Source organism: Anaerobacillus alkaliphilus (assembly GCF_004116265.1).
GTDB classification, from domain to species: domain Bacteria; phylum Bacillota; class Bacilli; order Bacillales; family Anaerobacillaceae; genus Anaerobacillus; species Anaerobacillus alkaliphilus.
Genome location: NZ_QOUX01000023.1, coordinates 1 through 57671, shown reverse-complemented (window position 1 = coordinate 57671; position 57671 = coordinate 1). Strand labels below are relative to the sequence as shown.

Genomic DNA, 57671 nt, shown 5'->3' with positions numbered 1-57671 from the left:
TGATCTAGGAAAAGACATTGAGCATCTTCCAGGCGCCGGTGCTGCAGGAGGATTAGGAGCTGGACTACTCGCTTTTCTGTCTGCTGAACTAAAGCGTGGTGGAGATCTAGTGATTGAAGCAACGAATTTGGAAGATGCAGTTCGGGACGCTGACCTAGTCATCACCGGCGAAGGTGGAATTAATCATCAAACAATACATGGGAAAACACCTACTTGCGTAGCCTTAACTGCCAAAAAACATGGTGTACCAGTTATTGCAATAGCCGGAAGTTTAACAAACGACTATAGAAATGTTCATGAGCATGGCATTGATGCGGTATTTAGTATCGTACCAGGTGTTGTATCGCTAGAAGAAGCACTCGAAAACGGATACGAAAATGTAAAAAACACTGCGCGAAATCTTGGAGCAGTCATAAAGTTGTTATCAATAAGAAAAGCATCTAGTCAGTGTAAAACTGACTAAATTCTTCCTCATTCGACTCTAGTAAAAAATAAATGATTGCAATTTATTCTTTCCTAGGATAAAATTACAACTACAATATATAGTGCGTGGCAATTGAGTTATGACTGTATATGGATAAAAGTGAATATGATTTGGAAATACAGGTGTCTAGTTTTATAGACTTAATAGGGAATTCGGTGAAAGTCCGAAACTGTCCCCGCAACTGTAAATGTGGACGAAATGAGAAAACCACTGTATAAGAACGTCACGTTTTGTGGTACTTATATGGGAAGGCTCAGAGTAGGAAGAAGCATAAGTCAGGAGACCTGCCTGTTTTCCAAGTTTCTTCGTCTTCGGGGATTGGGACTAGGAACGGTACGGGGATCTATGTATCTTTCTAGTCGCAGACCCCTTTGTTAAGCATTGTACCGTTTTTAACCTCTTCTCTGATGAAGGGGTTTTTATTTTGGTATAACTGAAAGGTGGTTACAACTATGAAGGTAGGAATTAGTTGGGAAGAGGAATTACAAGGAATTTTGAGGCAGTATCCTGATCTGGATACGATTTCGTTCCAAGGAAAGATAAATACATTATTAGATAACGTCGAAAAAGAAAAAGTCTTGCACTTATTAATTTTAGAGTCACTTGATAGAGTGACGAGTGAGGAACCAAATTGGACGTATGTTGCTGCAAGAATATATCTATTAGACTTGTATGAAGAAATTGAAAAAAATCGAGGTGGACAAGCCTATCAATCATTACATGATTTAATAGTAGCTCTTACTAATAAGGGCATTTACCGTAGTGATTTACTACAAGATTATTCTTCAACAGAAATTCACGAGTTAGAGAAAATTATTCTTCCTGAAAATGATCATTTATTTACATACATTGGATTAAAAACCTTGGCAGACCGCTATTTGGCGAGAACGCATGAAGGACTCTTATATGAATTACCACAAGAACGATTTTTAATCATTGCCATGACACTACTGAGTAAGGAACCAAAATCATTTAGATTACAATATGTCAAAGAGGCCTACTGGGCATTATCCAATCTTTACATGACGGTAGCAACGCCTACGCTAGCCAACGCTGGGAAAAGCTATGGACAGCTATCTAGCTGCTTTATAGATACAGTGGATGATAGTTTGCGAGGCATATTTGATAGTAATACAGATGCCGCAACGGTAAGTAAAAATGGTGGTGGACTTGGTTTATATTTAGGGAAAATACGGGCAAAGGGCTCTTCAATTAAAGGCTTTAAAGGCAATTCTTCAGGTGTATTACCTTGGATGAAACAGCTTAATAACACGGCCGTAAGCGTCGATCAATTGGGACAGCGTCAAGGAGCGATTGCAGTTTATCTAGACATTTGGCATAAAGATATATTGGCATTTTTAGATGCCAAACTAAACAACGGTGATGAGCGCTTCCGAACACATGACTTATTCACTGGCGTGTGTATTCCAGACATTTTTATGGAGAAAGTCGAAAACCGAGAGAATTGGTATCTATTTGATCCACATGAAGTTCGCCAAGTTATGGGTTTTTCATTAGAGGATTATTTTGATGAGCAAAAAGGTGAAGGAACATTTCGGACTAAGTATGAGGAATGTATCGCAACTGATGCTCTCTCTAGAGAAGCTATTCCTGCGATTGAAATCATGAAAAGACTGATGGTTTCACAATTAGAAACAGGGACACCGTATATGTTCTATCGAGATACGGTCAACCGTCTTAACCCCAATAAACATGCCGGGATGATTTATGGTTCGAATCTTTGTACTGAAATTATGCAAAACATGAGTCCAACTTTGGTGAAGGAAGAAGTGACTCAAGATGGAAATATCGTAATAACGAAACAGCCAGGTGATTATGTAGTTTGTAACTTAAGTTCCATTTCACTTGCAAAAGCAGTTACTGACGATGTCCTAAAACGGCTAATTCCTATCCAGGTACGAATGCTTGATAATGTGATCGACCTTAATAAAATTGATGTCCCACAAGCGCAGTTAACAAATCAAAAATATCGTGCCATTGGTTTGGGTACATTTGGTTGGCATCATCTTTTGGCTATTAAACAAGTGAAGTGGGAGTCCGAGGAAGCAGTTCGGTTTGCAGATGCTTTATATGAAGAAATTAATTATCTTTCTATTAAAGCAAGTCTAGAATTGGCCAAAGAAAAGGGTGTCTATCCGGTATTTAAAGGATCTGACTGGGAAAATGGCCAATACTTTGAAGCTAGGAACTACCAAACGGATAGGTGGCAGGAACTCAAAGAGGAAGTGAAGCAATACGGCCTTCGCAATGGTTATTTGCTAGCGGTGGCGCCAAATTCAACAACCTCGATTATCGCTGGCTCTACTGCTTCTATCGATCCAATCTTTAAAAAAGAGTACTCTGAGGAAAAGAAAAACTATAAAATTACAGTGACAGCACCTGATTTGAATGCAACGACTACCTGGTACTATAAATCTGCTCATAACATTGACCAACACTGGAGCATTAAACAGAATGCAGCAAGACAAAAACATATTGATCAGGCCATTTCATTTAATTTATATGTAAAAAATACGGTTCGAGCGAAGGACTTATTAGACCTACACATAGAAGCTTGGAAACAAGGTCTAAAAACAACCTATTATGTTCGATCAACAGCTACAGAGTTAGACGATTGTGAAAGTTGTTCTAGTTAGGAGGGATGAGTCAATGACCACATTACACCCGAGGAAATTATATGATGTAACCGCACCAAATGCATCTACAGGCATAATTAATGGCCAAAGCTCAAATGTTTTAAACTGGGATGATGTTCGCTTCCCTTGGGCTTATCCACTCTACAAAAATATGTTAGCAAACTTCTGGACACCGTTTGAAATCAACATGTCCACAGATATCAAACAGTATGAAAAATTAAGTTTAGTAGAGAAAGAAGCATTCAATAAGATTATTGGTTTATTAGCTTTTTTAGACAGTATTCAAACAGACTATTCCATGCATGTAGCGAGATATCTAACAGACTCTAGTTTATCAGCATTAATGACGGTACTAGCTTTTCAAGAGGTAGTCCACAATCAAAGCTATTCTTATGTCTTATCTAGCGTTGTTCATAAACAAAAACAAGATGAGATTTTTGAGTATTGGAAGCATGATCCAATCCTTCGAGAAAGAAATGATTTTATCGCTGAAGGTTATAATCGTTTTATCAATGATCCAACTCCTCAAACATTGCTTGAGTCGATTGTCTATGATGTGATTTTAGAAGGTCTAAATTTTTATTCTGGTTTTAGCTTCTTCTATAACCTAGCAAGAAATCAGAAAATGGTTTCAACTTCGACAATGATCAATTACATTAATCGTGATGAACAGTTGCATGTTTATTTATTTTCAAATATTTTTAAAGAACTACGAAAAGAGTATCCTGAATTAAATAGTGAAGCTAACGACCAGTTTGTACAAGCTACATTCAGGCGAGCTGCTGAGCTGGAAATCCAATGGGGTCGTCATATTATTGGAGAAAAAATTTCTGGTATTCAAATGGAGGATTTAGAATCCTATATCAAATTTATCGCGAATAAACGAGTCAATGAATTGGGAATTGAGAGGCCGTTTGAGGGGTACCGTACAAATCCAATGAAATGGATTAAAGCCTATGAAGATGTAAACAGCAGTAAAAGTGACTTTTTCGAACAGAAGTCACGTCAATACACAAAGGTATCTGTTGATAACGGGTTTGATGACCTGTAAAAATAATAGAAAAGCACCTCCATTTTTAGAAGTTGGAGGTGCTATTTTACTCAGCATGCTTTGATAGGTTTGGTAAAGTGTTCAGTCTTGCCTTGAGAAGATATCGAGTAAAAATAGAATACGTTTTTATATTTAAGTTGTTCAGTTAATTCACTTGTTTTTTTTTACTAGACTCTTCATCTGCAACATCTTCTGTTATCTCTTGGGTATCTTCCTCGCTATTATTTTTGACTTCATGACTTTCATTACTAGTTTCGCTACTTAGACTTAATAGGTTTTCATCACGAATGCTATCCCTGTCGTCCGCAATTACTAGTTCACTATTAATAGTGCTTTCCTCCTTTAAAATACTTACACCGGCAAAGCTAACATTCCTGATCTGATTGATTGGAATTCTAATGACCATTTGTTTTTGAATTAATGTTAGATAATCTTCATAGATCTCAACAAGTAAACCGTCAATCCGATCTAGTCTATTTCTGTTAATATTAATCCAACTAAATTTTAAATTGGTTAATAATTGATTGAAGTTCTTTCCAATAATTTGACTATTCATTGGTTGGAATGTTTGAAATTCTACTTCCTGATAAGTAATATCGGATGCGCTTCTATTTGGTTCACTTATACTATGAATATAGCTGCTAGTATAGAAGGTAACTCCATCTTCTTCTGTGAAAATACCAATGTAATCCTCTTTTACTTCAACTAACATACCAGTTCTTACGTCTTGGCCACTACTGATACGTACACTTCGATATTTGAGCTTATCGAGGAGTTCATGTAGGTTTTTGGCCAGTACATACTCTGGTTCATTGTTTTCAAAGCAATTTAGTGAAACGAAACGCAAAGTAGAATCTTCACAAATCGTTTTCACATGTGCAATATTATAGTAAATAATTTCATCGGATTCTGTATGCATGACCATAAAATCTTCAGTTGTATCGACGATTTTTCCGAAACTAGTTTCATTTCCTCCTTGATAAACCCAACAAGTGCTACCCTTCAATGATTGTATATACTCCATGGTTTAACAACCGCCTCCGTCATTTAAGTTTACGTAAAATGACTATTTAGCCTACGTTTAATTTATAAGCATACTATGACCTTCTGGTTTAGTTGTGTTGGGTATCCGTTTATTTTTTGTAGAATGCGTTCAAAAGTCCCAGTAGGAAACTAAGGAATGCCATAATATTAGTAAATTTTAGTAGAAAAATAGTGTAATTTTATTTTAAAAAATATATAATTAACTTAAAATAAAATATCATTTAAAGGAATTTAAAGAAATATAAATGATAAAAAGGAGAGGTTCGTTATGAAAGAAAAAACGGTCACTCAGTTAGAATATCGTCAATATCAGGCTGGAGATGAGCAGAGTATTGTCACGTTGTGGAATTTTTGTTTACCAAAGGACCCGATCAATCAAAAACGTTTCAGAAATCTTGTTCTTCTTGACGCTAATTTTGATCCTGAAGGTTTGCGTTTAGCGTTTTCCAATGATCGACTAGTTGGGGTTGTCTATGCAGTACGGAGATTATTGCCTATGTATGGTACTGACTTAGAGTTGGATAATGGCTGGATTCCTTTTTTCTTTGTGGATCGAAACTATCAAAAGTTGAAGGTAGGATCAAGATTACTAGAGGATGCTTGTAATTTTCTGCGTAATGCCGGTCGAACGAGTGTTTTTTTTGCTTCATATGCGCCGAATTATTTACTGCCTGGGATTGATGAAAAGACATATCCTGCAGGTTTTGCATTTCTAAAGAGCATGGGTTTTTCACGATTATATTCACCAATTGCGATGGATTATTCACTCTTGAGTTGCGAGATACCAGAAGATGTAATTGAACTAAAAGAAAAGCGTGTTTCTGAGGGATTTACATTTGGCCCAGTTGAAGACGGTGACTTATATGAACTTATTAGATTTGCTAACGACAAATTTAATCCTGATTGGGGTAGAGCGATAAGAGAAGGGATTTTACAAGGCTTACCAATGTCTCGAGTCTTTGTCGCTCGCAATCCTAAACAACAATTAATCGGTTTTTGTTTATATGGAGGGTATGAAGGTATTCCAGAACGGTTTGGTCCATTTGGTGTTGATGAGGAAACACGTGGAACAGGTATTGGCAAAATTCTGCTCTATGATTGCCTAGCAGCAATGAGGGCAGAAGGTCTCCACGGGGCTTGGTTTCTATGGACAGGTGAAAAGACACCAGCTGGCCACTTGTACAAAAAAGTCGGCTTCTCAATCTCAAGAGAGTTTCACGTGATGAAGAAGTCATTAGAATAAATGGTCGTTCTTGAAGGAGGGATGAATATGGTCTCGGTAATAACAGGACTTGAGCAATTACTCTATCAATCTACTTACAAATCATTAAAAGATTTACGCATTGGGCTGGTAACCAATCATACTTCAGTGACAAAGGAACTAAAGTTTGGAATTGATGAGCTGCTCAAAGAGAATTTTAAAATAAAAAAAATCTTCTCTCCTGAACATGGGTTCCGCGGAAATAATCGTGCAGGTGATAAACTAGCGGATGAAATTGATGAACGAACTGGATTGCCAGTTTATAGCCTTTATGGTGACACTAAAAGACCAACAGCTGATATGGTAAAAGGTCTAGATGCCTTGATCTTTGACATTCAAGACATTGGTGTCAGGTTTTATACTTATATCTATACAATGGCTTACTGTATGGAGGCAGCGAAAGAACATAATCTACAATTTATCGTTTTAGATAGAGCTAATCCAATAACAGGAGTCAAAGTCGAGGGGAATATATTAGATGAAAACTTTCAATCTTTTGTAGGCTTGTACCCAATTCCGTTACGGCATGGAATGACGGTTGGAGAATTAGCGCAAATGTTTAATGAACATTTTCAAATTGGTTGTTCACTTAAGGTAATTTCTCTCAAAAATTGGGAGCGCAGTTATTGGTTTGATGAGACGAAGCTGCCTTGGGTTATGCCTTCACCAAATTCTACCTCCTTAGAGATGGCGACGCTATATCCGGGTACTTGTCTATTTGAAGGAACAAATCTCTCTGAAGGGCGTGGGACAACGAAACCATTTGAAATCGTGGGTGCATCGTGGATCAATGGTTATGAATGGGCAAAAAGATTAAACCAGCTTTCGTTACCAGGAGTAATTTTCCGTGAAACATTTTTTACACCTTATACTTCTAAATATCAAGGTGAGCTTTGTCAAGGAGTACAGGTCCATGTTACAGATCGTGAAGTAGTAAAACCGGTTGAGGTTGGTATCGCCATGATTGCTGAAGCAAAGCAACTGTACCCTAATGAATTTCAATGGTTCGAAGCGGTGCCAGGGAGATTTTTCATTGACTTATTAATGGGAACAAATGAATTTAGAAAGATAATTGATGAACAAAAATCAATCGAGCAGTGGTTAGCGAAAGAAAACAGTAAGCTAGAATCCTTTAAAGCTATTAGAGAAAAATATCTCCTCTATTAATTTCCTTTCGAAAGGGCGGATAGTATGTCAGAAAAAATACATGTGATTGTAGTTGGAGCTCATTGTGGGGATGCAGAAATACAAGTCGGTGCAGTTGCCCATAAATATGCTAAAGCCGGTCATCAAGTCACATTTTTACATTTAACAGCAGGCGAAAAAGGGACACCACCAAACATGTCAGTGGAAGATTATCGTCTTCAAAAGATTAAAGAGTCTGAAGAAGCTGCCAAGGTATTGGGAGTCAATACAATAACATTAGATTATAAAGATGCGGAATTAAAACTTGAGGATGAGATTGTTGATGAAGTTGCGACAGTATTTCGTAAATTAAAGCCTACACTCGCGATTACTCATTGGACCCATAGCATTCACCCTGACCATACGTTGTGTCCACAAATTGTTGAAGCGGCATGGCTTAAAGCTGCTCTTCCCGGATTTGAACTAGGGGGATATCCGCCACATAGTTTGAGAGCGATGCTTCATAGTGAAAATTGGGAGGATATGCAAAATTATGAGCCGGATATTTTTATTGATGTAACAGAGGAGTTTGAGACATACCTTCACGCCCTCTCAAAATATTGGTTTATTATGAACTCAAGTTCGTTTAGGTACTACGATTACTACAAAGCTCTAGGAACATTGCGAGGCTGTTTAAATCGTACGAAGTATGCACAAACTCTGAAATATCCAATTGGCCGAAATGTTCGTAAGGGTACTGAAATTCCCGGCTTTCAGTTATAGGAGGCAGTGATGAAAGAGCAACTAGCATTAACAAACATTCAAGTTTATACGGAAAATGAAGTTATTGAAAACGGATTTATCAAAATTAAATCTGGAGAAATTGCTGAGATAGGTTGTATGGATATATTTGGAAACGATCCTCGCTATGAAAAAATAGAGTTTCCACCAGGTAATTCAGCACTTCCGGGTATGATAGATTTGCATATCCATGGAGTAAATGGTACCGATATGATGGATGCAACAGAAGAAGCGTTAAGAAATATGGCTATTTCTTTGCCAAGAGAAGGAACAACAAGTTTTTTAGTAACGACTATTACACAAGAAGTAAAAGCCATAGAGAAAGCTCTTCGAAATACTGCCATTTATATGAATTCTCAAGAAGAAGGGGCAGAAATTCTAGGTGTACATCTAGAAGGACCGTTTATTTCTAAAAAGCGTGCAGGAGCTCAACCTCATCAATATATTAGAAAGCCAGACCTAACTTTATTTCAAACCTGGCAGAAGATTGCCACTGGAGCAATAAAGGTCGTAACATTAGCACCTGAAGAAGAAAATGGCCTTGAGCTAATCCGGTATTTAAAGGAAAACGATGTGGTCGCTTCCATTGGTCACTCCGATGCCTATCATTCGGATATGGAGGAAGCAATCAAAGCTGGTGCATCTCATATCACTCATTTATACAATGGAATGCGTGGCTTACACCATCGAGAACCAGGTGTTGCAGGAACAGCATTAGCAAACGAAGATCTTTATGTGGAGATGATTGTTGATGGTATTCATATCCACCCGGCTATTGTAAAGAGTACCTATAATGCCAAAAAAGCAGAAAAAATAATCTTAATTACTGACTCTATTAGAGCAAAAGGATTAGCAGATGGCTCTTATGATCTTGGTGGTCAAGAAGTAACAGTTCAGAATGGGAAAGCAGTTCTAGAAGATGGGACACTTGCAGGTAGTATCCTAAAGATGGATGCCGGAGTTAGAAATATGCTAGAGTTTACGGGTTGTACGATAGAAGAAATGATTCAAATGACAGCCGGAAATCCCGCTAAAAGGCTAAATGTCTATCATCGAAAGGGAAGTTTAAAAGTAGGGAAGGACGCGGATTTAATCATCCTTGATCAAAATAACGAACTCCTAATGACGTTTTGTCGAGGAAAACTTGTTTATAGAAAGGGGGACTTAGAATGAAAATTATCCAAGTGAATAGCTATCAAGATATGAGTCAACGAGCATCTCAATTCATTATAAATAAGATTAGCAATAACAATGCGTTAAAACTTGGCTTTGCAACAGGTGGAACCCCTAAGGGAACATACGAATTACTCATTGAAGATTACAAGCAAAATCAAACGTCTTATCAAAACATTACATCCTTTAATTTAGACGAATATATTGGCTTATCAAAAGATCATCCAAATAGTTATCATCAATACATGGAACAGATATTGTTTCAACATATTGATATTCCAAAAGCGAATATTCATCTTCCGGATGGTTTAGCAACAGATATAGCATTAGAATGTAAAAACTATGAAGAACTGATCGAAGTAAACGGTGGCATTGATTTGCAGATCCTTGGTATTGGGGAAAATGGTCATATCGGCTTTAATGAACCGGGGACATCGTTTGACACTCTTACTCATGTAGTGAAGCTTGCCAAGTCTACGAGAGAAGCAAATGCACGTTACTTTTCTAATATAAATGAAGTTCCAACACATGCGATTACCATGGGAATTCAGTCTATTCTAAAGAGTAAAGAAATCTTATTATTAGTGTCAGGGGAAAACAAAGCAGAGGCTGTAAAGCGACTACTTACGGACGATGTTGATAGTAATTTTCCAGCATCAGCGTTAAAAAAACATCCTCGAGTCACCATCATTGCTGATAAGCTTGCACTGTCAAATGCTATGGTTCCCTGTTGAAAAAATATTGAAGGTGGTTGTTAGAGAATGTACGTATTAGGGATAGATGGTGGTGGGACGAAAACAACCGCTGCAATTTGTGATATCGAAGGCAATATTCAAGCTTTAACGACTGTAGGACCGACAAATCCTAATAATCCTGATGCTAAGGTTCAAGATGAGTTTGATCAGTTAGTAAGTAATTTACGGGACATAAATGATTGTGCTCTAACAAATGTATCTGTTATTTTTGCGGGAATGTCTGGGGTGAATAGGTCTGAAGACAAGTTAAGGGTAAAACAGGCAATTTTTAAAGCTCTGAACCGAGAAGTGACTTTCTTTTCTGATAACGATGCAGTGAATGCATTGTACTCAGGCACGTTAGGTGAACCCGGGATTGTTCACATTGCTGGTACTGGCTCGATCACATTTGGTATAAATCATGAAAATCAAAGAAGTAGAGTCGGTGGCTGGGGGTATCTCATCGGGGACGAGGGAAGTGGCTATGACATAGGTAAGAAAGCCATACAGGCAGTATTTGCAGCATATGATCAAACTGGACCACAAACAAGTTTAACAGACCTCATATTAGAGCATGCAATGGTGTTGGAACCACCTGATCTTATTAGTGAAATCTATGAACCGGGTAAAGCGAAATCTTTAATTGCACCAATAAGTAAACTAGTTTTTAAAGCTGCTGACGTTGGTGACGAAGTTGCACAAAAGATTATCTTAGATGCAGCACGAAGCACAGCTGAATCGACTTATTATCTATACATGAAACTGTTTCAACGACAACAAGGTTTAATACCACTCATTTTAGCAGGGGGAGTGTATAAGAGAGCAGATTGGTTTTTACCTACATTAGAACAAGTCATGAACGAAAAGAAACTACCCATTTCAATTGTAGTTCCCAAGGTAGTACCTGCTGCAGGTGCACTAGTTGCTGGTTTTAAGCTAAGTGGTAAAACAGTGCCAACTGTATTTTTAGAAAAATGCATGAATAATGGTCTAAAACAGAAGTAGTAAAATATTATTTTATTAATGAAATAATATTTTAAGATGTACTCAATTATAACTGTTCATGAAGTATGTAAAAGAGTGCAAATGACCGAACTAATACTCTATACCATTTTAATGTTTTAACAATATATTAAAAAAATGGTAAATTTTTTTATGTTTTTGTTGAAATTTAATTTTATGAGTGTATAATTAAGTTAAAATAAAATTTTATAAATTGAATGGTTGTGATGTTATGGAGACTGAAAAAAGTTTATCAGCGTTGACAACAGAGCAAAGAAACCTTCGTTCTAAACATATCGACCAATTGTCAACAATTGAGATATTAGAAATCATCAATGAGGAAGATCGTACCGTTGCTGAAGCAGTACAAAAGGTATTGCCTCAGATTGAGAAGACTGTAAATCTTGCATATAAATCTATAAAAAGTGGTGGGAGAATTTTCTATGTTGGGGCTGGAACTAGTGGGCGATTGGGAATTTTAGATGCAGTAGAATGTCCACCGACTTTCAGTGTAAGTTCTGAGCTTGTGCAAGGGGTTATTGCAGGTGGAGAAACGGCTATTCAAGGTGCAGTGGAAGGTGCTGAGGACGATTTTGAGCAAGGTTCTATTGACCTAGCTCAGAGGGAACTCACTGATAAAGATATCGTGATAGGAATAGCTGCTAGTGGAAGAACTCCATATGTTATGGGGGCTCTAGAATATGCAAATCAGTTAGGTGCAGAAACTGCAGCAATTTCATGTAATGAGCAGTCGCAATTAAGTCATTATGCCAACACGAGTATAGAGGCTGTTGTAGGACCTGAAGTGTTGACCGGATCCACAAGAATGAAGGCGGCAACTGCACAAAAGATGATCCTTAATATGATCTCAACTTGCACAATGATTAAACTAGGCAAAGTTTATGAAAATTTAATGGTTGATGTTAATGCGAGCAACCACAAACTAGTGGAACGGGCAAGAAATATTGTCATCGCAGTGACTGGAGTGCCATATGAGCAGGCAACTTTTGTTTTAGATGAAACAGAGCAAAATGTAAAACTAGCAATTGTCATGATTGAAACCGGTGCTTCAAAAGAAAAGGCAGGAAGAGCAATTGTCGAGGCTGATGGTTTTGTTCGAAAAGCAATTGAACTATTGAAATGAAATGAGAGTTTAGTAGAAAAATACTGAGTTGTGGGTGGTGAAACAGATGAAGGCTATTGATCTATTAATTTCAACTGCAATTGAGGAAGGTGAATTTCCGGGTGCTGTCGGTTACGTGGAGCATAAGGGAAAAATTATATATCATGAGGCATTTGGGTACGCCAGTGCTTATCCACAGAAACGTTCGATGCAAAAGGACATGATTTTTGACGTAGCATCAATTACAAAAATATTCACATCTACGATTATCCTAAGATTAATAGCTGAAAAGAAGCTCTCATTAGAGACGAAGGTGAGTACTTTTTTCCCTAGTCTAGAGTCAGTTTCAACTAATTGTATCACTGTTTATCATTTACTAACTCACACCTCTGGTTTTCCGGCATGGTACCCATTTTATACCGTCCCTGAAGCTGAAGACTTTTTAGCTCCTATTCTAAAGGTGAAAAGCTTCCCTGATCCAGGTGAAAAAATAGAGTACAGTGATTTAAATTTCATTTTACTTGGAAAGATCATCGAGTTTATTGAGGAAGCACAGTTAAATGAGGTAGTAAAAGAAAAACTAGTTGTTCCATTACAGCTGAACACGACCTGCTATCTCCCAGATGCTAGTCTTAAAGATAGAATTGTACCGACAGAGGTCGGAAACCAATTTGAGAAAGAATTAGTGAAAGTAAGAAATCTACACTACCATGGTTGGCGAGAAGAGCTCATCTGGGGAGAGGTTCATGACGGAAACTCACATTATGCGTTTCGTGGAGTTTCTGGTCATGCGGGGATTTTTTCAACAGTGATCGATGTTGCCAAATTGGCTAAAAGTTACTTAATCTCTCTTAAACATGAAGATACCTTTCTATCATATGAATTGGCTAAGAACTCTATCCAGAGGCACGTCATGGGAGAGAATGAAGGCCGAGGATTAGGGTGGGTCGTTGATTTCAACGGCATTAATGGATTTGGTCATACAGGATTTACAGGAACATCTTTATGGGTTGTACCAGAAAAAGAACTGATTATGGTATTATTTACAAATAGAGTCCATCAGCCAAATCCTGTAAATATTAATCTTACTCGTCGACGGTTTTATGAAAGCGTTTTAAAAGTAATATCTTAAGCTGTTATTTTATAGTTTCATACAGAGATTTGGCTAGACTTCTATGAAACTATTTAATAAATATAACGTTTATATAAAAAAAGGGAGGAATAATTATGATAAGCAAAAAGTTTTTATTTTTATCACTCATCTTAGTTTTTACTGTTCTAATTTCTGTGGCATGTAGTAGTGGGAATTCTAGCACTGAGCCAAAAGAACCAACAGATCCACCAACTGAAACCGGTGAAGCTTGGAAGGAATGGAAAGGTGAGATCACGATTTGGGATGGTCCACGTTGGAGAGATGCGGCAGAAAACCAATATCATTGGTTAGAAGCAAAAGCGGCAGAATTTGAAGATTTATATCCAGGTGTAAAAGTTAAAATAGTTCAAACTCCTTGGGCTGAAATGGGAGATAGTTTAAGTGTTGCGATTGCCGGTCGAGCTTGGCCAGATATTGCACCGGTTGACATTAGTGGTAGTGCTGTAAGTATTAACCATATTGAAAGTGGTGTCATTGAAGCAATTGATCCATTTTTTACAGCAGAAGAATTAGCAGATTTTTATCCAAATGCTTTAGCAGAGTATGAATATAATGGCAAGCATTATGGTGTTCCGAATTCAATGAGTGTGCATGTTATGTTACTTAACTTAGATATTTTTGAAGAAAAGGGAGTAGAACCTCCTGCAAATGGTAAATGGACGTATGATGAGTTCGTTAAAAAAATGGAAGCGCTCACAGGTGACGGAGTATATGGTTTCTCTACATATATTCTAGATGGTTACTATGAAGCTTGGCCATTCCTTCTAATGGACGGTGGTTATCCTCTAAATGAAGATTTAACTGAGTATGCATTTGACTCACCTGAAGCAATCAGTGGTCTTCAAAAATTAGTTGATTTAAAAACAAAATATAATGTTGCTCCTTTTGAAATGGGTGGTCCTGATGTAGGTCAAACGTGGCAAGAGTGGGGAAATGCAGAAAGACGTAGTCTTGCTGTCACACCATGGGCAACTTGGGCGATTGCAGCTGCACAGGGAGACAACTTCAAGACAAACTTCATGGTTGCTGAGTACCCAAGCGGTAAGTTAGGTGAAAGTGTAAGTATCGGTGGTGTTGGTGGTTGGGTAATGTTCGCTCAACAGGACGATAACAAGAAACGTATGACAGCAGAATTTGTTAAGCACATTTCAAGTACTGATGAGCAATTTGTAATGTCACAAAATTATGGAACGTTCCCTGCAAGAATTTCTACTGCTGATTTAGATCCTTTTGCAGATAATCCTGAAATGGCACGTGCTCAAGAAATTACAGAGCAGGCGGTCATGCTACCACGTCACCCAGAATGGGCTCGTATTGATGAAGCAATTCAAAGAGAATTGCAACTTGCTCTTAACGGTGAGAAAACAGCTGAACAAGCGTTATCAGATGCAAGACGTGTCGTGGAGTCAATTTTAAAATAATAGAAAAAAATGAATGGATGACTAGTAGAGTAGGGATATAAACAGGACAGTGGATATAAAAATCCTGATTGTTATAGGTATATCCCATCTAATAGTCATCCTTTTCTATTTAACTTTTAAATGTTACTAGGAAACAGATAAAAGTTTGTTGAATTATACAAAAATAAGTAAACACCAATCGGTTTTTGAAAGGAGTTAGAAAGATGGAAGTAGGGACAAGTCATAACGTTGTGACGAAAAAGAAACCATCTTCAAAGTTAAAAAATACGTGGAAAGAGATGAAGAAACATAAAGTAGCTTATCTGTTTCTACTCCCTAAACTATTGTTCTTCGCCATATTTATGCTTGTTCCGATAGTTTGGGCTTTCGTATTATCATTCCTTGATTATGGAATTTTCGAGATTAAGTGGGTGGGCTTAGCTCATTACTTTACAGCCTTTCAAAGTGAAATTTTTAAAGCGTCACTCTGGAATACCTTTTTATATACGATCGTAACCGTACCAGCTTTTATTATTACAGCTTTAGTCATTGCAACGTTAATTTCACCGTTAGGTAAGGTTTCACAAACGTTTTTTAGGTCAGCTTTTTATCTTCCAACAGTTACATCAATGGTTATTATCGCCATGGTTTGGCGCTGGATGTACAACTATCGTTATGGATTATTTAATTACATTATTGGTTGGTTTGGCTTTGAACCAGTGAACTGGCTAGGGGCGTCAGATACGGCACTACCTTCATTAATGATTATGTCAATTCTTATTCCGCCGGGGTCGGGTATTATCATATATTTAGCTGCAATGAATAACATCAGTCCAACACTTTATGAAGCTGCCAAGATTGATGGCGCAAATGCATTTCAACGTTGGTATAAGATTACAATTCCTTTGCTTACACAGACGACTTTATACTTAGTTATTTTAAGTACGATCGGATCGTTTCAGGTCTTTACCCAAATCATTATGATGACTGGTGGTGGACCCGGGTACTCGACTGAAACCATCGTACATGTAATTTATAAAACAGCATTCCGAGATTTTAATTTTGGTCTAGCATCAGCTCAATCTGTCATCTTATTCTTTATTATCATGGTCTTTGCCATTTTTCAATTTAAGATTTTCCGAGACAAAAACTAATAGGTGGTTTTTAATATGAATACGAAAAACATATATAAAAAGACTGGACGTCTAGTCATCTATTTACTCTTACTTTTTATGGCTCTTGCTTCTCTATTACCTTTATACTGGGTATTCTCAACGGCCTTACAGTTACCTGGTTATCAAAACGAAGAAATGGATCGACCGATATCTTATGTGGAATCTGCTCCACCAAAGCTCTATCCAGTAGGGATTACAGAGTACTATTCTCAATGGCAAAAAAAGCGTACAGCTGAGCGGGAAGGTAATGTTGAACAAGCACAATATCACCAAGAAAAAATGGCCGAAGTGAAAGAAAAATCATTCTCAAGTTTTGTGTTTTTATTTGAGCGAACCCAGATCATGCGCTGGCTTTGGAATAGTCTTTATATAGCCGTTGTCACAACATTGCTCATTGTCTTGTTTGATACGATGGCTGGTTATGTATTAGCGAAGAAGAAATTTCCGGGGCGTAACCTTATTTTTTGGATTATTATTTCAACAATGATGATACCAGAGCAAGTAACCCTTGTACCTACATTTATCATTGTTCAAAAACTTCAAATCTTTGACTCGCACTGGGCATTAATTTTACCGAACTTAGCTCTAGCCTTTGGTGTGTTCTTGATGAGGCAGTTTTTAATGTCAATTCCAGATGAACTAATTGAGGCAGCTAAAATTGACGGTGCCTCTGAATGGAAAGTCTTCTGGTCAATTATTGTACCGTTAGCGAAGCCGGCTATGGCAGTACTAGGCATCTTTACATTTGTCTTAATGTGGAATTCGTTTTTATGGCCAATTATCGTTTTACGTGATGCCTCACTTTATACACTTCCAGCGGGCTTAAAGACATTGCAAGATGCTAACCTAGCAAACTTTAAACTACTAATGGCAGGGGCAACAGTAGCAGCGGTTCCGATGATCATCTTCTTCTTAATGTTCCAACGTTACTTTATTAAAGGTTTAACGCTAGGAGGAGTAAAAGAATAATGGATGAAAAACTAATACGTAAAAAAATTGGTCAATTAATGGTGTTCGGCTTTAAAGGGATCACAGCTTCCGAAGAGATGAAAACACTAATTCGAGAGCACCATGTTGGCAACATTATCCTATTTGGGCGTAACATTGGTACACCTGAAGAAATAAAAAAGTTAACAACTGAGTTACAGCTTGAAGCTAAGGCTTCAGGACACGAACGACCATTACTAATCTGTATTGATCAAGAAAATGGTGTTGTGAGACGGTTAGGTGAAGGTACAACGGTATTTCCTGGTGCGATGCTTTTAGGTGCCACACAAAATCCGGAAAATGCTTACAATATTGGTTTGGCTACTGGAAAAGAGCTAAAAGAATTAGGGATAAACTGGAATTTGGCACCAACGGTCGATGTGAATAATAACCCTCGCAATCCGGTGATTGGCGTCCGTTCGTATGGTGAAGATCCAACGGTTGTTAGTGAATTTTCGATGCAAGCAATGAAAGGCATGCAAGCAGCAGGTGTAGTGACAACATTAAAGCATTTTCCAGGGCATGGAGATACAGCTTTAGACTCCCACTTAGAACTGCCTGTCATTTCACATGATATGGAACGGTTGATGAACGTTGAAATTAAACCTTTTCAACGATGTATTGAGGAAGGTGCGGATACTGTTATGTCTGCACATGTTTATTTTCCAGCTATTGAAAAAGATCCCGGAGTTCCAGGGACACTTTCTAAGGCTGTTATCACAGGTTTATTACGTGAACAACTTGGCTTTGATGGTGTTGTAACAACGGATTGCATGGAGATGAATGCAATTGCTAATACGATTGGAACAGCTACGGGGGCAGTTCAAGCTATTAAAGCTGGGGTTGATCTAGTTATGATTTCTCATTTGCATCATTTACAACGAGAAGCGATTGAAGAATTAGTTAAAGAAGTACAGAATGGTGGCATTAGTCTTGAAACACTAGAAGCAGCCGTAACTAGAGTTAGTAAGTTGAAAGATAAGTATTTGTCTTGGGATGATATCGACTCTAGCATAGATTCAATTCACGTGTCACCAATCGTTGGTTGTGAGGAACATCAACTTCAGGCAGAAGAAGTATTCCGCCAAGGTGTAACGATTGTAAAAAATGAAGGTGTTCTCCCTTTGGACAAATCCGAGCAAAGTGTATTTGTTGTTTATCCAGAAAATGCTTATATAATGCAGGTCGAGGACCGACGTTATTCTACCAATGCATTAGGCAGTGTTATACAAGAAATTGACCCAAAAGCAGTGACTGAAATGTTAACAATCCCAGCTTCAGTAGATCAGATTGATCAACTCGTTGAAAAGGCAAAGGGTTTCGAGACTATCATTGTAGGCACATTAACTGCCACTAACAGCCCTGACCAAATACAGCTTATCGAAAAATTGTCTCACTTGCGGAAAAAAATCGTTGTCGTCGCTATGCGAAGTCCCTATGATTTAGTATCGCTACCTGATGTTTCAGCTTATATTGCAACGTATGAGTTTACAACAGCTTCTTTACGAATGGCTGCCAAAGCAATCTATGGTCTTGAACAAGTAACAGGGACGTTACCTGTCACAATCCCTAATGACTCAAAACGTTAACCCAGAAAAGTATGGTGGAGGAGAATGAAAAATAACCCGAAAACAATAGGATCATTAACTGGCGGACTAGTCATGTTAAGGGAAATGCGAACAAATTTGCCAACATCAGAAAAGAAAATTGCCGACTTCATGATCGAGCATCCCGAAATAGCCATATCTTGTACGACACAACAGTTAGCAGAAAAAAGTCAAACAAGCGGGGCTGCAGTCATTCGGTTATGTAAATCGTTAGGCCTAAAAGGGTTTCAGGAATTAAAACTTAGAGTAGCTGGCGATTTGCAAAAACATGAAGATACTGGGTATCGGGATATTTCTCCTAATGAGTCGCTAGAAACGATTTTGAAAAAGATGACTTCTAACAGCATTCAAGCACTCAGGGAAACAGCAGACATTCTCAATTTACAGGAAGTTCATAGAGCTACGAAAGCTTTGTACGAGGCACGTACAATTCACTTTTTTGGCGTTGGTTCATCAGCAATTATTGCACAAGATGCTCAACAAAAATTTATGAGATTAAACAAAAATGTCACGACGTTTTCTGACGTTCATATGGCAGCGATGGTTGCGGCTAATGTTACTGAGGATGATGTGGTTTTTGGGATCTCTTTTTCGGGGCAAACGAAAGAGGTTGTCAATGTATTAGAATTGGCTAACCGAAACAGAGCGAAAACGATAAGTTTAACTAGGTACGGTCAGTCACCTGTTTCTTCGCAGGCTGGTATAAATTTATGCTCTTCAGCATCAAAAGAGTCAATTTTTCGAAGCGGTGCAACATCATCAAGGTTAGCGCAGCTACATATCATAGATATCTTATTGATGTGTGTAGCGACATTTCAATACGACGAAAGTATTAAACGCCTTGATCAAACAAGGGAAGCAATTAAGTTTATCCAAGGTAATGAGTATAAACAGCAACGGGCAGGGAGGTATTGAGTTCATGATACAACAGTTACAGCAAATTGTTCAAAAGGAAAAGAAGTATGCTGTAGGTCTAATGTCTGGAACATCACTTGATGGTATTGATGCTGCACTAGTTGAGATCTCTTATTCTGGTGAAAATACAGAAGTTCAACTCCTGGAATTTGAAACATTGCCCTATAGTGATCTTGAACGAGCTCGGTTTTTATCGTTATGCAGTCCAGAGACATCTAGTGTTGAAACCATTTGTTTGGCAAATGTTGAGCTAGGAAAAAAGTTTGCTCAAGCTGCTTTAACTGTCATTCATAAGGCTGGTCTAGTAACTTCAGATATTGATTTTATTAGCTCTCATGGTCAGACAATTTTTCATATGCCAGAACAGTACGCAACTCTACAAATTGGTGAACTAGCAGTGATTGCAGAAGAATCCGGCATCTTAACGGTTGGGGATTTTCGCCCTAGTGATATGGCTGCTGGGGGGCAAGGTGCTCCGTTGGTTCCTTTTGTTGATTACTTGCTATTTAAGCACAAGCACAAAGGACGTATTCTTCTAAACATCGGTGGGATTAGTAATATTTCAGTCTTAAAAGCTGACGGCAAGTCAAATGAGGTGATTGCTTTTGACACCGGCCCTGGGAACGTTCTAATCGACTCAATTGTTATCATCGGTTCAAAAGGTGAACTCTCCTTTGATCCTAATGGGGAAATTGCTAGGAGCGGTACGGTTTGTAATTCTTGGCTCGAAGAAATCATCAACCATGATCCGTTTGTCTATCAACAACCACCAAAGAGTACTGGAAGAGAACTTTACAGCCAAGAATTTGCTCGACATCTTTGGGAACAAGGGCAAGCTCGAAATATGGAGTTTAAGGATATTGTCGCAACAGTTACAGCCTTTACGGCTCATTCGATCGCGATAAATATCAAACGCTTTGTAGACGGAAGATATGAAACGGAAGAAATTCTCGTTGGTGGTGGTGGTACCTATAACGATACACTACTAGCATACCTACAAGCGTTAACTGATAAAAAAGTAGGGAAGATGGAAGATTGGAATTTTTCCAGTGATGCAAAAGAGGCAATTGCTTTTGCTATTTTAGGAAATGAGTTTTTACATGGCAATGCCAATAATCTTCCCTCAGCAACTGGGGCAAAAAAACAAGCTATTATGGGGAAGCTCGTTTTCCCTTCAAAAGAGAAGTAGCAATTTAGCTGCTTCTTTATTTCTATAGTAAGGAGGTTTAAATGGAATATAGACTAATGGAGAAAGACGATCTAGAACACATCGTGCGGCTATGGAATCGGGAAATGGGGGAACTCTTCCCTCTAACGAAAAAGTTGTTTGAACAAAATAGCATTCAAGATAAAAATGTCCTAAGAGATGGTTCCTTGGTTGCTTGTGATGTTGATAATCAAATTGTCGGATTTATCGTAGCAAAGCTTTGGCAAGAAGATATTCCTTCAGTAAGACTAGGTGTGGATAGTGGATGGATACAAGCAATAGTAGTAGATAGTAAATATAGAAAAATCGGTATCGGGAAATCTCTAGTAGATCTGGTTGAAAGGAATTTTACCAACAGTGGCATTAGGAAGTTGTTTCTAGGTCGCGACCCATGGCATTATTTTGCAGGAATTCCTAAAGAAGCTATCGAAACGCAGCGTTGGTTTGAAAAAAGAGGCTATAAAGCTGGGAATACTGTATATGATCTTTATTGTGATTTGAGAGAATATGAGATAAAGGCCCCTAACATGAAAGATGCGACTTTTCGCCTTCTTGAGTATAGTGATCAAACAAGGTTTCTTGAGTTCCTGCATCAAAACTTCCCAGGAAGATGGGAGTATGAAGCGATTAGGTATTTTCAACTTGGGGGTACAGGAAGAGAGTTTCTTGTAATCGAAAGAGATGAAGAAATGGTCGGCTTTTGCAGGTTGAACGACTTGAGTTCACCAATCATTGCCCAAAACGTTTATTGGTCTACGTTATTTTTAGATGCAGTAGGAGGAATAGGACCACTTGGTATTAGTAAAATATATCGTAAATATGGCTATGGCTTAGCAATTGTTCAAGCGGCAATGTCTGTATTACATCAACGAGGAATACGAGATCTAGTAATTGATTGGACAGAAATTGTCGATTTCTATGCGAAGCTTGGGTTTACCACTTGGAAGGCTTATGTTTATTATGAAAAGCAGCTAGATTAATAGCCGAAAAGACAAGAGCCACATGAGCTCTTGTCTTTACCTTTAATAGTATAGTTCTAAATCAATTCCTTGATAGTAGTGCTTTAAAATCTCCTCGTAGGTTGCTCCTTTAACAGCCATACCAACGGCACCCGTTTGCGACATGCCGATGCCGTGCCCCCAACCACCACCGTAAACTTTAAATCCAGTTACTTCCTTACTTTTACGTTCAATAACTGGCTCAATGAAGAATAAGGTACTCCAAAGCGGACTTTGGTTTCCACTTGCATTAATGTATTGTAATGCCCAACGAATACGGTCTTTTTTCTCAGAGAAAGTTCCATTTTCAGTCACAAATTCAATTTCAAAAACCCGACCTGAATCTGAACGTTCCAAAACGTTAATTTCTAGTACCTTACCAACATCTGTGTTAAATCTAGTACTAATTACTTCACTAATCTCTTCAGCACTCCATTCATACGTCCAACGATGATAACGAGACCAATCTGCTTCAAAGTCTCCTTCTTTAGCTGCTCTTAGCGAAGTAGGATTACTATGGTTTTTAAAAACGGTTAAGCTTGGAACGTTAGCGGCAGCCTTTCCTCTCTCGGCATCAGGAACTCCTCGTAAGTAAGGTACTGCTGGAGAATTCCAAATATCTTCATTGTTTGCTGTATAACCACCGCTCGTCGAATGGTAGACAGTTGTAATTAATTTTCCTTCGTAAGTGGCAACGATACCAGCAGTTTCACGCACCGCTTGAGTGGAGATAGGATGTTCTGCATCATATCCACCATAAACCTGATCAGCCGTTGTTGGTAGTAAATCATACCCGTTTGTATTATGCTTACCTAAGTTGTTTAATGCATAAGTACGTGCTGCAACTGCCTGTGCTTTTTGTGCTTCAACTGCCGCAATACCGCCAAACGGCACTGGTGGTAGTTCGTGCGGTACAACACCTTGAACGTAGTCATCTAAAGCTACAATATTAATCCCTGCTAATGTTCCTCCGCTATTGAAACCAACTTCACCTGATCCACGATATTGTTTTCCTCCCATTTTTACAAGACCATTAGGGGAAACGATAGTAACAGGATTTGATGTGTAAACTTCAGTGGTATTGTTACTTATTTTAAGAATGGTTTCACCTTCAGTTGTTGTGATTAGTCTCCAAAACGAATCACTATTAGCTAACCCTTTAGAAATTACATCTTGCCTAAAGTTATTTTTTTCTTCTGTTGTCGCATCACTAGGTAAACCGCCGATAAGTAAACGGTATCCATTTAATGTTGGGTGTGGTTCTAAATAAGTAGTGAAGCCGTGAAGGTCGGCCAGGGCTAACCAGTTGTCAATATAAACTTGACTACCTGAGTAAGCTGTTTGTAACCAGTTATTTGTTTTTATATCCGCAGTACTTATCAATGTAACATCTACTTCACTTTTTAATCCTGTAAACAGTTCTTCCCCTGTTGCCTTATCTGAGATCGTAAACGCTGAATTACTACCAATTTTGATAGATTTTGCATCAGGCACAACCCCTATCCGAACATTTGGCTCTGTAGAAGTTAACTCTGCACCACTAACTTGTGGTAGGATGAAACTAAAGCATAGGACAAAAACTAGCATGACCCTCAATGATTTTTGAAACTTCATCTTTACTCCTCCTCTAATAGACCAATTATGGTCAATATAAAATCATATTTCATAATATTCAACCTGTTTATGAAATATCCTTTTAATATTTTGTATATTTATTAAAATGATATTTTAGTAATAGGTCTTTGGTATCCCTGTGTATTTATTTAAACAAAAAAAGAATTTTGTACTTCAAAAATCTAGAAAATAAACAACTAATTTGTGTTGAGTAAGAATATATTCGTGTATACTAGATGTAAAATATGATTTTAAAGAAATGGTTAATCTTTTAAAATACTAATAGTTGATTATTTAGTGAGGTGCCAATATTGAAGGAACAAAACAAAACACTTTCGTCCTTAACGGGTGGATTAGTGATGTTAAGGGAAATGGTGAACAAACTACCAGCTTCAGAAAAGAAAATTGCCGAGTTTATTATTGAAAGTCCTCAAGAAGCTATTTCATATACAGCGCAGGAATTGGGAGAAAGAAGTCAAACGAGTGGAGCAGCTGTGATTCGTTTATGTAAGTCCTTAGGGTTAAATGGATTACAGGAGTTAAAACTTCGGGTTGCAGGAGACTTACAGAAGACCTATGAAGTAGGATATCGCGATATCTCCCCGAATGAACCATTAGAGTCAATCTTAAAGAAAATGACTACAAATAGTATCCAAGCTCTAAGTGAAACTGCGGATATTATTAATTTTGAGGAACTTCAAAAAGCGGCTGATGCCCTTTTTCATGCTCGGTCAATTCATTTTTTTGGCGTAGGTTCGTCAGCGATTATTGCTCAAGATGCTCAACAAAAATTCTTAAGAATTAATAAGCATGTAACGACATTTTCCGATGTTCATATGGCAGCGATGCTAGCAGCTAACGCAACGGAGGAAGATGTAGTATTTGGTATATCCTTCTCAGGAAAAACAACAGAAGTTACGAAGGTACTTGAACTAGCTAATCAAACAGGGGCGAAAACGATCAGTTTAACAAGTTATGGACAATCACCTGTTTCAAATCGCGCAAGTATCAATTTGTTTTCATCAGCTTCTCGGGAGTCAGTATTCAGGAGTGGAGCTACATCGTCAAGATTGGCCCAGTTACACGTCATTGACATTCTTTTCATGTCTGTAGCAACAATGCAATATGAAGAAAGTATTGAACGACTTGACCAGACAAGGGCAGCCATCGATTTTATCCAAGGAAATGAAGAAAAAAATAAGGGAAGTAAAAAATAAGTACAAAGAATTGTACATAAGAGTGAAGTTTAGAAAGCAACAACCTTAGAAATCAAACTTGATCAAAGAGGTGAGCGAATTAATGATGAGGAAACGAAGTTGGTTATTCTTAATAGCACTAGCGTTTTACATGGTATCAGCCTGTGAAAAGATTGCCGTAGTAGAGGAAACGGTAGAAATAGAGGAATTAACTGTAGAAGACGATATAGCCCAAAAGGTTGAAGATATGTTATCTAACATGACACTTGAAGAAAAAGTGGGTCAGCTCTTAATGCCAGATTTTCGCAAGTGGAATGGGGAAAATGTGACAAAGCTGAACGAGGAGATCGCTACAATTATTCGTGATTACCACATTGGGGGAATCATCCTTTTTCGTGAAAACTTTGAAAGTAGACAACAAACGAAACAACTAATCTCGGGATTTCAAAAAGAGGCAGAAATCCCATTGTTACTAGCTGTAGATCAGGAAGGGGGATTAGTAACTAGATTACCCTTTTTTCCTAGAATGCCAGGGAATATGGCGATTGCCGCTACTGGAGAATATGAATTAGCAAAACAAGTAGGGTTTGCGATAGGTTCTGAACTTAATCGACTTGGTATTCATATTAATTTCGGCCCAGTACTCGATATTAATAACAATCCTGATAACCCAGTTATTGGTGTAAGATCTTTTGGTGATGACGTGAATACGGTATCAAAGATGGGTACTGCTTATATGGAGGGCTTAAACTTAGCTGGTGTGGCAGCGGTTGGAAAGCATTTCCCTGGTCACGGGGATGTCGATTTAGATTCACACTTTGTTCTTCCGAGTAGTAACAAAACAATAGAGCAGCTTAATGATTTAGAATTAAAACCATTTCAATCTTTAATAAACAAGGATATACAAGGGATCATGACGGCACATATTACTTTTGATCAAATTGACCAAACAACCTTTAGTTCTACTAAAGATGGGCTGCCAATAGGAGTTCCGGCAACAATGTCTCGGAAAATGATGACCGACATTCTTCGCCAAGAAATGCAATTTCGTGGAGTTTTGTTTACTGATGCGATGGATATGAAGGCTGTTTCTGATCACTTTCACCCCGTTGAAGCCTCTATTAAAGCAATTGAAGCTGGAGTAGATGTTGTTTTAATGCCAACGGATATTGAACAAGTACATAAAGGATTACTAGAAGCAGTTGAGGTTGGTCGTTTGACAGAAGAACGGATTAATGAGTCTGTCACTCGTATTTTAGAAATGAAACAATCGTTTATTATTTCACCGACTAATGATCAAGAAAAGCTACTGTCAGAAGTAGAGGCAATTAAGGTGGAGCAAGAAGTGGCTAAAAAATCGATTACACTAGTTCACAATAATGGGATCCTTCCAATCGTAGAAAATAGTGACGAACGTATCGCTTTAATCGCGTTTAATCAGACAACATTGAACAGATTAGAAAATTCCGTAAAACCTTATCATTGGCGATTAAAACCAGTTCTATTACAAAAATCCTCTAATCAACATGGAAGGCTAACTCACCAACAAGTTAAGGATCTTGAAGGTGTTTCTAAAGCAATTATCGTGACAACTTCTGCAACTTACGAAGATCGTAGTACGACGGGATGGCAAATTCAAACGATCAAGCAAGTGATTGATCAAGATATACCAATTATTTTAGTTGCTGCTCAAAATCCTTATGATATAGTAGCACTTGATCACGTATACGCATTTATTGCACAGTACGATATTGGAGTTCCAAGTTTTAATGTGACGGGAAAGGTATTATTTGGCAAGATGGAGGCTAAAGGACAACTCCCAGTTCAACTCCCAACTAAAGATGTGGAAAATTAGAAATTTCCGTTAATTAATCAAAGAGGTGTGCTGATAATTATTCATTACAGCGCACCTCTTTTATATATTTTTTAAAACCTGCTATTTGTTCATGTTGTGTTCATATTCAGCTGTTATTCTTTTATCCATTAGAAGGAATTCGATTTTAAAGAATAAGATTAAGAAGGAGAAAACGATGATTATACCAAAAATAGCAGTTAAAAGACCAGTCACAACCATTATGATGATGCTTGTTGTCATCCTATTAGGAATCGTATCACTTACAGGGTTAAGAGTAGAGTTAATGCCAAATATTAACCCGCCGGTACTGGCAATCATGACAACGTATCCAGGTGCAGGCCCAGAAGAAGTTGCCGAAACTGTAACAAAACCAATAGAAGAGATAGTGGGAACGAGTTCAGGGTTAGAGATGGTTCAATCACGGAGTGCCTCGAATTCATCGCTAATTATAGCTCAATATGCATGGGGGACAGATATCTCAGAAATTCGAGATGATTTAACGAGTTCACTTGGAATGGTGCAATTACCAGCGAACGCGATGAATCCTATGATGGTGAAATTTGATCCAACGATGATGCCAATTATTCAAGTTGCTATTTCGAATGGTGAAGATAGTGAGCACTTGCAAACGATGGTGGAAGAAGTGATTTTACCACAGTTACAAAGCATTAAAGGTGTAGCAAGTGTCAATGTCACTGGTGGATTTGAAGAAGAAATTCTAGTGACACTGACTGAAGAAGCATTATCTGAACATAATTTAACACAGCAACAAGTTGTGCAAATGATTCAAGCTAACAACTTGACAATGCCAGGTGGAGTAATAGAGGAAGCCGGTGAAAAATTAAATCTACGGGTTCTAGCAAAGGTAGAAACAGTAGAGCAGCTTTCTTTACTTCCGGTAAGTATTACTATGGGTGAAGAAGAAATGACAGTTGTAACGTTAGGCGACATTGCTAATGTTCGCTTAGCTCAGAAAGATGTTACATCAATCTCAAAAACAAACGGCTCAGAAAGTATCCTACTTTCGATTCAAAAAGAGGCTAGTGGTGACACAGTAGGAGTTTCAACTGAAGTACAAAAACGTTTAGATACTATTCAATCTAATTATCCTGAATTAACAGTTCTGGTAACGATGGATCAGGGTGAAGTTATTCAGCAATCTGTATCAAATGTGTTAAAAGCTCTTTTATTTGGTGCAATTTTTGCTATTGTCGTAATCCTGTTATTTTTACGATCTATTAAAGCAACAATTATTGTTGGAATTGCAATTCCATTCTCGATTATTTCTACTTTTGTTCTCATGTACTTTACGGGGATTTCCTTAAACATTATGTCCCTTGGTGGATTAGCGCTAGGGGTAGGGATGTTAGTAGATAATGCGATCGTTGTTTTAGAAAATATCTATAGTCACTTAGCAAAACATAAGTCACGTAAAGAAGCAGCTATTAAAGGAACGTCTGAGGTTGCTGGTGCCGTAACGGCATCTATGCTGACGACCCTAGCCGTTTTCTTACCAATTGTTTTTGTCGGTGGAATGGTAGGAGATTTATTTAAAGATCTTTCTTTCACGGTTGCCTTCTCGTTAATCGCATCGTGGGCAGTTGCATTAACAGTTGTCCCTGTATTTGCAAGTGTTTTGTTAAAGCCAGAGAAAGTAAAAGCAAAGAAAGAACTGCGTTTTTACAAAACGATTCTACGATGGGTACTAAGTCATCGTCTTGTTACGCTATTAATTACTGGAGCTGTACTTGTTGGTTCCCTTGCCTTAACCCCTCAGATTGGTACGGAACTAATGCCAGTCCAAGATGAAGGCGCATTTACGATAAATGTAGAATTAGAAGAAGGTGCGACGTTTGAAAAAACGCTAGCTGTTATCGAAGAAATTGAAAAAGAGTTGTTAACAATATCAGAAGTTGACGTCTTCTCTTCTTCAGTTGGAAATGCAGATGCAATGATGTCCGCCGTTACGGGAAGCGGGGAAAACGCTGGTAGTATTACAGTTAATTTAGTTTCTGGAGGAGAAAGAAGTAAAGAAACTAGTGAAATGATTATAGAAGTTGAAGAAAAGATTAGCGATCTCAAAGAATTAGCTCAAATTTCTATTAATGAAAGCAATTCGATGGCAGCGATGTCAGGTGCTCGCAATGAAATCGAAGTGATGATCTTAGGTAACAACCGTACAGTAGTAGAGGAATATACGACTGAGTTATCTGAAAGATTGATGGAAACGAATGGAATTACCTTTGTTACAGACAGTATTCAAGAAGGAAAACCAGAGTACCAATTCACAATTAATAAAAATGAAGCTTTTAAATATGGGTTAACTGCTGCTCAAATAGGCTCGTTTGTCAACGAAGCATTACAAGGAAAAGTAGCAGCTACGATCTTTGATACACAAGTTCGCGTTCATATGGCAGACGTATCAAATTCAAAAGAAGCGATTGAAAATTTAATCATGAAGACACCAGCTGGCCAAGAAGTTGCCCTAAAAGATATTGGTGAAATCACTAGAGGTACAGGACCGGTTACTGTAGTTCGAGAAAATCAACAAGACTCCGTCATCGTAACAGCGACATTTGAAGGTATTGATTTAGGTACTGCCTCAAGAGGAGTACAAACAACGATCAACGAGATGATTAGTGAGTTAAATATAGACACCGGACAATATACAATTAAGACTGCAGGTGGTGCAGAAATGATGAGTGATGCCTTCTCAAGAATGGCTTTAGCTGTTTTATTAGCGATCGCTCTTGTGTATATGGTTATGGCAAGTCAATTTGAGTCCTTAAGACAGCCTTTCATCATTATGTTTACATTACCATTGGCAGTTATCGGTGTAATTTTAGGACTTTTTGTCACAGGGAGTTCATTCGGGATTACGGCATTCCTTGGGATTATCATTTTAGTAGGTATCGTTTTAAACAATGCAATCGTGTTTATTGATTACACAAATCAATTACGCGATAGTGGGCTTTCCGTTAATGACTCGTTAGTTCAAGCAGGGTCCTCAAGATTGCGTCCAATTATCATGACAGCATTAACAACTATGTTAGGCCTCTTACCGCTAGCGATTGGATCAGGAGAAGGAACAGAAATCCAGGCGCCAATGGCAATTGCTGTAATTGGTGGATTAATGACTTCGACATTACTAACACTTGTTGTCATTCCGGTTATCTACAGTTTATTCGCAGGTAAGAAAAGAAAACGGGAAATACCTGTAGTCGAGTAAGGAAACAGGAGAAGGATGCATATCGATTTGATATGCTCCTTTTTTGAATCGTAATAGGATATGGCAGGAAGTTACATGCTATAGAGAGAATAAAGTTATATAACGCAAATGATTTTACAAAAAGGTGGTCTTTAATTTGGCAATAATACAATTTCCTAAGGATATGATTTGGGGTGTTGCTACCGCTTCATACCAAATCGAAGGAGCAGTGAATGAAGGGGGAAGAGGAGCTTCAATTTGGGATACTTTTTCAAAGACACCAGGTAAAGTAGTGAATGGTGACAATGGAGATATCGCTTGTGACAGCTATCATCGTTATGAAGAAGATATAAAAATTATGAAAGACCTTGGAATTACCTCTTATCGCTTTTCAGTTTCTTGGCCCAGAATTTTTCCGAATGGCACAGGTGAGGTAAGTAGAGAAGGTCTGGATTTTTACCATAGGTTTGTTGATAAATTAATTGAGAGTGGCATTGAGCCAATGTGTACTCTCTATCATTGGGATTTACCTCAAGCATTACAGGACAAGGGTGGCTGGGATAGTCGTCAGACGATAGATGCATTTGTGAATTATGCAGAGGTAATGTTTAAGGAATTTAAAGGGAAAATCAAGTTTTGGATTACATTGAATGAACCTTGGTGTGTTTCTTATTTATCTAATTACCTTGGTATCCATGCCCCAGGTTATAAGGATCTTCAATTAGCTGTGAACGTCGCACATAACCTTTTAGTTGCCCATGGGAAAACAGTTTTAAAGTTTCGAGAGCTTGGATTTGAAGGATAGATTGGTTATGCACCAAATGTAGAATGGAATGAACCGTACACGAATAAACAAGAGGATATTGATGCTTGTAAACGAGCAGGTGCGTGGTTTATTGAGTGGTTTTTTGATCCTGTTTTTAAGGGGAAATATCCGCAATTTATGGTTGATTGGTTTGAGCAAAAAGGTGCATTCTTACAAATTGAAGAGGGTGACATGGAGTTGATCCAGCAACCAATCGATTTTCTTGGAATTAATTACTACACAGGTAGTGTCGGGCGATATTCACCAAATGACGGGTTGTTTGACCATGAAAGAGTAGATACTGGCTATCAGAAAACGGATATAGGTTGGAATATCTATCCTGAAGGTTTTTACAAGGTTCTATGCTATATTACCGAGCAATATGGACAAGTTCCGATTTATATTACAGAAAATGGTTCTTGTTACAATGATGAACCTGTAGACGGTCGTGTTAGGGACCAAGGAAGGATTGACTACCTACAACAGCATCTAGTATCTCTAGATCGAGCTATCAATTCGGGAGTTAATATCAAAGGTTATTTGACTTGGTCGTTACTAGATAATTTCGAATGGGCTGAGGGCTATACGATGCGTTTTGGCATTGTTCATGTCAACTATCGAACACTAGAACGTACAAAGAAGGATAGTTATTGGTGGTATAAACAGGTAATTGGAAATAACTTTTTCACGGTATAAGGGAAAAAGCTTTGGGAGTAGTCTTCCAAAGCTTTTTACGTTTTTATCCCTATTTTACAAAGCTCTTCAAGTAATTTTATATCATCTACTTTAAAAGGATTTCCCGCCACTTTTATAGATTGAAGAGCACTGTCTATTAAAAATACTCGAGGATTACTTGAATTCAGAAGCTCATCTTTTAGAAAATCTAATAACTCGGTATACTTTGTTTGGTCTTTTTCATCTAGATCGAGGAGTGCTCTCTTTAGGGTAGTAATAGCATCTAACAGTCTATGTTTATATTCCTGAACATCACTATTAGGAAGCCATTTTTCCAAAACCTCAGGTGGGAGAAGCCTCTCATCAGCCTCTGAAACTTCGTTAACAATTTTCACTATTCGTTTCACACTATAACGGACGATTTGGTCAGTACTCGCGGTTGTTTCATATGCCATCTTAAAATATTTAAGATTTGAATGTAAAATTCCCATAAACATAATTGCGCAATCTAGCAGATAGTCTTGCTTATTTTCCCCGAAGATTTCGATAAAGCGACTATACACCCACTGAAGCAATTTAAATTGAGCCTCTTTAAGAAATTGTTTCAATTCCTCATCATGGGATACAAGTACTTCCTCAAAAAGCGGGATCAATTTATTAACTCGGTGTGTTTTTAATTGTAAGTTCATTTGTTGAATGAAAATCTCAATATTGGCTGGGTCTTGACCAATTAATAAGTCATTCCGTTGCTTCTTTAATTTCTCAAAAATGTTTTTAATGATTGCAATTAGTAATTCGTTCTTTGATGAAAAATAGTTATAAAAGGTTCCTTTTGAAATCTCTGTGTAATCTAATATATCTTGAATAGATGTTGCTTGAAAGCCTTTCTCCATGAACAATTGGTGGGCTTTTTTGATTACAAGCTGTTTTCTTTCATTCATCTCATCACCCTAACTCCTCAGTTAATCTATTTCATTAATGGTATAGTATTTTTTTACTTTACACAAACCCTAATCGAGCAATTTTTTAATTGCAAAAATTTGTGCTGTATTATATGATATGGATTATTATAATAATAGTATAAAAAAATAGACCGTTAGTACAATATAGTGTGGGAGGATTTAAGGTTTATGATGCAAACAATTGATACCAATCGGCCGCCATATGGAATTCTTGCTGTTTTAATGGTTGGAGCGTTTATTGCCTTTTTAAATAATACATTATTAAATATAGCTCTACCTGCGATAATGGCAGACTTTCATGTTGAAGCTCCAACAGTACAGTGGTTAACAACTGGGTATATGTTAATAAACGGTATTCTAATACCGGCAACTGCTTTTCTGATCCAAAAATATTCAGTACGAAGATTATTTATTGTTGCCATGGGCCTGTTTACTTTGGGAACAATTTTAGCAGGAGCGGCTCATATATTTCCACTACTCTTGATGGGAAGAATGACTCAAGCATCTGGTTCAGCCATTCTGATGCCATTGTTAATGAATGTAATGCTGGTTAGTTTCCCCGTAGAAAAAAGAGGAACAGCCATGGGCTTCTTTGGGTTAATTATGATGGGAGCACCAGCAATCGGTCCAACACTATCTGGGTGGATTGTCGAGCACTATGACTGGCGAATGCTTTTCCACTTTCTAACACCTATTGCCATTGCAGTATTTATCGGAGGGCTTTTATTATTAAAGGATAAAAAGGAAAAGTCAGATATTCGTCTAGATATCTACTCTCTATTACTCTCAAGCGTTGGTTTTGGTAGTTTATTATACGGATTTAGTTCAGCAGGAAATAAAGGCTGGGAAAGTCCACTAGTCTACGGAACAATTATAATTGGAGCGGTTTCCTTAGTTGTGTTTATTTTGAGGCAGAAGAAGCAAGAAAAACCGATGCTGAACTTTGGGGTATTTAAGTATCCAATGTATGCATTATCAATTACTATTTCAATGGTAATTGCGATGGCGTTGTTTTCTGGAATGATCCTTACACCGATCTATGTCCAAACACTTCGCGGTATTTCACCAATGGATGCTGGGTTATTGATGCTTCCGGGAGCTTTAATCATGGCGGTGATGTCACCAATTACCGGTAGATTATTTGATAAATTTGGTGGCAGGGTTTTAGCAATAATGGGGTTAGCGATTATTACTATTACTAGTTATTATTTTAGTCAGCTAACGTTTGAAACAACCTACATGCACTTAATAGTACTTTACTCAATCAGAATGTTTGGTATGTCGATGGTCATGATGCCAGTCTCCACGAATGGTTTGAATCAATTACCAAGAAGCTTTTATCCTCATGGTACAGCAATGAATAACACGATGCAGCAGATGTCTGGAGCAATCGGAACGGCTCTATTAATTACCGTGATGTCAAACCGGACCCAGACACATGCAACAGAACTAGCTAGTACACTCGCACCAAACGCAACAACACCTGAAGCGATGGCCGAATTCAACCAGCAAATTATGATGATGGCGATGCTAGAAGGAATTAATGATGCGTTTTTTGTAACAGTGTTCATTTCTGCCGTTGCCCTTGTGCTTGCTGTATTTATTAAGCGAGCAAAACAAGCGGAAGAACCGGTGGGAGACGGGAAAGTCACATTATCCCCAAAATTAGTGGAAAATTAAGAGCAAGGGATGTTGACTACTAGGTTGGCATCCCTTTTTGTGCGCGTTGTGAGTTTCGCGGACTGAGAGGACGCTATTTTCTCAAAAAAGGCCAATTTTCAAATTTCGCGGACACAGGGGACGCTATATACTTAAAATGAGCATAAAATCTCGTTTTTTTCGTGAAATAAGTGCTTCTCAGTCCGCGAAAACTAAAAATATAGCAAAATCGTAAAAATAAGAGCCTCTCAGTCCACTTAATAGATGCAAGGGGATGTTGACTACTAGGTTGGCATCCCTTTTTGTGCGTGTTGTGAGTTTCGCAGACTGAGAGGACGCTATTTTCTCAAAAAAGACCAATTTTCAAATTTTGCGGACACAGGGGACGTTATTTACTTAAAATGAGCATGAAATCTCGCTTTTTTCGTGGAATAAGAGCATCTCAGTCCGCGAAAACTAAAAATATAGCAAAATCGTAAAAATAAGAGCCTCTCAGTCCACTTCATAGATGCAAGGGATGTTGACTACTAGGTTGGTATCCCTTCTTGTGCGCGTTGTGAGTTTCGCGGACTGAGAGGACGCTATTTTCTCAAAAAAGGCCAATTTTCAAATTTCGCGGACACAGGGGATGTTATTTACTTAAAATGAGAATAAAATCTCGTTTTTTTCGTGAAATAAGAGCCTCTCAGTCCACGAAAACTAAAAATATAGCAAAATCGTAAAAATAAGAGCCTCTCAGTCCACTTAATAGATGCAAGGGATGTTGACTACTAGGTTGGCTTCCCTTCTTGTGCGCGTTGTGAGTTTCGCGGACTGAGAGGACGCTATTTTCTCAAAAAAAGGCCAATTTTCAAATTTCGCGGACACAGGGGACGTTATATACTTAAAATGGGCATAAAATCTCGCTTTTTTCGTGAAATAAGTGCTTCTCAGTCCGCGAAAACTAAAAATATAGCAAAATCGTAAAAATAAGAGCCTCTCATTCCACTTAATAGATGCTGAGCTAGACTTTTAGTTTAAAACTACGTGATCGGACATTTCCACTAGCTACGGTTAGGATTTGTAAATCAACGAGGTTATGGAGGATACGTCTAACTTGACGTTTACCGACTCCAAGGTGAGTAGTTAATTCATTTGGTGTAATCGGAAGTAGCGATCGACGTGCATAACGGACAACCTCAGCTTCAAGCCAGGTTAAGTTAGTTGGAGTTTCTGTGACGAGGAATTTGCCAATAAAGGCGAGTATGAGCTGTTGGCATTGTTTCGGCTCTTCTTTGATCGTTAAAAATGCAATCGGTAATATCGTCCAGCCTTCAAGTGCTAAAAGAGAATGCCTCCAGCACAAATCTTTAAAGCGGCTAACATTAAGGTCTCTGGCATGGGGGCCATACCCCTGAATTTCAATACATCCCATAACACCATTTGGCATAAAAGCGAGGTCTAAATAGCGGTAACGATTATTAAAGTCTCGAACTTCCCACTCAGGATATAAATGATCAAAGTTCCCAACTGTGGGGTACCAGATCTCTCTGAGAAATTCCACCGTTCCAAAGCCCAGACCTTTCTCAAGCAATTCCCGTCTACGCGGATTACTTTCCTCAAGAATGTTCTTCTCGATCCATGCCTCGTATTTTTGTTCAAACTTATCCATGCTGACTACCACTCCAATCTTTTAAAATAGACAAAAGCCACTTTAATACAACTTCCTTGGACATAGGCTTTTCTTCATGTCACCATCAGTATAAATCTGACTAACTTATTGTTCAATGACATTCTATTGAAAAATGACATTGAACAATTCATGAATTCATACTATAATAAAAATGATAATCATTATCATCGGAGTCGAATATTCGAAACCATAACTCAAAACAAGGGGTACATAGAATGGCTGTCATTGACTATCATTTTCTAGAAAAGAACTTTTATTACTTTCGTATAGAAGATCATCCCAATAAAATTTATTCAGTTACCCTTTCAAAATTTAACGAGAGAGCAGTACTAAAAGATTTTATTGATAATTACGGATCAAAGATTAAAGCGTTAAATACTCAAGTTCCTGCAACTTATTTTTGTACTGCCTATGGTTGGTTTCTTGCAGCAATCCAATACGGAATTTCCTATTACGATACCGTTTTTCAAGTAACCTTAGAGAATATTGAACTACAAATGTATTACATTCAAGAGTACGACTCTTATGGAATTTGCTTTCGAATAGTAGATCCGACTGAAAAGACAATAAACAATGACGATAGGAAGACATTTTTAGAACAGCTATATAAAAACAATGCTGTACCTTTAGTGGAGTTATTTGCAACAACAACTGGGGTGCGCTTGAAAGATCTCTATGGTCAACTTTCGATTGGGCTATATCATGGCTATGATCTCATGGTAGCTCAAGCACAGACTGATGAACTAAAAACAATCGTACATTCAGATTTCAATATGCTAACCAAAGAACTTGATCCTGCTAGCTTCAATTCAAGGAAAAATCCACTGAATATATCGTATCGAATGATTGAAAGTCCCAGAGATGAAGGCAAAATGTTACGCATGAAACCAACTTGCTGCCTCTATTACCAAACAGAAGGGGCACCATCAAAATGTTATGGTTGTCCACGATTGAGCGATAGAGATCGAGCAGTAAGAAGAAAAGAGATACAAGCTAGTCTAACCTAGTAATTATTACTTTACTTAATGTTAGAAATCCTATCACTTTGCTATGAAACGCATCAGATCTACCTAAAAAAAGGTGTCCGTTGAGTTGGGACGGGTTCGGTTTTCGAGTACAGAATAAATAAAAACAGTATAAAAGGGAAGCTAATTAAACACTAATTAGTTTCCCCTTAGTTGGTATCATATCAAGGTTTAATCGTGGTCGGTTTAATTACTAAAATATCACACTAATTAGCATAAGTGTTAAAACTGGTGTTATTTAGCCTACTAAAAATACTCACCGGAACATCTCCCTGACGATTATGATTACGAAGAAGATAAAAGTTACGATTCAAATGTAGTAATTAGTGTTAAAATAACAATAAACGCTTGGAATATCTTAAATATATATAGGTTAAATAGTTACCGATAGATAAAGCCTGTATCGTTGATTGCCAAGTAATCATTGATACAGGCTTTTTTAATTCTTCTTCGACGCACTCGTTACTTCAATAAACAAAACTACTTTAATGCTGTTTCTTGATGTTTACTCTCTCCAATTTTCCACATCCACCAACCAAAAAATATACCACCTACTTGGAAAAATAGTATGTTCGTTAGTAAATCTTTTATCCATTCTCCGTTGAAATACATAGTGAATTCTAAACCATATTCAAATAGTTTGGTAAGGAAGAAAACAAGAATTGCTACGGGAAGTCCCCAACCAAAAATACCTTGTTTAATAATAAAATGTAATTGTCCTTTACTTCTAATTTCTTCCCAAGTTTTTTTCTTTTTTAGCAAATCAAAACCCCCTTTTTTAACCTAATCTTGTTACACTTTTTTGCTTCGTTACTTTAAGTAATCTTTTCACAAAGTTATATAGCTTCTACTAATATATTAACATGAATATCCAGAAAACCTGTAATTTTTAGAAAATTAGAGAAAAGCAGAGGAAACACCAATTCCCCTGCTAATTTCAATGTTATATTGTTTTCAATATACTTGTTATTTTTCTTACTAATTCGACTGCGAAATGCGGTTTTGTATTTCAAACCCAAACCCGTTAGTTGAGTTGGGACACCTTTTTATTTGAGTACTTTGCATGAATTGCCAACATTTAGTTCCGGATCTAAGATAATAGAGTCGTCAATCTCTTCGCCTTCGATAATCTCCAAGAGTGTTTCTGTTATTTGCTCGGCAATTCGATCAAGAGGCACCCCTACTTTTGTAAATCTAACATCAAGGCTTTCCGATTGAGGTATGTTATCGTAACTAACCACAGAAAGTTGATTTGGGATATTAATCTCTAATTCTTGTGCAGCTCTTAGTACACCACGAGTTAAATCAAAGCTTCCACTTATGACAGCGGTAATGTCTTTATTGCTAGTTAAAATTGATTTTGCACCTAAATAGCCAGCATATACATCTAATCCTTTTGTAGGAGCAAGAAAGTTATCTGCAATAGTTAGGTTATTTACCTCCATACCTTCTAGATATCCAAAGTATTTTTCTTTTTGAAGCGTATCACTCGTATTCACTTCACCTATATAAGCAATCTTTTGATGCCCTAATTTAATTAAGTATTCAACAGCTAACTTAATAGCTTCTCTTCTATTCACATCAATTGTTGGATGCTCAAGGCTTTCCTTAATGCCATAATAAAGAATCGGTACCTTTGATTGATACTTTTTTACAGCATTAGAGTCTTCTTCATTTTCAGAAAAGACGATAATTGCATCGACTTGGAACCGATTAAAAGTGGAAATAGCTCTATCTACTTTGTTAATAGAGAGTAGAGTCGTATAAGAGTTCTGTTCAAGTAACTCATTAATCTTTGTAACTAAGCTTGAGTTTGCCACTCGTTCAACTGTTGGCCAAACAACACCGATAGTGAACGACTTTTTTTGGACTAAACTCCTTGCAGCAATGTTAGGGACATATCCTAATTCTTCAGCAATGGAAATGATCTTATTTTTTGTAGGTGCTTTAACAAGAGGACTGTCTCTAAGTGCTTTTGATACAGTTGAGTAACTAACTCCCGCATGCTTGGCAATATCTTTAATAGTGATGCTCATGTATATTCCTCCGTCATAACTATCTTTGCAAATTCGTTATATTTTCTTTTATAATAGAATATTTTATAAATATTTACAACGTTGTTATCAAATTTTACCTAAGAATGCTAAGAAAATAGGAGGTTAATAATCTCTTTAAGCTAGAATAATCATTTTGTTAGGTATTCAAACAATAATTGAGTCATGAAGGGATGATTATTACTTTTCCAATGGATGTATATTAAATTAATAGAAGGGTTATATCATTTTAGTTCAACTACTAGAATTAAATGTATACTGACTAATTAAACAATTACTCATTTAGAATAACTTACTTACAAATAATGAAAATTAGAGGGAAGTGATAACATGTCAATTGGAGTATTAGCACACTTATGTAAGAAGGGGACTTTCGATGAAGTTGCCAAAAGTGTTGGGTCATATCAATTTAGCCATGTTCAGTTAGCATTATGGAAGGCATTTGACAATTATGACTTTACCAAGCAAGGATTGCTTAGTCCTGGGTTAGCTAAAGAGATTAAAGAGCAGTTGTTAAAGAATGGTGTATCTATTTCTGTATTAGGATGCTATTTACATTTATTTGACCGTAATGAAGAAGAGCGACGAGTAAATATTGAAAGGTTTAAAGAGATTATTCGCTACGCAAAGTTTTTTGGAGCCCCAGTTGTCGCAACCGAGACGGGGAAGTTACCGCTTGCAGACTTTACGGAACAGGATTGGTTAAACTTAAAAGCGACAATAGTAGAACTTGTTAAAGAAGCAGAAAAATGGGGTGTCTTCATTGGAATTGAACCTGCAGAGGATCATCTCATTGATAATGCAGTAAAATTAAAGAAACTACTAGATGAAGTTTCTTCTAGTCATTTAGGGGTTGTCCTAGATCCAGGAAACTTAATTACAAAAGACAACTTACATGAGCAAGACAACGTTATCGAAGAAATGTTCCAATTATTAGGAGAAAAAATCGTCGCGTTCCAAGCAAAAGATTGTCTGCTGGATGAAAACAATGAATATAAATGGGTCCCAGTAGGAGAAGGGCAAATGAATTATGATTTGATCTTAAGAAGATTGAGGGAATACAAACCTCATGTCGATATCATCCTTGATGCTGTAAAACCTGAAACTATGAAAGACACCAAGGATTATTTAGAAAAACAATTAGCAAAACTATATGCTAAATAAACGAACAGTTAATAAAAAACTCCACTTACCGCAAGTGGAGTTTTTTATATGAAAATACATCCAATATAATTATTTATACATCTCTTATTGTAAGAATGTTATAATAATAGAAATAATTATCTTTGGAGAATTCTGGGGGTTGTACACTTGAACATAATTCAAAACAAGGGGATATTATTATTTTTCTCCACACTTACGTTGTTAGTTGTTTTGGCAGTCTCTTGTAGCAAAAATGAAAGCGCTACAAAATCTGAAGGTAAAGAAGGAGATCTTCCATTTGAGATATCAATCATGTTGAATTATCATACACCTGAAATTCCAAATGGTAGAATTAAAAGTTTAATAGAAGATGCTACAAATACGAGTCTAAACATTCATTTTATTCCTGATGATAATTATATTGATCGTTTGAATACAGCATTCGCAACGGGAACGTTACCGATGGTAGTACCAATGAACTTTCAAATGTTTAATCAGTTTAAGGATGCGATAAGAGATGAACAGTTTTGGGAGATAGGTCCATACTTACAAGAATATGAAAACTTACGTAAATTAAAACCCGAAATTTTAGCAAATACCAAGGTTGACGGCAAGATTTATTCGCTTTACCAAGGGAGACCATTATCTCGCCAAGGAATTATTTATCGTAAAGATTGGGCTGATTATCTAGGCTTATCAGCACCAACCACTACCGATGAATTCTTTGAATTGGCAAGAGCTTTTACCGAAGATGATCCTAATCGTACTGGCAAAAATGATACAATTGGTCTCACTGAGCGGAGTGATCTAGTTTATGGTGCTTTTAAAACGATCGCCTCCTGGTTTGGAGTCCCCAACGACTTTGGGAAGCAAGATGGTAAAATTCAACCGGAGTTTATGTTTCCACAATACATGGATACGTTAGTATTTATGAGAAATCTATATGAAAATGGATATGTAAATCAAAACTTCCCTGTAACTAGTAAAAATGATCAACAAGCGTTATTTAAAAATGGCGTTGCAGGAATATATGTTGGCTCTATGGCCGATGTAAATAATTTATATAAAGAAACAGTAGTAAAACATCCAGAGGTTGTCTTTGATGTTCATAACAATGTGAAGGGACCGCACGGGGAATTTGGTGTATGGGCAATTCCAGGATATTCCAATGTCGTGCTATTCCCTAAATCCTCGGTAAAGACTGAGGCAGATTTAAAACAAATTCTTTCCTTCTATGATAATTTAATGAAACCGGAGATTAGTAACCTACTACTTTGGGGGATTGAAGGAGAGCATTATGAGGTAGTTAACGGCATGGCCAAGATTATTGACTCATCCTTACATGATGATGAAGTAAGACCTTATTTAGCCATGGAAATAGGCGAATCAGAAACACGAGGTAGTTATGAACGGTATTTCAGCTATGATGTACAAGTAAAAGCGATCGATCTGATTAGTAATAATGAAAGATATTTAATTCATAATCCAGCAATTGCACTAGATTCAGATACTTTCGTCCTAGATGGGGGCTCCCTTTATCAGATAATTGAGGATGCAACAATAAAGTATATACTCGGACAAATTGACGAAGAGGGTTTCCAAGTTGCTGTTGAACTATGGCTTGAAAACGGTGGCAACCAAATTATTGAAGAATATACAGAATCCTATAACAAACAGAACTAAAGAAAAGAGGGAAACTCAACTTGTGAGTTTTCCCTCTTTTTTTTAGTTAATCAAATTTGTTTGCTGCATGTAGCTCACGGTATTTTCCAGGGGTAATACCCTCTTTTTTCTTGAATGAACGGATGAAATTTTGAGAATTGTTATAGCGGAACATCTCTGCAATTTCCTTAATAGATAAGTCTGATTCAACAAGCATCTTTTTAGCCATATTTAAACGATACATAGAGACATACTCACTAAATGAGATGTTTGTTTCTTTACGGAAAATGCTACTTAAGTAGTTTGGATTATAGTGTAGTCTCTCTGCAATGGCTTCTAACGAAATGTCTGTATCATATTCCTGTTGGATGATATGAATAATTTTGTCAGAGATATTTTTGTACTGTGAGTTTATGCGCTCCTCTAATGATGATACTAGAGGAAAGATAATACTTTCTTTAAACCAATTTCCAATTTCCTCAATCGATTTTAATTCAAAAAGTTGATCATACAATGATTTTTTATCATCGAAATTCTCTAACTCGACTCCTAGCGTTTGGGTTAGTAAGATTAAGTCATTTAATAGTCGAATTAAGGATATTTGATATTGATTTGGATTTAAATCTTTTGAAAAAATAGTTGAAATTAACATACTTAGTGCTTCTTCAGCCTTCTCTTTTTCACCCAATTTTATCGCATCAAATAACTCATTCTTAATATTTTCCGGGAAGAAAGTTTGTAGTGAACTACCCGTTTCAATATTTTTATAATACAGGATGGAGTTCATGCCAGATTTAATTCGATGTTTTAGAGCTTCAACACCTTCAAGATAAGCTTCTCGTGATTTGGAAAGCTTTGAGAACGGTAAACTTACTCCAATACTAATCGGTAAATCTAATTCTTCCTTTACCTTTGTTTGAATACGTATAGCTTCTTCATGAATGAAGTTTTCATACTCTTCCATTGTTTCATGATTACTTAAAATGATAGTAATTTGTACATCTTTACGAAGAATTGGAGTTAACCTCTGATCCTCAGGAATGATATCTTCAATGATGTTATTAATCGTAAAGAGAAGCAGATCCTTTTGTCCAGGAGAATATTTAGTGTTTTCAATTGTGTCAATTTGTAAAGTTAGCACACATAGTTGTTTCCACTTACTATTAAAATCATAGGATAGATATTTCATCATTAGTTCTTCTTCACCTAAGTGACCATCTAGTAATCTAACCATAAACAATTGTCTCAATTGGTCAACTTGACCCTGAATTTTAACTTCTAACTCTTTGTTTTCAGCCAACATGTGATGAATTCGGTCACCAATTACCTCTAGTTCATCTTTGTGTAGTTGTTTTTGAAGTGTTGTTGTCTTAATACTAGACATCATTGTCTTATATAATTGATTAATAGGTTTATAAAGTCTCTTTGACCCAAACCAAGAAAAAACTAAACAGCCTATTAACACACTCATGCAAACGTACAAGGTAAATAATCCAATTGCTGTAGCTTCACTTTTTAGTTCCTCATTTGAGATTACTGATAAATAAAGCCAGCCATTATAATCCGATTTACGATAAGTCAACGTATAGTTAATAGAATCAATCGTAGCGGTCAACTGTCCTGAAGGTTGAAAGTCAGGGGCGCTTAAAAGTTCAACAACAGGAAGATTAGAATAATTTGTCCCAATCAATGATTGATCATTATGAGCCAGCACTCTAAATTGGCTATCTAGTATCATAAGCATTTCAGTATCACTACTGCTCGTTAAAATGTTTGCTAAATAGCAAGAAGGAATGCTAGCAGTGGAGAGACCAGTTTTATTACTCGTTATTAGAGGCAATTGTTTCACTAACTTTACACTATAGCCACAAGGCAACAGGCTCTCGATAAAATCGTTATCTTCATTAACTACAGTGTCTTTACTTTCTAGGATCCACCTTGTATTGTAAGGTGATCTTAAATACTCTGAGAATTGATGCTCAATGTCTAGATTATCTAGTGTACGAAGACCATTATTGTTAACCAACCATTTTTTTTCGAGACTGACAATTAAAATATCTTCAATTCCGGTATCAAAAGTTTGGAGATAGTTTAACTCTTGTTTTAACTGTCGGTAGTTTTGAAATTGTTCAGCACCCATTGGCTCCTTTAGTGTTTCTTTCAAGAAGGAAGAGTTGACAAAATAGGTAAGCGAATGATCAATAGTTTTTAATACTTGTTCAACGTTCGTGTTAATTTGGTAGATACTTTGTACTTTTTCTTGCATGACCTTTTGATAAATGGCATCTGATGTTTTTATATAAGAGAATGTTCCGACGATGATAATCGGAAAAGTACTTAGAAATAAAATAAAAGCTAATAATTTGAAAAAGAACTTAGTCTTGCCTCTTTGCAATTGTATTACCTCCTAAAACACAGTAATTAACAACGTTTTCATTAAAGAAACTTATTATGATTATACCTTGTTTCATTGTTTAATAGGAAGTTTTATTATTTTCAACATTTATACTATAGTGAAACCGAATAATCATTAGCTTATATTACGTTCATTTTGTTAGTTTATAAGATTGTTTTGCCCGATAGTTATGGAAATCTTACATACTGTAATGAGGATTGTAGACGTACTCCGTAATCGTGCGATATAGTTGTCACCTGTACGATAACTCTAAAAAGTTTGAAAATGGAGGAGTGAATTTTATGACTGATCAAAAAGAAAGCGTTATCACTGAACGATCACCGCTTGAGTGGGCCGAAAAAGCTTGCATTTCTTTAATGGAAAAGTATCAACCAATTCAATTACCACCTGAGAATAGATGGCATTATCACCAAGGTGTTTTTTTATATGGGATGTTACGAGTATGGGAAGAAACAAAAAAGGAGGATTACTTTGCCTACCTAAAGAAATACGTCGATGATTTGGTAGATGAAGAAGGAAACTTCTATTTTCGAAGAGATGAGCTGGATGCAATTCAACCTGGCTTATTACTGTTCCCGATATATCAAGCAACAAGTGAAGAAAAGTATAAAATAGCTACTACTAAGCTACGTAATCTTTTGAAAACAATTAACCGAACGTCTGAAGGAGGATATTGGCATAAGGATAAATATCCATACCAAATGTGGTTAGACGGATTATATATGGCGGGCCCATTTTCAGTCATTTACGGAACATTATTTAACGAACCAGAGCTTATTGAAGCGACAATTTATCAAGAAAAATTAATGCGAAAAAATACAAAAGATGAAAGTACTGGATTGTTCTATCACGCATGGGATGAGAAAAAGCAGCAGCCTTGGGCTGATCCTATTACCGGTAGATCACCGGAAGTATGGAGTCGCTCGATTGGTTGGTACGGGATGGCGTTAGTAGATATTTTAGATCATCTACCAGAGGGGCATTCCGCTAGAAAGGAATTAATTGGTGAAGTCAAACAGTATGTAGATACACTCCTTAAATACCAAGATGAAAAAACAGGATTATGGTATCAAATTGTTGATAAAGGGAATTTAAAGGATAACTGGTTAGAGTCTTCTGGCTCATGTTTATTTGTCTATACAATGGCTAAGGCGATAAATAATAAGTACATTGACTCGTCCTATAGAAAACAAGCAGAGAAAAGTTTCGAAGGGTTACTAGAGCATATGATTACGTTTGATAGTGACAATCGTCTTCAACTTGAGGGAATTTGTATTGGTACATCTTGTGGAGTTTACGATTACTATGTTGCGAGAGAAACGAGTGTTAACGATTTACATGGTTTAGGAGCCTTTATTCTAGCGGCAGTAGAAATGAGTAAACTGTGATTGAAAAATTAAATAGGAAGCTCGAAAAACAAATTCCGTACCTTACGCCACTTTGTGTTCTTAGTGGGATAACCTTTTTATCATTCTTAGAAGCATGGGCATTTCTAGTGCCTTGGATATTTGCGTGCATTACCTTCAGTAGTAGTCTCGGTTTAAAGGTAAAGGATATAGGGAAAGCCCTAAGAAATCCTTTACCTATCTTTGTTTGCTTAATCATCTTACAAGTAATTATGCCCTTACTAGCTTTTGGCGTTGGGAAGCTTTTTTTTGCCGATAACATTTATATTGTTACAGGATTAGTTTTAGCATTTATTATTCCAACAGGAATTGTCAGTTTAATGTGGGTGTCAATTCACAATGGAAATACTGCCAACACACTTTCGATCATATTAGTAAACACATTATTATCACCGTTCCTAGTACCACTTACATTAAAGGTTTTACTAGGCGCTGACGTGTCACTTGATACGGTCGGCCTAATGAATGGTTTATTTTGGATGATTGTCATACCTTCTTTACTAGGGATATTGTTTAGTCATTTTTACAGTAAGCCAAGTGTAGCTGTAAAAGCTAAACTCGCACCATTCTCTAAGATAGGCTTGTTGGTAGTCATTGTTTTTAATAGCTCTGTCATATCACCTTATTTTACACGAGTTGATCTACAATTAGTTATACTTTTGGTTATCCTTGTGGCGCTTGTTATTACTGGTTATGCAATTGGTATCTTCTCTGCAAAACTATTTAAATGGGACTATGGGATAGCGATAAGTTTAGCCTACAATAGTGGAATAAGAAACAATGGTGTAGGGGCTGCATTAGCAATTACCTATTTCCCTCCGCAGGTAACCTTGCCAATTATTGTAGTCATTTTATTCCAACAAGTATTAGCAGCAACAATAGGGAAATTTCTTAAAAAACCTGAAGAAGAGCAAGAGAAGTTATTAAAAGCTTCAAATATATGAACAATAGTAACAACGTTGTTATAGAGGGGTGGATTACATGCTAAGTGTGAATTTAGAGAATCAAGTAGCGATAATTACGGGTGGAGGCACGGGTATTGGTAGAGCAATAGCTATTCGTCTAGCCGAGGCGGGCGTGAAGGTTGCCGTCAACTATAATTATAGTAAAGACGAAGCATTTCAAGTAGTATCTGCTATTACTACTAACGGAGGCGAAGCAGCTGCCTATCAATGTGATGTTACAAACGAAGAGCAAGTAATTGAGATGATGAATAAGGTGACAGAGGACTTAGGGCCAGTATCGATATTAGTTAATAATGCTGGATCACTTGTGGAGCGCTGCAAGATTGAAGATATGTCCGAAGAGCTTTGGGAAGATACTACGAACGTTAATCAAAAATCAGTGTTTTTATGTTCAAAACATGTAATTCCAATCATGAAAGCACAAAATTACGGTCGAATCATAAATATATCTTCAATAGCAGCAAGAAACGGTGGAGGCATGGGAGCTGTCGTTTATGCAGCTTCAAAAGCTGCCGTCAGTGCATTTACAAAAGGGTTAGCAAAGGAACTTTGTGAGTACGGAATTCTTGTGAATGGAGTAGCACCGGGGACAATTACAACCCGATTCCATGACCGCTTTACTAGTAATGAAGCAAGGGCAAACATTAAGAAAACCATCCCGCTTAACAGGGAAGGTACACCTGAAGAAGTTGCAGATGCTGTATTGTACTTAGCATCTCCTTTAAGTACTTTTTTACTAGGTGAAATGATCGAAGTGAATGGCGGTCAGTTGATGGACTAAGTCAACTGAAAATGACTAGAATAGCATAAATTACGTAAATAAAATAGGTAAGCAAAAAAGTGCTTGGATCTCCCAAGCACTTTTTTCGTTAGTAAATTATTTAACAGCTTCTGTAGATACAACTTCTAGATTTAATAAAAGTTTAACCTCATTGTAAGCCATTAAAAATGGTGCAACACCATGCCCGTTATTCGTTACAATTGGCTCTCCAGTCGTGTAGTACTCGTAACTACCATCACGGATAATTCCTAACTCAGGGTGCCTTCCTAAGCCTGCACTTTTACAAATTCCACCTAGTAAGACTTCGCCGTTTTCTTCTGTAACATAGTTTTCTATAATACCATCAAAAGCTAATTTTCCATATTTCACATAACAATCAGACAAGTATCCAAGTCTAACAGCCTTTAAGATTGCGTATGCAAACATTGCTGTTCCACTAGATTCTAAGTAATTTTCTTTATAACCACTTAATTCGACGACCTGATACCACATTCCGCTACTATGTTGGTAGCGTAACATGCCATCAATCGTTTCTTTAAGTAAATCTTTTAGTTCGTTTGTATTTACGTCCTCGTCCTCAAGCAATTCCATGATGTCTACTAAGGCCATTGCGTACCAGCCAACCGCACGAGCCCAAACATGTGGAGAGAGTCCTGTTTCATTATTGCACCAAAACATTTCTCGGCTTTCGTCATAAGCATGATAGTATAGCTGAGTCTTCTCATCAAATAGTAGTTGACGAGTCTGTCTAAATTGATTAAAAGTATCAGAATAATCTTTGCTTGTTTCAAACTCCTTAATATACTGAACATAGAATGGTTGACCCATATAAAGACCGTCCATCCAGATCTGGTTTGGGTAATTTGTCTTATGCCAGAAGTTTCCGGTTTTAGTCCTTGGATAAGTTTCTAACTGTTTATAAATTAAATCTAATACTACCTTGTACTTAGGGTTATGTTCTTTTTTATATAAGGAAAATAAAATAGTAGTCATTCTAATTTGATCGATACTATAGTAGTTACTATCAATTTGTTCTACATGACCATTTTCATCAACAAGAGTGTCAACAAAATCCTTAACAAACTGATATTCCTCTTCATTACCAGTGTGTTGATAACTATCAAGGTAGGCCTTCATGATACAACTCTCAACGTAGTGCCAATTCGTTGAATACCACTTGCCGCAACCCTTCATATACTGCTGTTTTAACTTTTCTACTAATTCATAAGCCAAACCATCCACCTCCAAAATATTTTGTGTTAAAGAGACAAAATCAGAATATATATAATTACTATTAACAACGTTGTTATTTATAACTCTATATTAAGATTAAAATGGAAACGTTGTCAATAAGATTTGCGGTTTTTAAAGGATATAGGTTAATTATTGACATGCGTAATAGGAAGTTATATCATTTTTAACAACGTTGTTAAAAATGAGTTGAAACTAAAAGTAAGGAAGATGATGAAGATGGGAGATAGTAGTTGCGTAGATACCAAAAAGGATACAGTATCCAATCGGAAACTGTTAAAGTTCTTTATTCCGCTAGGATTATCTGCAAGCTTAGTAACAATTTCACACATCATTATTAACAGTACTCTAACTAGAGCTGATAACCCAGAGTTAATTATCGCAAGCTATGTTATTGCTATGAGTTTGTTCAGTATCACAGAGCGTCTAGGGGTTTTATTACGGCATACCTGTTCAGCGCTCGTGCGAGATCGAAAATCATTTCAATTAATGGCACATGTGGCTTTCTATGTCATCACAACCTTAATGTTAATTTCCGTAACAATTGCCTTTACTCCGTTAGGAAGTTGGATTTTCTCGAAGCTTTTTGGGGTTGAAACAAATATGGTGGGACAGATCGTTGAAGTTTATCAGATTTTAGTTATCGTTATTTTGTTTTCAGCGATTCGTTGTTTGTTTCAAGGAGTGATTATCCTAAATAAACAAACAAAGTGGTTAACATTTGGGATGGTTATTCGCTTAATTGGGATGTATTTATTGTCGCTTTATTTTATCCACACGGGCAATATTAACGCTAAAACCGGAGCCTATATATTTCTACTAGGCATGATGATTGAGAGTATTGTTAGTTATATTGAGGGACGTTTTCTTGTGAAAAAGATGGTTAATGAAGACCCGTCGCATAAGATAACAACTAAGTCACAAATATTCCGTTTCTATAAACCTCTTATTTTATCATCTTTAATCATTGTATTAGTAGCCCCCTTAATCAATGTATTTCTTGGAAAAACAAACGACATTGAATTAGCGATTGCTGCTTATGCAATAGCGTTTAGTATTACACAGCTAATGCTAAGCTTCTTTACCTATATCCATCAAATTGTTCTGACCTTTTATAATGAAAATAGTGAAAAAGTAAAGAAATTTACGTTTACTATCGGAGTAGTACCAGTTATTGTGTTAGCATTATTTAATTTCACACCACTTGGACATCTTTTTATAGAAAACATTATTGGTGCAAATGATCGATTACTAGAAGCTAGTTTACAAGCTTTACGTTTTTTCCTAATCATGGCTGTTGTTTTCCCGATTCTTGATTATTGTAATGGCCTATTGCTACTAAGAAGCCAAACAAGCGTTATGGTATATTCTCAAACTACTCATGTACTAGTCTTATTAGCTGTTTTAGTTACTGCATCGAGCATCGTACCGCAATGGAATGGAATGATTGGTTCACTTGCTCATTCAATGGGCATGGCAGCTGAATTAGGTGTAGTGTCCCTTTTTATCTTGAAAAAAAACAGAGGTCTAAAGAAAAATCAGGCTAATATCAACAAAATGCAAAACAAGCTCGCAAATTGACGAACGAAAGTATTTTTAATTTTTAGATAATTAATTGACAGATTCTTTAAAAGTATATACAATTACCTTGAGTTAACAACGTTGTTAACTCAGAAGTCATCAGAGCAAACTCCGCAGCTTTCACCAATTACTCAGTTAACTACTTCCATACGTTACTTTATTTATTGTTGTATACTCAAAAATAACAACGTTGTTATTTTTAGAGTGCAACAATATATTTTACTTATAAAAATTTTAGTAAAGAGGTGAGATTATCAGATTGAAGATGTTTTTTTATTGTGTAAATCTTACATAAAAGGAGGAATGTAAATGGGAAGACGTAAACGGCTGTTACCAATGTTAATGTCGTTTCTGTTGTTATTTTCAAGTTTAAATTTAACAACGTTTGCTTTTGCTGAAACGGATACTGTAACTGAGTCACAGAACGAAATGATAACAATTACAAGTGATTGGCAAGGCAGTATTATGGGGGACACTGGTACAAATGATCTTAATTACGAAAACTTTGAAATTACTGAACATGAAGATGGGGATGTTACGTTAAGAGCATCAAATAACCGAGGGAAAATATCTGCGGCAACTGAAGGATTAGTCTACTATTTTAAAGAGATTGATCACAATTCCAATTATGAGCTTCGTGCTACAGCTCATGTGGATGCATGGACAGCTAATAACCAGGTTTCTTTTGGAATTATGCTTAGAAGCAACGTATTGAATAACGAGCGACTTGCAAGTTTTACTGGTGACTATGTAGCTGTAGGTGCATTAGACCAAGTAATGAAGGGCTACTTTAAACAATCAGGGGTACACACAAAAGAGGGGTTGGAGTTTTCTACAACACGTCCTCCATTAGAAGGAGAAACCTATGAGTTAAGTATTAAAAAAGTTGGTAGCGTTTACACGATATCTATTGGAGATCAAATTCAAATACTTGAATATCAAGAAGCCTTAAACTATGTAGGGCTATATGTAGCTAGAAATGCAACAGTTACTTATAGTGATGTGGAACTAACGTTTCAACCAACAATTGAATTAGGAGATTGGGAGTTTACTAAATTTGGTGCGAATACAAGTGATGGCAGAAATCCGGATCCAACAATTCATGAAGACGGTTCAGTAACATTGTTTGCGTCAGGTGGCAAGGTCGCAAGTGCTGACGAAGGTATCTCATTTTACTATAAAGAACTACCAGCTGGTGGCAACTTTGAAATTACTACCAGAGCTCAAGTAAAGAGTTTTAATAGTGATAGTAGTATTTCTACACCGAATCAAAAATCATTTGGATTGATGCTTAGAGATGATTTCGTTGCTGGATCTAGTACACAAAGCTCTAATTACGTAGCTGTAGGGGCCTTAGATACAGATCATGTAAAAGGCTTTTATAAACATGGAGTAGCTGGAACTCAACCAAGCACTGGCACACAAGTGAAGCTTGATCCTTTTCATGTTAGAGTTCCGTCTGCGGGTGAGATTTATGATTTACGGATTAAGAAATCCGGAGATGTTTACGTAGTAACCACAAATGGACAAAGTGAAATACTTACTCAGGACCAGCTATTTAATGAAAACGTTTACGTCGGCTTTTATGTTGCTAGAGATGCTGAAGTAACTTTTAGCAATTTTGAAATTAAGGCTGATGCAAGAATAGCGACAGACATAATCTTAAATACTAATGCGATGAAAAAGGAGTACTTGGTTGGAGAATTTCTTGATTTATCAGGGTTAATCGTTTCTGCTGTTTGGGTTGATGCCCAAGGAAACCAACGAACCGAAGTACTTGCCCAAAATGAATATATTGTTACAGGATTTGATAGTAGTCAGCCTGGAACGAATACACTAACAATCCATTTTAACGGTGCACAGGCTAGTGTAGACATTAATATTGCAGCATTATCTATAAAAAATTTAGATGTCTTATACTACCCAGCAAAAATGGTCTATTATCTTGGTGATACATTTGATCCAAAGGGAATTACTGTAGTTGCTGAATATGGTACTGGAGTAGTTCAAGAGTTGAACGAAAGTTTATATACGTTTGAAATTCCAGAAGCAACTGATGAAAATGGAACATTCACTTTTACCACGCCGGGCGCAATTACGGTCCATGTAATTTCAACAGAAATGCCTGAAAAGTCAACTTCGTTTGATGTCGAAGTAAAAGATGCTAGTTTAGAAGGGTTAGAGATTACGCAATTACCAGAGAAGGTGGTTTATTTTCTAGGTGATGAGTTGGACTTAAGTGGGATTGTTGTCTTTGCAAAATATAGTGACAATTCTGAGGTAAGGTTACTTAGAGGAGATTATACAGTTTCTTCGTTAGATACGACTTCACCAGGTCAAAAAGAAATAACCATCTCCTATAAAGGTGTGTCAACGACTTTCCTAGTAACTGTAAAAGAAAAAGAACTAGATCGTATCGAGGTAACAAAGTACCCGAAAACGACATATTTCCTTGGTGAGTCATTTGACAGTAATGGTTTAGAAGTATCGTTAATTTATGATAACCAAGACAAGGAACTTCTAGCTCCAACTGAATATGAGATTGAGTTAGGTAATTTTAATAATACAGAGGTTGGAACCTACGATCTTAAGATCGTTCCTAACGATTCTAGTATTTCTGGTACAACATTAAAGGTAACTGTTCGAGAGGAACTAGATTACCAATGGAATTTCATTAGATTTGGTCAGTCTATTGGTACAAATCGAAATATCTGGGAAGTTATCAAGGACGGCGCACTTGAAGAGCGGGTAATTAAACTTGAAGCTTCGACTGGACAAAATGCTGGAAAAGTGACAGGTGATCATGATGGAATTACGTATTACTACACTGTAATTGACGCAGCAGAAGATAACTTTGAGTTATCAGCAGACATTAAAGTAATTCATTACGCGAAGACTCCTCACGATGGTCAGGAATCCTTTGGTATTATGGCAAGGGATGCTATTGGGCAGTTAAATGACTCAGCAGTATTTTCTTCCAATATTGCTGCGATTGGTGGCTTCGCTGGGCGCACCATATGGCCGAACGGGACACAGTTATTTGCAAGAACAGGTGTTGTTGCATCTGATGGTGAAGGAAGTCAAGATATCCAAAGCATCATGTTAAAACAAGAAAGACCATCAATTACGAATACGTATCCAGCTAAAGACTACCGTTTAACATTATCGAAAACGAATAGTGGGTTCGTCGGAAGATTAAATAATGATTATGAAGCCATTATTTTCGAACCAGAAATCCTAAATGTTCAAGATAATAAACTGTACGTTGGTTTCTATACGGCTCGTGAAGCAACGATTGAAGTGCATAACATTCAGTTTTCTGTAACAGCGCAAGCTACAGATGCACCAAGAGTTGCCCCTCCATTAGAACCTGTAAAACCAAGAATTGATATTTTATCTTTAGATAAAACACCACTAACAAATTACGATTTAAAAGTAAGAGCAAATGTCGATGGGGAACTGACTGTTAGACAGGGGTTAAACACTGTTTCTCAAAATTTAGAGGTAACAGCAGGGGAAATCGTTCAATTACCTACAACGATTACTCAACATAGTAACACTAACTTTAGCCTGACCTTTATCCCTGATGATACGCAGTATTTAACTTCTTATGTGCCAGTCGTAAGAAACTTTACCGTAACGAACAAAACGTTTGCAGAAGGTGGAGATATTTACGTTTCACCAACAGGTTCAAAAGAAGGATTAGGAACCAAAAATAATCCACTCGATATTGATACAGCAATAGATTTTGTAAAACCAGGACAAAAAGTTATTGTTCAAGATGGACGTTATGTTCGAACTTCTCCAATTAGAATTAAGCGGTTTAATGATGGAACTGCCGATGCGATGAAGTATTTAGTAGCTGAAGAAGGCACAAGACCAATCTTCGACTTTGACCGTTTATCTGATGGAATGCTTCATGAAGGAAATTACTGGCATGTATCAGGACTTGATTTCACCCGTTCAGCTGGTAATACCAAAGGTTATCATCTTGCAGGAAATCACAATGTTGTAGAATATAGTAGATTTTATGATAATGGGGACTCTGGTTTCCAAATGAGTAGAATTGATTATTCATTAGTGACGATAGATGAATGGCCGTCTCACAACTTAATTCAATATAGTGTTGCGTTTGATAACATGGATCCTGCCCAAAACAATGCAGATGGTTTTGCGATAAAACTTACTGTTGGTGAGGGGAATGTTCTAAGGGGCGTAGTCGCACACAATAATGTTGACGATGGTTATGATCTTTATACAAAAGTTGGTTCAGGTCCAATTGGCGTCGTTGTAATCGAAGATAGTATTGCGTTTAACAACGGTGTACTTACAAACGGAACTGGCGGCGGTGGAGACAAAAACGGCTTTAAATTAGGTGGCGAAGGCGTCCACGTTCCACATATTATCCGTAACAGCTTAACATTTAATAACGGGAAGTATGGAATTACAAGTAATAGTAACCCTGGTCTTATTGCCGAAAATGTAATTGGTTTTAACAATCGCAGCGGTAACTTAGACTTTACAACCTATAACCATATCACTCCTGATTTTAAAATTAATGGAGCAATTTCTTATCAAAGAGATTATTCAGCAAGAGATCGTTACCCATCAAATCTAGCATCAGACGAGAACTTTATGTTTGATGGTTCAGTGTCTAAGAATGCTTCAGGCGTAGAATTAACAGATGAGCAGTTTATCTTTCATGAGCCTGTATTGCCACTTGACCCACGAGCATTACCAAGTATCGTAAATCAAAGAGATGCAGCAGGAAATATTGTTTGGGGCAATTTCTTTACGTATGTGTTGCCGGGGAATGACCCGAATTTACCAGGAGATCCTGGAGATAATCCAGATCCAGTTGAACCAACTGATCCTAGCAACCTAGTATTTTTTGATAACTTTGAAGGAGCAACTAGAGATAATTTATTCACTGCAGCATATAAAGCGCTACCTAATGATGAAACAAAACCTATGTACTTGATTAAGGGTGGCGGTTCAAATATTGTTGTGTCGTCTGAGCAAATCACTTTAACAGGTGGGGCTAGAATGACAGTCGGAGCTCTTTCAACTACTGATTCGACAGCTTCTACTACCCCAGGTGGAGTATTTGATTTAAGCAAACCTTACAGATTGACATTGGATATTGCAGAGGCTAGTGGAGAAAGAAAGTTCCAAGTATACGTAGACAATAATACAACTGGTCAGGCAAATTCAATTCACGATGGGGCATCGAGAATTTATGATGCTTTTGCAAAAGATGTTCCTACGCAACTAGTGATTGAGTCTGAGGTCGGTACGGATGCTTCATTTATTCAACTTCGTACTGAAGGAAACTCAGGAGAGAATGTTGCTAATGTAAAAATTAATGGTATTACCATTGAATATCTTGAGCCAAAAGAAGAAACTCCATCATTAGATTGGAAATCTATCACCTTTGGTCAATCAACTGACTTAAATTTCAATTCCAATGTATTGCCTGAGAAGATAGGTACTAACTATGCTGAACCACAAGTGCCAGGCACGATAGAAGGTTCGATTGTTTTAGAAAGTCGCGGCGGAAAGATTGCACCTGGACATGACGGTTTAACATTCTACTATACTGCTCTAGATCCAAATGTACACAATTTTATTTTAGAAGCAGATATTATCGTTGAACAGTTCGGTCCAGAAACTGATGCTAATCCACATGGTCAAGATAGTGCAGGAATTATGGTTAGAGATGTGAATGGCGGAGCTAGACAAGAGCCAATGTTACTAGGCTTTGAAGAAGTTCCTGCAGCATCAAATATGTTTAGCGTAGGGGTTCGTGCTGGTTCCGGGAAAACCCAAGTACGAGTAGCACCAATTTTTAGAACAGGTGTCCTTTACCCTTGGGGCAACTTTGGCTCTTCATTCTCTAACTCGACGTTTAATTCTAATCATAATCAAAACGTTAGTCTTAACACACCAATTAGAATGAAGCTAGAAAGAACCGATACATCGTTTATTATGTCGACTACCTACACGACTCATTTAGGTGAAATAGTTAGTTTTGAAAGAGTAGTAAACGGAGCGGATCTAGTTCAAGTGATTGATGAGAACAATATGTACATTGGCTTCTATGCAGCTAGAAATGCAAAAGTTCGTGTAGAAAATGCAAGCATTACTTTAAGTGAAGCTAATACAGTAACGTCACCAGTAGTTGAGCAACCACCAGCAAATGTGGCGATGAACATTGTATCTGCACCTCAATCTGGTTCTGCAGATTACGACTTAAGAGTTTTAGCTAATTACGGTGGTAGTGTGACAATGGCAAAGGATGGAGTAGAGGTTGCTAGTAATTTAGCAGTTACTGCTAACGAGGCATTAGTGATCTCTGAAACACTTGAAAATGAAACAACAGTGTTTACAGTTACTTATATTCCTTCAGGTGCACCGTCTCAAACACCAATAACGAAAAATATAACAGTAACGAAAAAAATCTTTAATAATGGAGCAGGACTATTTGTTTCTCCAGATGGTACTAACTCTGGAACAGGAACGATCGACGATCCTATGGATCTAGTAACTGCAATCCAATTCGTTTTACCGGGCGAAACTATATTTATGCGTGAGGGAACTTATGAACCATCCTCTACAATTAGAATTGGTAAAGAATATAGTAGTGTAGAAGGGAAAATGAAGCGCATTGTACCATACAATGGTGAAAAAGTAGTGATTGACGGAAAGGGAAGTCTTGGTGAAATCCTCCGCCTTGAAGCTGATTACTGGCACCTTTATGGCATCGAATTAACTCGAGCTTCTTCTACTAGCATGAGAATAAAGGGAGATCATAATATTATTGAAATGATGACCTTTAGCTATAACGGAAATACGGGACTCCATATTACTGGTGATGGATCAAATCCAGATTTATGGCCTAAACACAACCTTGTTTTGAATAGCACCTCTCATCACAATAAAGATGCAGCTGAAGTTGACGCTGATGGATTTGCAGCTAAATTGGGTGTAGGTGTTGGAAACATTTTTAGAGGCAATATTGCGTATAACAACATTGATGACGGTTGGGACTTGTACAATCGAATTAATGAAGGACCTAACATGCCAGTAGTACTGGATGGAAACATAGCCTACGGAAATAGAAATGGGTTTAAAGTGGGTGGAGAAGGTCTTCCTGTTGCGCATGTCGTAAAGAACAATCTTGCTTTTAATAACCGTATGGATGGGTTTACCGATAACTTTAATCCAGGTGCTGTAGTTGTCGAAAACAATACTGCTTTTGATAATGATAGATTTAACTTTATCTTCAGATTAAATCCATACTTTGCAGCTGAAGACCAAGGGATATTTAAGAATAACCTCTCATTCAAATCAAATACAGAAGATGCCGTTCCTGACTTTATCTCAGGGAATGTAGATGCCACAAACTTCTTCTTTGACGGTGAAAAGACAGTAAATAGCCAGGGCGTTTCTGTTGCCGTAACTGATTTTGTAAGTATCAGCTTACCAGAAGTCTATGAAAGAGATGAAGATGGCAATATCAGTTGGGGAGATTTCCTCCGTCTGACACTAGAGAGTAAATTAAATACGGCTGGGACAGATGGTGGTCATGTTGGAGCGCTTCCAGCAATTGAGGCATCTTCACCAGGAGAGCCAGGAGAACCAGGAGAACCAGGAGAGCCGGGAGAACCAGGGGAGCCTGTAAATCCAGGTCCACCAGCACATCCACCGGTGACGCCAGATAGATCGAAACTTGTAGTAACTAACCCACAGGCGCAGAATGGAAAAATTACGGTTGAAATAGGGGCAGAAGTGAAACAAGTCATTTTCCCAGCGAATGTCGTGGCATTTAATGGGAACAACAC

General features: G+C 37.2%; 38 protein-coding genes, 1 pseudogene and 1 riboswitch (1 of these 40 running past the window's edge). Of the genes and pseudogenes, 31 read left to right on the top strand and 8 right to left on the bottom strand.

Annotation, left to right across the window (positions count from 1 at the left end):
- The 3 genes from DS745_RS06145 to DS745_RS06135 form a co-directional block, all read left to right on the top strand.
- Positions 1-463, top strand: partial view of a glycerate kinase gene (locus DS745_RS06145; protein WP_129077403.1) — the end only. Its footprint begins 704 nt before the window's first position; the window shows 463 of its 1167 coding nt (coding positions 705-1167); its start codon lies off the left edge, out of view; it ends in the stop codon at positions 461-463.
- 124 nt (positions 464-587) lie between these two features.
- A riboswitch (cobalamin riboswitch) is annotated at positions 588-790 on the top strand.
- Between the two features lie 146 nt (positions 791-936).
- Positions 937-3141 carry a ribonucleoside-diphosphate reductase subunit alpha gene (locus DS745_RS06140; RefSeq protein ID WP_129077402.1) on the top strand — a complete coding sequence of 735 codons (2205 nt, stop codon included), beginning with the start codon at positions 937-939 and terminating at the stop codon, positions 3139-3141.
- A gap of 13 nt (positions 3142-3154) precedes the next feature.
- Positions 3155-4192, top strand: coding sequence for a ribonucleotide-diphosphate reductase subunit beta (locus DS745_RS06135; RefSeq protein ID WP_129077401.1), 1038 nt, complete (start codon positions 3155-3157; stop codon positions 4190-4192).
- Positions 4193-4337: 145 nt separating this feature from the next.
- On the opposite strand, the gene DS745_RS06130 is transcribed toward DS745_RS06135, so the two are convergent.
- Positions 4338-5216, bottom strand: a complete 879-nt coding sequence (locus DS745_RS06130) for a hypothetical protein (RefSeq protein WP_129077400.1) — start codon at positions 5214-5216, stop codon at positions 4338-4340.
- Positions 5217-5504: 288 nt separating this feature from the next.
- Here DS745_RS06130 and DS745_RS06125 point away from each other — a divergent pair, with 288 nt between their 5' ends.
- The 15 genes from DS745_RS06125 to DS745_RS06055 all read left to right on the top strand — a co-directional run bounded on the left by DS745_RS06125 (position 5505) and on the right by DS745_RS06055 (position 21879).
- Entirely contained in the window at positions 5505-6479 is a 975-nt protein-coding gene (locus DS745_RS06125) for a GNAT family N-acetyltransferase (protein ID WP_129077399.1), read from the top strand.
- 27 nt (positions 6480-6506) lie between these two features.
- Positions 6507-7664 carry an exo-beta-N-acetylmuramidase NamZ family protein gene (locus tag DS745_RS06120; RefSeq protein WP_129077398.1) on the top strand — a complete coding sequence of 386 codons (1158 nt, stop codon included), beginning with the start codon at positions 6507-6509 and terminating at the stop codon, positions 7662-7664.
- 24 nt (positions 7665-7688) lie between these two features.
- A complete protein-coding gene (locus tag DS745_RS06115) occupies positions 7689-8405 on the top strand; it encodes a PIG-L deacetylase family protein (RefSeq protein ID WP_129077397.1) in 717 nt (238 codons plus the stop codon).
- A 9-nt stretch (positions 8406-8414) separates the two neighbouring features.
- Positions 8415-9596, top strand: coding sequence for an N-acetylglucosamine-6-phosphate deacetylase (gene nagA, locus DS745_RS06110; protein WP_129077396.1), 1182 nt, complete (start codon positions 8415-8417; stop codon positions 9594-9596).
- Complete coding sequence (nagB, locus tag DS745_RS06105) at positions 9593-10330, top strand: glucosamine-6-phosphate deaminase (RefSeq protein ID WP_129077395.1); 738 nt, start codon at positions 9593-9595, stop codon at positions 10328-10330. Before nagA ends, nagB begins: the two co-directional genes overlap by 4 nt.
- Positions 10331-10357: 27 nt before the next feature.
- Positions 10358-11335, top strand: coding sequence for a BadF/BadG/BcrA/BcrD ATPase family protein (locus tag DS745_RS06100; RefSeq protein ID WP_129077394.1), 978 nt, complete (start codon positions 10358-10360; stop codon positions 11333-11335).
- Positions 11336-11564: 229 nt separating this feature from the next.
- A complete protein-coding gene (gene murQ / locus DS745_RS06095) occupies positions 11565-12476 on the top strand; it encodes an N-acetylmuramic acid 6-phosphate etherase (RefSeq protein WP_129077393.1) in 912 nt (303 codons plus the stop codon).
- A gap of 46 nt (positions 12477-12522) precedes the next feature.
- Positions 12523-13587, top strand: a complete 1065-nt coding sequence (locus DS745_RS06090; RefSeq protein ID WP_129077392.1) for a serine hydrolase domain-containing protein — start codon at positions 12523-12525, stop codon at positions 13585-13587.
- A 95-nt stretch (positions 13588-13682) separates the two neighbouring features.
- On the top strand, positions 13683-15029 hold the full coding sequence (locus tag DS745_RS06085; protein ID WP_129077391.1) for an extracellular solute-binding protein: 1347 nt from the start codon (positions 13683-13685) through the stop codon (positions 15027-15029).
- 203 nt (positions 15030-15232) lie between these two features.
- Complete coding sequence (locus DS745_RS06080; RefSeq protein ID WP_129077390.1) at positions 15233-16162, top strand: carbohydrate ABC transporter permease; 930 nt, start codon at positions 15233-15235, stop codon at positions 16160-16162.
- Between the two features lie 15 nt (positions 16163-16177).
- Positions 16178-17152: a carbohydrate ABC transporter permease gene (locus DS745_RS06075; RefSeq protein WP_129077389.1), complete on the top strand. Its 975-nt coding sequence runs from the start codon at positions 16178-16180 to the stop codon at positions 17150-17152.
- On the top strand, positions 17152-18759 hold the full coding sequence (gene nagZ, locus DS745_RS06070; RefSeq protein WP_129077388.1) for a beta-N-acetylhexosaminidase: 1608 nt from the start codon (positions 17152-17154) through the stop codon (positions 18757-18759). Before DS745_RS06075 ends, nagZ (DS745_RS06070) begins: the two co-directional genes overlap by 1 nt.
- Positions 18760-18783: 24 nt before the next feature.
- On the top strand, positions 18784-19692 hold the full coding sequence (locus DS745_RS06065; RefSeq protein WP_241657736.1) for a MurR/RpiR family transcriptional regulator: 909 nt from the start codon (positions 18784-18786) through the stop codon (positions 19690-19692).
- A gap of 4 nt (positions 19693-19696) precedes the next feature.
- Positions 19697-20881, top strand: coding sequence for an anhydro-N-acetylmuramic acid kinase (locus tag DS745_RS06060; protein ID WP_129077387.1), 1185 nt, complete (start codon positions 19697-19699; stop codon positions 20879-20881).
- A 41-nt stretch (positions 20882-20922) separates the two neighbouring features.
- Positions 20923-21879: a GNAT family N-acetyltransferase gene (locus DS745_RS06055; RefSeq protein ID WP_129077386.1), complete on the top strand. Its 957-nt coding sequence runs from the start codon at positions 20923-20925 to the stop codon at positions 21877-21879.
- A 42-nt stretch (positions 21880-21921) separates the two neighbouring features.
- Here DS745_RS06055 and DS745_RS06050 read toward each other — a convergent pair whose 3' ends face one another.
- Positions 21922-23511, bottom strand: a complete 1590-nt coding sequence (locus DS745_RS06050; protein WP_129077385.1) for a SpoIID/LytB domain-containing protein — start codon at positions 23509-23511, stop codon at positions 21922-21924.
- A gap of 359 nt (positions 23512-23870) precedes the next feature.
- Here DS745_RS06050 and DS745_RS06045 point away from each other — a divergent pair, with 359 nt between their 5' ends.
- The 4 genes and pseudogenes from DS745_RS06045 (at position 23871) to DS745_RS06030 (ending at position 31271) form a co-directional block, all read left to right on the top strand.
- Positions 23871-24728, top strand: a complete 858-nt coding sequence (locus DS745_RS06045) for a MurR/RpiR family transcriptional regulator (RefSeq protein WP_129077455.1) — start codon at positions 23871-23873, stop codon at positions 24726-24728.
- A gap of 82 nt (positions 24729-24810) precedes the next feature.
- Positions 24811-26562 (top strand): beta-N-acetylhexosaminidase, encoded by a 1752-nt coding sequence (nagZ, locus tag DS745_RS06040; RefSeq protein ID WP_129077384.1) that lies wholly within the window; start codon positions 24811-24813, stop codon positions 26560-26562.
- A gap of 175 nt (positions 26563-26737) precedes the next feature.
- Entirely contained in the window at positions 26738-29791 is a 3054-nt protein-coding gene (locus DS745_RS06035; protein ID WP_161568186.1) for an efflux RND transporter permease subunit, read from the top strand.
- A 136-nt stretch (positions 29792-29927) separates the two neighbouring features.
- Positions 29928-31271: pseudogene (locus DS745_RS06030) on the top strand (GH1 family beta-glucosidase).
- Between the two features lie 35 nt (positions 31272-31306).
- On the opposite strand, the gene DS745_RS06025 reads toward DS745_RS06030, so the two are convergent.
- A complete protein-coding gene (locus tag DS745_RS06025) occupies positions 31307-32191 on the bottom strand; it encodes a TetR/AcrR family transcriptional regulator (protein WP_129077382.1) in 885 nt (294 codons plus the stop codon).
- A gap of 189 nt (positions 32192-32380) precedes the next feature.
- Here DS745_RS06025 and DS745_RS06020 point away from each other — a divergent pair, with 189 nt between their 5' ends.
- A complete protein-coding gene (locus DS745_RS06020) occupies positions 32381-33892 on the top strand; it encodes a DHA2 family efflux MFS transporter permease subunit (RefSeq protein WP_129077381.1) in 1512 nt (503 codons plus the stop codon).
- A gap of 982 nt (positions 33893-34874) precedes the next feature.
- Here the strand turns inward: DS745_RS06020 and DS745_RS06015 are convergent.
- Positions 34875-35522 carry a transcriptional regulator gene (locus DS745_RS06015; protein ID WP_129077380.1) on the bottom strand — a complete coding sequence of 216 codons (648 nt, stop codon included), beginning with the start codon at positions 35520-35522 and terminating at the stop codon, positions 34875-34877.
- A gap of 236 nt (positions 35523-35758) precedes the next feature.
- Here DS745_RS06015 and DS745_RS06010 point away from each other — a divergent pair, with 236 nt between their 5' ends.
- Positions 35759-36550 carry a (2Fe-2S)-binding protein gene (locus tag DS745_RS06010; RefSeq protein WP_129077379.1) on the top strand — a complete coding sequence of 264 codons (792 nt, stop codon included), beginning with the start codon at positions 35759-35761 and terminating at the stop codon, positions 36548-36550.
- Between the two features lie 498 nt (positions 36551-37048).
- On the opposite strand, the gene DS745_RS06005 is transcribed toward DS745_RS06010, so the two are convergent.
- Together DS745_RS06005 and DS745_RS06000 are read right to left on the bottom strand one after the other, a co-directional pair.
- On the bottom strand, positions 37049-37330 hold the full coding sequence (locus DS745_RS06005; protein WP_129077378.1) for a hypothetical protein: 282 nt from the start codon (positions 37328-37330) through the stop codon (positions 37049-37051).
- 284 nt (positions 37331-37614) lie between these two features.
- Positions 37615-38604, bottom strand: a complete 990-nt coding sequence (locus DS745_RS06000; protein ID WP_129077377.1) for a LacI family DNA-binding transcriptional regulator — start codon at positions 38602-38604, stop codon at positions 37615-37617.
- 348 nt (positions 38605-38952) lie between these two features.
- Here DS745_RS06000 and DS745_RS05995 point away from each other — a divergent pair, with 348 nt between their 5' ends.
- A complete protein-coding gene (locus DS745_RS05995) occupies positions 38953-39786 on the top strand; it encodes a sugar phosphate isomerase/epimerase family protein (RefSeq protein ID WP_129077376.1) in 834 nt (277 codons plus the stop codon).
- A gap of 147 nt (positions 39787-39933) precedes the next feature.
- Positions 39934-41448: an extracellular solute-binding protein gene (locus DS745_RS05990; RefSeq protein WP_241657735.1), complete on the top strand. Its 1515-nt coding sequence runs from the start codon at positions 39934-39936 to the stop codon at positions 41446-41448.
- Positions 41449-41494: 46 nt separating this feature from the next.
- Here the strand turns inward: DS745_RS05990 and DS745_RS05985 are convergent, their stop codons facing one another.
- A complete protein-coding gene (locus DS745_RS05985) occupies positions 41495-43822 on the bottom strand; it encodes a helix-turn-helix domain-containing protein (protein ID WP_129077375.1) in 2328 nt (775 codons plus the stop codon).
- A gap of 302 nt (positions 43823-44124) precedes the next feature.
- Between DS745_RS05985 and DS745_RS05980 the strand changes: the two genes are divergently transcribed.
- The 3 genes from DS745_RS05980 to DS745_RS05970 are packed head-to-tail and all read left to right on the top strand — an operon-like array spanning position 44125 to position 46995.
- A complete protein-coding gene (locus tag DS745_RS05980) occupies positions 44125-45231 on the top strand; it encodes a glycoside hydrolase family 88/105 protein (RefSeq protein ID WP_129077374.1) in 1107 nt (368 codons plus the stop codon).
- On the top strand, positions 45228-46193 hold the full coding sequence (locus tag DS745_RS05975) for a bile acid:sodium symporter family protein (protein WP_129077373.1): 966 nt from the start codon (positions 45228-45230) through the stop codon (positions 46191-46193). Before DS745_RS05980 ends, DS745_RS05975 begins: the two co-directional genes overlap by 4 nt.
- A 37-nt stretch (positions 46194-46230) precedes the next feature.
- A complete protein-coding gene (locus DS745_RS05970; RefSeq protein WP_129077372.1) occupies positions 46231-46995 on the top strand; it encodes an SDR family NAD(P)-dependent oxidoreductase in 765 nt (254 codons plus the stop codon).
- 96 nt (positions 46996-47091) lie between these two features.
- Here DS745_RS05970 and DS745_RS05965 read toward each other — a convergent pair whose 3' ends face one another.
- On the bottom strand, positions 47092-48237 hold the full coding sequence (locus tag DS745_RS05965; RefSeq protein ID WP_241657734.1) for a glycoside hydrolase family 88/105 protein: 1146 nt from the start codon (positions 48235-48237) through the stop codon (positions 47092-47094).
- A 228-nt stretch (positions 48238-48465) separates the two neighbouring features.
- Between DS745_RS05965 and DS745_RS05960 the strand changes: the two genes are divergently transcribed.
- Both DS745_RS05960 and DS745_RS25100 read left to right on the top strand, forming a co-directional pair.
- The gene (locus DS745_RS05960) at positions 48466-49827 is read left to right on the top strand and encodes a multi antimicrobial extrusion protein MatE (protein WP_196121200.1); all 1362 of its coding nucleotides are present in this window, start codon (positions 48466-48468) and stop codon (positions 49825-49827) included.
- Positions 49828-50136: 309 nt separating this feature from the next.
- A partial coding sequence (locus tag DS745_RS25100; protein WP_241657733.1) for a bacterial Ig-like domain-containing protein occupies positions 50137-57671 on the top strand: 7535 nt, incomplete at its 3' end.

Excerpts from the sequence above, each read along its gene's own strand:
- DS745_RS06140 (WP_129077402.1), top strand. The coding sequence starts at position 937 with ATGAAGGTAGGAATTAGTTGGGAAGAGGAATTACAAGGAATTTTGAGG.
- DS745_RS06025 (WP_129077382.1), bottom strand. The coding sequence starts at position 32,191 with ATGAATGAAAGAAAACAGCTTGTAATCAAAAAAGCCCACCAATTGTTC.
- DS745_RS06125 (WP_129077399.1), top strand. The coding sequence starts at position 5,505 with ATGAAAGAAAAAACGGTCACTCAGTTAGAATATCGTCAATATCAGGCT.
- nagA (WP_129077396.1), top strand. The coding sequence starts at position 8,415 with ATGAAAGAGCAACTAGCATTAACAAACATTCAAGTTTATACGGAAAAT.
- DS745_RS06120 (WP_129077398.1), top strand. The coding sequence starts at position 6,507 with ATGGTCTCGGTAATAACAGGACTTGAGCAATTACTCTATCAATCTACT.
- nagZ (WP_129077384.1), top strand. The coding sequence starts at position 24,811 with ATGATGAGGAAACGAAGTTGGTTATTCTTAATAGCACTAGCGTTTTAC.
- DS745_RS06055 (WP_129077386.1), top strand. The coding sequence starts at position 20,923 with ATGGAATATAGACTAATGGAGAAAGACGATCTAGAACACATCGTGCGG.
- DS745_RS05995 (WP_129077376.1), top strand. The coding sequence starts at position 38,953 with ATGTCAATTGGAGTATTAGCACACTTATGTAAGAAGGGGACTTTCGAT.
- DS745_RS06015 (WP_129077380.1), bottom strand. The coding sequence starts at position 35,522 with ATGGATAAGTTTGAACAAAAATACGAGGCATGGATCGAGAAGAACATT.
- DS745_RS05970 (WP_129077372.1), top strand. The coding sequence starts at position 46,231 with ATGCTAAGTGTGAATTTAGAGAATCAAGTAGCGATAATTACGGGTGGA.
- DS745_RS06035 (WP_161568186.1), top strand. The coding sequence starts at position 26,738 with ATGATTATACCAAAAATAGCAGTTAAAAGACCAGTCACAACCATTATG.
- DS745_RS06135 (WP_129077401.1), top strand. The coding sequence starts at position 3,155 with ATGACCACATTACACCCGAGGAAATTATATGATGTAACCGCACCAAAT.
- nagZ (WP_129077388.1), top strand. The coding sequence starts at position 17,152 with ATGGATGAAAAACTAATACGTAAAAAAATTGGTCAATTAATGGTGTTC.
- DS745_RS06100 (WP_129077394.1), top strand. The coding sequence starts at position 10,358 with ATGTACGTATTAGGGATAGATGGTGGTGGGACGAAAACAACCGCTGCA.
- DS745_RS06065 (WP_241657736.1), top strand. The coding sequence starts at position 18,784 with ATGAAAAATAACCCGAAAACAATAGGATCATTAACTGGCGGACTAGTC.
- murQ (WP_129077393.1), top strand. The coding sequence starts at position 11,565 with ATGGAGACTGAAAAAAGTTTATCAGCGTTGACAACAGAGCAAAGAAAC.
- DS745_RS06080 (WP_129077390.1), top strand. The coding sequence starts at position 15,233 with ATGGAAGTAGGGACAAGTCATAACGTTGTGACGAAAAAGAAACCATCT.
- DS745_RS06090 (WP_129077392.1), top strand. The coding sequence starts at position 12,523 with ATGAAGGCTATTGATCTATTAATTTCAACTGCAATTGAGGAAGGTGAA.
- DS745_RS06130 (WP_129077400.1), bottom strand. The coding sequence starts at position 5,216 with ATGGAGTATATACAATCATTGAAGGGTAGCACTTGTTGGGTTTATCAA.
- nagB (WP_129077395.1), top strand. The coding sequence starts at position 9,593 with ATGAAAATTATCCAAGTGAATAGCTATCAAGATATGAGTCAACGAGCA.
- DS745_RS05960 (WP_196121200.1), top strand. The coding sequence starts at position 48,466 with ATGGGAGATAGTAGTTGCGTAGATACCAAAAAGGATACAGTATCCAAT.
- DS745_RS06010 (WP_129077379.1), top strand. The coding sequence starts at position 35,759 with ATGGCTGTCATTGACTATCATTTTCTAGAAAAGAACTTTTATTACTTT.
- DS745_RS06020 (WP_129077381.1), top strand. The coding sequence starts at position 32,381 with ATGATGCAAACAATTGATACCAATCGGCCGCCATATGGAATTCTTGCT.
- DS745_RS06045 (WP_129077455.1), top strand. The coding sequence starts at position 23,871 with ATGTTAAGGGAAATGGTGAACAAACTACCAGCTTCAGAAAAGAAAATT.
- DS745_RS06000 (WP_129077377.1), bottom strand. The coding sequence starts at position 38,604 with ATGAGCATCACTATTAAAGATATTGCCAAGCATGCGGGAGTTAGTTAC.
- DS745_RS06115 (WP_129077397.1), top strand. The coding sequence starts at position 7,689 with ATGTCAGAAAAAATACATGTGATTGTAGTTGGAGCTCATTGTGGGGAT.
- DS745_RS06060 (WP_129077387.1), top strand. The coding sequence starts at position 19,697 with ATGATACAACAGTTACAGCAAATTGTTCAAAAGGAAAAGAAGTATGCT.
- DS745_RS06075 (WP_129077389.1), top strand. The coding sequence starts at position 16,178 with ATGAATACGAAAAACATATATAAAAAGACTGGACGTCTAGTCATCTAT.
- DS745_RS06085 (WP_129077391.1), top strand. The coding sequence starts at position 13,683 with ATGATAAGCAAAAAGTTTTTATTTTTATCACTCATCTTAGTTTTTACT.
- DS745_RS06050 (WP_129077385.1), bottom strand. The coding sequence starts at position 23,511 with ATGAAGTTTCAAAAATCATTGAGGGTCATGCTAGTTTTTGTCCTATGC.
- DS745_RS05980 (WP_129077374.1), top strand. The coding sequence starts at position 44,125 with ATGACTGATCAAAAAGAAAGCGTTATCACTGAACGATCACCGCTTGAG.